Origin of the sequence: Burkholderia sp. Bp9090, assembly GCF_003857985.1 — a bacterium.
Lineage (GTDB): Bacteria > Pseudomonadota > Gammaproteobacteria > Burkholderiales > Burkholderiaceae > Burkholderia.
The window spans coordinates 168,706-225,543 of sequence record NZ_QTPV01000005.1; the positions used below are offsets into that span (position 1 = coordinate 168,706).

Consider the following 56,838-nt stretch of genomic DNA (forward strand, 5'->3'; position numbering starts at 1 on the left):
CCTTCGTCTGCGTCCCGCGTCGCTCACGCCACATACATCGCGACACTGACGAACTGGCACAGGCTGCCGGCCAGCACGAAAAGGTGCCAGATACCGTGCCCGTGGCGGATGCGTTCGTCGTTGATGAAGAAGTAGATCCCGGCGCTGTAGATGACGCCGCCGGCCACGAGCCATGCGGTACCCACCGGCGGCAACGCATGGATCAGCGGGCGGATCGCGACGAGCGCGAGCCAGCCCATCAGCACGTACAGGATCATCGACACGATGCGCGTGCGCCGTCCGAGCGTGAGCTCCTGCACGATCCCGAACGCGGCGAGCCCCCAGCTCACGCCGAACAGCGACCAGCCCCACGGGCCGCGCAGCGTGACGAGCGTGAACGGCGTGTAGCTGCCCGCGATCAGCAGATAGATCGCCGAATGGTCACACTTCTGCAGGATCGCCTTGAGCCGCGGGTTGCGCACGCTGTGATACGCGGTCGAGATCCCGTACAACAGGATCAGCATCGCGCCGTACACGCTGAAGCTCACGATCTTGTAAGGATCGCGGTCGAGCGCACCCATCGTCACCAGCGCGACCAGCCCTGCCACCGACAATACCGCGCCGACGAGATGGGAAATGCTGTTGAAACGCTCACCGACATGCACGACGGGTTCTCCTGCGCGGATTCATCGGAAAAAAGTAGAGCCCTATGATACCGGCGGCCGGATCAAGCCGCGCTGAAGCGGGCCAACCGCCGCAACCACGACAGGCAGCAAACATGCCCGCCCCGGCCCGCCAAATAAAAAGCGCCGCGAATGCCTTCGCGGCGCTTCCTGGTCCGTCACCGGACTGCCCTTGGTGGTGCCCTTACCGGCCGGCTTTGCCGGCCCGCTTCAGCAACACTTCCCTGCCCCCGACCCGTACCGCGCATTCTGACGCTCGCGGAAGAATTCCTCATACGTCATCGGCTCGCGGTCCGGATGGGTGTCGCGCATGTGCGCGACGTAGGTGTCGTAGTCGGGCAGGCCGACCATCAGCCGCAACGCCTGCCCGAGGTAACGCCCCGCGCTGCGCAGGTCGCTGCCCAGATCGCTGAACATCGCGGCCTCCCTTTAACGTCCGCTGCCAAGCGCCTGCGCGGCCGGCATCGCTTCGTACGGCGTCTCGCGCACGGTCGGCTTCGACTCGCGGCGCGCGCGCAGCACGGCGAGCAGCCCGTACCCCGCGATCGCCACGACGACGAAGATGAACAGGCCGGCCAGCGCCGCATCGATGTAGTCGTTGAAGATGATCCGCTGCATCTGCGCGATCGACTTCGCCGGCGCGAGCACCTTGCCTTCGTCCACCGCGGCCTGCAGCTTCGCCGCGTGCGCGAGGAAGCTGACCTTCGGGTTCGCATCGAAGATCTTCTGCCAGCCGGCCGTCAGCGTGCAGATCAACAGCCATGCGGTCGGCACGATCGTCACCCACGCGTAGCGCTCGCGCTTCATCTTGAACAGCACGACGGTGCCGAGCACCAGCGCGATCGCGGCGAGCATCTGGTTCGAGATGCCGAACAGCGGCCACAGCGTGTTGATGCCGCCGAGCGGATCGACCACGCCCTGGTACAGGAAGTAGCCCCACGCGGCCACGCACAGCGCGGTGGCGACCAGGTTCGCGGGCAGCGACTCGGTGCGCTTGAGCGCCGGGTGGAACGTGCCGAGCAGGTCCTGCAGCATGAAGCGGCCCGCGCGCGTGCCGGCGTCGACCGCCGTCAGGATGAACAGCGCCTCGAACAGGATCGCGAAGTGATACCAGAACGCCATCATCGCTTCGCCGCCGATCACCTGGTGCAGGATGTGCGCCATGCCGACGGCCAGCGTCGGCGCGCCGCCCGCACGCGCGATGATCGTCGTTTCGCCGACGGCCTTCGCGGTCTGCGTCAGCATGTCGGGCGTCAGCACGAAGCCCCATTGCGTGACCGTGTTCGCGACGGCTTCCGGCGTGGAGCCGAGCACGGCGGCCGGCGCGTTCATCGCGAAGTAGATGCCCGGCTCGATCACGCACGCGGCGACCAGCGCCATGATCGCGACGAACGATTCCATCAGCATCGCGCCGTAACCGATGAAGCGTGCGTTGGTTTCGTTGTCGATCAGCTTCGGCGTCGTGCCCGACGAGATCAGCGCGTGGAAGCCCGACACCGCGCCGCACGCGATCGTGATGAACAGGAACGGGAACAGGTTGCCCGACCATACCGGGCCCGTGCCGTCGACGAACTTCGTCAACGCGGGCATCTTCAGTTCCGGCGCGACGACCAGGATGCCGATCGCAAGGCCGAGGATCGTGCCGATCTTCAGGAACGTCGACAGGTAGTCGCGCGGCGCGAGCAGCAGCCACACCGGCAGCACCGATGCGACGAAACCGTAGCCGATCAGGATCCACGTGAGCTGCGTGCCGCTGAACGTGAACCAGGCGGCGAGCGCCGGCGAATCGTGCACGGTCTGGCCGAACGCGATCGACGCCATCAGCAGCACGAAGCCGATGATCGACACTTCGCCGATGCGGCCCGGACGGATGTAGCGCGTGTAGACGCCCATGAACAGCGCGATCGGAATCGTCGCGGCGACGGTGAACGTGCCCCACGGCGAATTCGTCAGCGCCTTCACGACGATCAGCGCGAGCACCGCGAGGATGATCACCATGATCAGGAACGCGCCGAACAGCGCGATCACGCCGGGCACCGTGCCGAGCTCCATCTTGACGAGGTCGCCAAGCGAGCGGCCGTCGCGGCGCGTCGAGATGAACAGCACGATGAAGTCCTGCACCGCGCCGGCGAACACGACGCCGGCCAGGATCCACAGCATGCCGGGCGTGTAGCCCATCTGCGCGGCGAGCACGGGGCCGACGAGCGGCCCGGCGCCGGCGATCGCGGCGAAGTGATGGCCGAACAGCACGTACTTGTTGGTCGGTACGTAGTCGAGGCCGTCGTTGTGCCGGACGGCCGGCGTCATCCGCAGCCCGTCGAGCTGCATGACCTTGCTGGCGATGAAACGGCTGTAGAAGCGATATGCGATCAGATATACGCAGACTGCGGCGATCACGATCCACAGCGCGCTGACGCGTTCGCCGTGCGCGAGTGCGATCGTCCCGAACGCGAATGCGCCGAGCAGCGCGACGGCGATCCATAGCAGGGTACTGGAAGCCCGATTCATGGCGTCTCCTGGTCTCCAATGTGGTTTTGAGTGGATCCGGCCAGGCGCCGAACCCGCGTGACGTCGATGCGTCGTGCCGCGTCTCGTGGATGCCGCGGCGATGGGCCGTAGTATTCCGCGCGACAGGGGCAGCTTACAAGCGCACAACTACGTATGCGGGGCTACGTAGAATTACGTAGACCGAGCGCGGGCGCGCACTGCGCCCGTAATGGATCGGCGCGCGACGCGACGTGGCGCGGCCCGGCGCGCGGCCGGCCGGGCATGGCAGGTCGCGCGCCGGGCCGCGTGGATCAGTGCTTGTCGTCGGCCTTCTTCGGCTTCGGCGGCGACGGCACCTTCGCGTACTGGAATGCCGGCGTGGCCTTCAGCGCGTCCTTCGTCGCGCCCGGCAGGTAGATGTTGCCGTTGCGCACGTCGAGCGACGCGATCGGCACCGCGACGTCATGCGCGGCCACGCCGAGGAAGCCGCCCGCCGACACGATCGCCGCCGACACCGAGCCGTCCGGCGCGACGATCAGGTCGCGCACCGTGCCGACTTTCTGGTTCGCGTCGTTGTACACGGCCTTGCCGAGCACGCTCTTCTTCACGCTCCAGCCTTCGAGCAGCGCCTGCGATTGCTCGACGGTCACGCTGAGCGGCTGCGCGCCGGCGATCTGCGCGTGCGCGCTGACGCTCGATGCGAGGACGGTTGCCGCGATGAGGGTCTTGTAGAACTTCATGTATTGCACTCCGGTTCGGTTGTTGTTGATTCCGGGAGCGAAGCGACGCGGGCGCAACGGCTGATCGGTGAGCGCCCCGCGCTTCGTCGGTCGCGTGGCGGCCAGCCGCGCCGCCACTGCGTGTGTGCATGACGGACCGGCGTGGCCGGACCGCAGCGTGCAACACGGCTTCATGGTAGCGGCATTCGCCGGATCGTGCGTTCGGAGTGCGACGTGACAGGCGGGGCGACACGGATGAAGATCAATGTCCGTGCGGACAGGATGTGCGCGCCGCGGCATGTCGATCGGGAGAACGTCGGAGACGGGCATCCGGTCGTCACCGGCGCACGGACCGTGCGGCGGACGTCCCCGGCCCCGCCACGCAGTCACACCGCCTCACGCGTTGCGCGAATACACCCTGCGATGCCGCACCGCCTCCGCCAGCACGTCGAGCACCGGCTCCGTCTGCGTCCAGCTCAGGCACGCATCGGTGATCGACACGCCGTACTGCAGCGGCACGCCCGGCTTCAGATCCTGGCGCCCGGCCTCGAGATGGCTCTCGACCATCACGCCGACGATCCGGTGCTCGCCCTGCGACAGCTGCCGCGCGAGATCCTGCGCGACCTCGATCTGCCGCTCGTGCGACTTGTTGGAATTCGCATGCGAGCAATCGACCATCACCTGCTCGCGCAACCCGCTCTTGCGCAGCACCGCGCAGCTCGCCTCGACGTGTTCGGCGTCGTAGTTCGGCCCGTTCTTGCCGCCGCGCAGGATCACGTGCGCGTCGTCGTTGCCGCGCGTCTCGAAGATCGCGGCCATGCCCATCTTCGTCATCCCCATGAACGCATGGCTCGCGCGCGCGGCGACGATCGCGTCGGATGCGACCTGCACGCCGCCGTCGGTGCCGTTCTTGAAACCGATCGGACAGCTCAGCCCCGATGCCAGCTGACGATGGCTCTGGCTCTCGGTCGTGCGCGCCCCGATCGCGCCCCACGCGATCAGGTCCGCGATGTACTGCGGGCTCAGCAGGTCGAGGAATTCGGTCGACGCAGGCAGGCCGAGCGCGTTGATGTCGAGCAGCAGTTGCCGCGCCGCGCGCAGCCCTTCGTTGATGCGGAAGCTGCCGTCGAGGCGCGGATCGTTGATGTAGCCCTTCCAGCCGACCGTCGTGCGCGGCTTCTCGAAGTACACGCGCATCGTGATCAGCAGGTCGTCCTTCAGCGCATCGGCGGCGGCCTTCAGGCGGCGGGCGTACTCGAGCGCCTGGTCGTGATCGTGGATCGAGCACGGGCCGACGACGAGCAGCAGCCGGTCGTCGCGGCCGTGCAGGATGTCGCCGATCGCGCGGCGCGTGTCCTCGACGAGCGTCTGCGTGGCGGCCGGCACCGGCAGTTCGTCCTGCAGCAGCGCCGGCGAGATCAGCGGACGCACGGCGCCGATGCGGACGTCGTCGATACGCGTGGTGTCCTGCGTCGCGTCGGCACTGCCTACCTCGCGATCATGGGAAGGATTGTCGAGGTTCTGCATGGTGATTCTCCGGGGGACGTCTGGAATGAGGTGCAGGCTCGATTATGGCACTCGCGCAAGGCGGCAGCGAGGCGCGGCGGGGGCATGCGATCTGCGTCAAGAGGCCGGGCGAAAGAACGGCGATCCGCAACGGATCGCCCGGGCATTCGGCGCGTTGCGCCGATGCCGCGCGTTTCGGGCGCGCGCCTGCCGACGTTTCCGGGCCTGTCGACAGGGCTTCATGGAACGGGCTTCATGCAAGCGCCGCCGGTCGCCAGCCGCAACGCGACCCGGGGCGCCGGCCGTTCGGCCGAGTGGTCGCGTGTGGCCGACGTACCGTACGATCATCGCTGTCCGCTGCCGATGACGCCTCGCCTTCTGCGCAGGCGGCACGACGCACCACCTGTCTGTGATTGATCGTACGCAACATGACCCGACACGCCACGATGACCGTATCCGAACTGCTCAGCGCCATCCGCCAGCCCTACGCCGACCTGCTCGCACAAGCGGCAGCGCAACCGGCGGCCGTCGTCGAACCGGCCTACCGGAAAGCCGACGGCACGCTGGCCACCGAAGGCCCGCTCGCACTGCCGTGCCGCGCCGACATCGTTCACACCGAAGGCGAATCGGCCGGCCAGCCGGCAATGGTCGACTCGACCACGCAACTGGACTTCGAACCGTTCGCGTTCGAACTCGAAACGGCGGCGGTGTCGATCCGGCCGTTCGTGTGGGACTGGGCGACGATCGAAGCCGACGGCATCGGCGAGGCCGCGGCCACCGACGCGTTCAGGACATGGTTCTTCGCGTGGTTCGACGCCGACGACGTAGGCGAGCCGGCCGAGGACGGCCTGCACGGCATCGTTCACTATCTGTCGGAACCGGCGGGCACGGAGCAAGGATGGCGCGTCAATGCGGACCTGGGCTCGGCGCCGGGCGCGGCCGTCGAGGATCTGCTGTTCCGGCTCGTCGACGCAGGTGCCACGCGAATCAGCATCGGCTGAATCGCTTCTCCATCCACGACTCAAATGCGCGCCGGTGTCGAGTTGGCTCGGGCGGGCAATCAGCCGGCGTCGCCCGGGGTATCGACGTCGATCCCGAGTTCGGTCGCCATCCGCTGCACGAGTGCGTTCAGCCGCGCCACTTCATCCGCAAGCCGCTTCTGCTCGGCCTTGAGCGCCTCGAACTCCGACGGCGGAACGGAATCCGCGCCGCCGCCCGCGTCCGCACCGGCGTAGTCGGCGACGTTCACCTCGCCGCACATCAGGTGCATCCAGCGGTTCTCGCGCGCACCGGGCGCGCGCGGCAGCCGGACGACGAGCGGCTGCGCACGCGCCGCGAGTTCGTCGAGGAACGCCTCGACCGACGAGATGTCCGCGAAGCCGTGCAGGCGTGCGCTGTTCAGGCGCAGTTCGGCGGCCGTCTGCGGGCCGCGCAGCAGCAGGATCGTCAGCAGCGCGATCGCCTGGCTCGGAATCCCGAGCACGCGGTTCACATTGTGCTCGAAACGCGGCACGCGGCTGCTGCTGCCCTCCATCACGAGGCTCAGGTGCTTGAGCCCGTCGAGCGCGGTCGTGACTTCGTCCTCGCTGACGTTCATCACCGGCGAGCGCGCGGTTTTCTGGTTGCAGCCCGCGGTCAGCGCATTCAGCGACAACGGATAGGTGTCCGGCACCGTGTGCTGCTTCTCGACGAGCACCCCGAGAATGCGGGCCTCGAGGGGCGTGAGTTCGCGCAGGGCGCGTGGCGTGGGCATGTCCGGCGTGGTGTTCATGGATGGCGTCGCAGCGTGCAGCGGGTGAAGGGAAACGGTCGCGGCCCGTCCGGCGTCGCGAACGGGCGAGCCATATGATAGCTCGCGACGTGAGGCCCGGCGCCACTCGCCGCCGCGGCGCGCGCACTTGCCGCGGCCGGTTTTCGTCCAACGGTTCGGCCGTGCGGCGGCGCACGGCGACGCCTGCGTTCGGCCGCACGAACGCATGCTCCGCGCTCACGCGCGGCGTCGTCCCGCGTTTGCGCGTCGCGCAGGCCGGCGCTACGATATGCGTACACCCGGACGCGCGGCGCTCGGCCGGATTCGTCCGCCAGGTCAATACCGCGCATCGCCCGTCCCGCACGCCGTGCCGCCCCGCCTGCGCGCCGCGCCTGTCAACACGCTTCAACCGTTCACTCGTTCACTCGTTCACCGCCATGATCGCCTCCTCTCTCGCGCCGCACGTGCGCGCCATCGTCACCGGACACACGCGCGGCCTCGGCGCGGCGCTTGCCGAACAATTGCTGCAGGAAGGCATCGCCGTGCTCGGCGTATCGCGCAGCGGTCATCCGTCGCTCGCCGCGCAGGCCGGCGACCGTTTCGCCGAAATCGAACTCGACCTGTCGGACACGTCGGCCGTCGCAACCTGGCTCGCCGGCGACACGCTGCGCCGCTTCGTCGACGGCGCGTCGATCGTGCTGCTCTTCAACAACGCGGGCATCGTCGATCCGATCGGGCCGCTCGACGCACAGGATCCGGCGCTCGTCGCGCGCGCGGTCGGCCTGAACGTCGCGGCGCCGCTGATGCTGTCGGCCGCGCTCGTGCAGGCGGCAGCGGCGCCGACCGAATGCCGGATCCTGCACGTGTCGAGCGGCGCCGCGCGCAACGCGTACGCGGGCTGGAGCGTCTACTGCGCGACCAAGGCCGCGCTCGATCATCACGCGCGCGCCGTCGCGCTCGATGCGAACCGCGCGCTGCGAATCTGCAGCGTCGCGCCGGGCGTCGTCGATACGGGCATGCAGGCGACGATCCGCTCGACCAGCGAAGCGAACTTCCCGATGCGCGAGAAATTCGACGAACTGAAGTCGAGCGGCGCGCTATCGACACCCGAGGCTGCCGCGCGGCAGCTGATCGGCTATGCGCTGAGCGATGCGTTCGGATCCGTGCCGACGGCCGACGTTCGCGAACTGCCCGCGCCCTGATCCGGGATAGAATTTCGCGATTGCCCTTCCCCAAGGATCCCCGATGGTCACGAAGACCACCGCACCGTTCCAGCAGATCAAGACACTCGTTCGCCAGAACGTCGATGCGGGCGACTGGCGCCCGGGGGACCGCATTCCGTCCGAACTCGATCTCGCCGCGCAATTCGGCGTCGCGCGCATGACGGTCAACCGCGCGCTGCGCGAGCTGACCGAGGAAGGCGTGCTGAAGCGCATCGCGGGCGTCGGCACCTTCGTCGCCGAGGTGAAGCCGCAGTCGAACCTGCTGATGATCGCGCACATCCGCGACGAGATCCGCGCGCGCGGCCACGAGTACCGCTGCCGCGTGCTCAGCCAGTCGCGCGAGCCCGCGTCGTTCGACGTCGCGGCCGCGTTCGGGCTGGCGGTCAACACGCCGGTGTTTCACGTGGTGTGCGTGCACGAGGAAAACGGCCGCCCGATCCAGCTCGAGGATCGCTACGTGAACCCGGCCGCCGCGCCCGAATTCATCGATCAGGATTTCCAGGCCGAGCCACCGTCCGAATACCTGTTCAACAACGTGTCGCACTACGAACTGGAGATCGAGCACGTGGTCGACGCGTCGCTGCCGTCCGGTGAACAGGCGCGGCTGCTCGACATGCGCGCCGACGAGCCGTGCCTCACGCTCACGCGCCGCACCTGGACGAACGGGCTGCCCGTCACGTTCGTGCACTTCCTGCATCCGGGCAACCGCTACCGGCTCGGCTCGCGCTTCAAGCCGGGCGCCGGACGTCACCAGACCTGAACCTTCCTCAGCGCGGGTAAGAGACCACGCGCGGCGCGCGCATGGCGTCGCTGAAGGTCGCTTGCCGTCGCTTGCCGTCGCTTGCCGTCGCTTGCCGTCGCTCGATGTCGCTCGATGTCGCTCGATGTCGCTCGATGTCGCTCGATGTCGCTCGATGTCGCGCGACGTAGTCGATCCGCGCCGCTCAGATCGCCCCGACCTGCCCCGCGCCGCGCGACCACACGACCGGAAACAGCGCATGCTCGAGCGGCGCGCCGTCGGGCAGTTCGTCGGCCAGTCCCGGGAAATCGGGCGACGTCTTCCAGCGGCGCGGCGCATGACGGATATCGTCGCCGACGAAGCGGATCGAGAACGCGCGCCGGCGGTTCTGCGTCCCGCCCGACGCATGCAGCGTCAGCATCCGGAAGCACACCATGTCGCCCGGCTCGAGCGCCCAGTGACGGATCGGGAACGCCGCGCGGTCGGCTTCGATGTCGGGCAGGTCGGCGAGGCTGCCTTCCGGGAACCACTTCGCCTCCTTGTCCATGAACGTGCGCGGCATCAGCCATGGCCCCTGGTGCGAACCCGCGACGAATTCGAGCGTCGATTCGAGCGGCACCGGATCGACCGGAATCCACATGCTGACGTTGTCGTCGCCTTCGATGTTGTAGTACGGCTGGTCCTGGTGCCACGGCGTGCGCTGCCGCGTGCCAGGCTCCTTCACGAGCAGGTGGTCGTGATGCAGCCGCACCGTCTGCGTGCCCATCAGCGCCGCGGCCACCGACGGCGCGGGCGACCGCACGATGAAGTCGCGATACGCGTCGTTGTGCTGCCAGTTGCAGAAGTCCTCGAAGAACCAGCCCGGATCGTCGGGCCGGCTCGCGACCTTCGCGCGCGCGCTCGGCTGCGCGAGGTTCGCGTCGATGCCGGCACGCAGCGCGGCCACTTCGTCGGGCGAGAAGATGCCCTTGATGCATACCGCGCCTTCGTCGCGGAAGGCGGCGATCAGTTCGGGCGTCACGGCTTTCGCGACGCGTTCCTGGATACTCGTCATGGGTTGCCTGTCGATTGATTGAGCCACGGGGTCATGGAATTGCAGGGTCACGGGTTCACGGCGCGGAAGTCAGCTGCTGCTTGGCGCCGTAGATGTCGAAGTCGAAATATTTCGCGGCGATCTTCTGGTACGTGCCGTTCGCGCGGATCGCGACGATCGCGTCGTTCAGCCGCTTCTTCATCTCGGCGTCGCCTTTGCGCACGCCCATCGCGACGCCGTAGCCGGTGATGCGCACGTCGGTCACGTCGGGCCCCGCGAATGCATAACCCTTGCCGCGCGGCGTCTTCAGGAACGAATAGCCGGCTTGCGTCTTGTCCTGAAAGGTCGCGTCGAGGCGGCCGTTCACGAGATCCTGATACACCTGGTCCTGGTTCTGGTACGACACGATCGTCACGCCCTTGGTCGCCCATTCGGCCTTCGCGTAGGCCTCCTGCGTCGTGCCCTGGTCGATCCCGACGCGCTTGCCCGCAAGCGACGCCGCGGTCGGCAGCAGCTTCGAGCCGGCCGGTGCGACGAGCGCGCCCGGCGACGCATACAGCTTGTTCGAAAAGTCGATCTGCTTGAGCCGCTCGTCGGTGGCCGTCATCGCGGACATGATCACGTCGAACTTGCGCGCGCGCAGCGCCGGAATCATCCCGTCGAAACCCTGCTCGACCCACACGCATTTCGCGCGCAGCTGCTCGCAGATCGCATTGCGCAGGTCGATGTCGAAGCCGGCGAGCGAGCCGTCGGGCTGCTTCGCCTCGAACGGCGGATAAGTGGGATCGATGCCCCAGCGGATCGTCGCCGTGTCCTGCGCGAACGAGACGAGCGGCGCGAACGCCAGCGCGGAAGCGAGAAGCCTTGCAGTGCGGTTCATGGTGTGTCCTTTTGGTCTCGACGTGGCGGGGGAAGGCGCCGGGCGTCCGTTGGGGAGCGTCGTGCCGGCTGGCCCGGCGCGGTACGCGAAAGACGGGGACTTCGATGAAGCTGCGATGCAGTCTAGACCGCTTGATTTTCGAGCGCAAGCGGAAGGAATGGATGTGGGGCGGATTGAGGGAGTCGGGGAAATTAAATCGGGGCAAGGAGCGGGATAGATGAGCAAAAAATGGACATTTACACGATTTTCTCCATATTTTGAGCGTTTACCCGGGGTGATGCTTGACTGCCACAGAACGAGTTTTCACGGATTTCCGTCGAGCGAGTATGTCTATACAGCGCGACCGATCGCCGTCTCTCGCAACATTTTCTTCGCTTGAATAGACCATCCATCCTATACCGCACCCGCGTCCATGCGTGACAATGCATACCATCGAGATGTAAGATATAACTTACATTTTCGTGCGGTGAACCTGCGTCGGGAGGTGAACATGCAACTCTATGAAATCGGTCAGGCCGTTGCCAAACGGCGGGCGGAACTCGATCTCACACAGGCCCAGCTTGCAAAACTCGCCGGATTGTCTCGTCTCACGGTGAACCAGCTCGAAACCGGCAAGGTCAAGGATCTTGGAATCAACAAGCTCATCCCGTTGCTCAGCGTGCTCGGCATCGAACTCCTGGCGCAGCCGCGATCGGCCCAAAGCGGCCTCTACAAGGCCGTCGTGAGCTCGAACGTCAGCTATAAGGGTGAATTGACCGAGCGACTGCTGGCGGACGCGCTGACCACGGGACAAATTCCGGCAGGGTACGAATCGCAGATCTCCGTCATCCTCGACGAGGTACCGTTGCCGGTGGTGGTGAAGGCCGCCGAAGAAGCGGCCGCACGCTCCGGCACGCCGCTTCGCGCCATCTGGAAAAACCTGGCCGCATGGTCGAAGGACCTTCATCTGTACCGGGAGGTATGGGCATGACTGCACCGGCCGAATTGCCCGACGGCCCGTGGCAGGGGCTTTTCCGCAAAACGCTGACGCTAATCGACGAGATACGCCAGTACGGCACGGCACATCCGTTCTGGACATTTGGCGGCGGCACCGTCCCATGCTGCGTCACGGACATCGTGTCAGCAAGGACATCGATATCTTCGTACCCGACCCGCAGTACCTCGGGTACGTGAACCCACGCATCAGCGACGCCGCATCCGACATCACGACCGAGTACGAGGAACACGCCGGTTTCGTGAAACTGGTGTTGCCCGACGGTGAAATCGACTTCGTGGTCTCCCGAAACCTGATGTCTCCCGGTTACGACAAATGGATGCTGATGGACCACATCGTCAAGGTCGAGACTTCAGCGGAAATCGTGGCCAAGAAAATGTGGCATCGCGGAGATCGTCCCACCGCGCGAGACCTGTTCGATCTCTGCCTGGTCATCGAGCGGGAGCCGGAGAGCCTGATGGAGGCAAGCGCATTTCTCGTTCGCCATCGAGATACCTTCCTGCATCTGCTCGACGAACGTCGCACGTTCGTTCAGTCTCGCTTCAACGATATCTCGACACTCGGTTACACGCCGTCGTTCGACTACTGCGTGAATCTGGCCGGCGAGTTCCTCCGCCAGCTTCCCGACACCGGCACCGCGCGCAAATCGCATCCCCGCTGACGCCACTGCCCTTTCGCTGCCCCCGAAATCCGCTCGATCTTCGTATACCTCGGCTGCGCGCATGCCACAGCGGTGTCTCGCCGTTCGAATCGGCCAGGTTCACGTCCGCCTTCGCATCCACCAGCAACTGCACGATCCGCACATGGCGCTCGCCGCCGTCGCCGAGCGCAATCGCTTCCAGCAGCGCGGCCGCGCCGAGCCGGTTCACGTGATCGACCTTCACGCCCGTGTCGATCAACGTGCGCACCGTGTCGCCGTGGCCACGCTCGGCCGCCCCTCGAGCGCGCCACCGTCGGCGGCGGCACTCGTGAGCTTCATCAACACAAACGCGCCGACGATCGCCATCCGTTTGAAAAACCCCCGGTGCCTCCTTGCAAGTCCGCCCGCACAGCCGCGCCGGGTCCGGCGAAACCGCGATTGCCCGCGGTCTCGGGCCATGTTAAAAGTCGTCGCACGCATTTGAAAATGAAATGCTCGAATCCGCAAAAGTGCAGAAATGAATAGACCTTTGTTCGACCTCGACCTGTTGCGCGCGCTCGTGATGGTCGCCGACTGCGGCAGCTTCACGACCGCGTCCGCGCGCCTGCATTCGACGCAGTCGACGGTCAGCCAGAAGGTGCGGCGGCTGGAGGAGATCGCCGGGCATCGCCTGCTCGACCGCGGCACGCGCGACGTGCGGCCGACCGACGCCGGCGTGACGGTGCTCAGCTACGCGCGGCGCATGATCGCGCTGAACGACGAGATGCTGGAAGCGCTGTCGGGCGCGACCGTCGCACTGACGATCCGGCTCGGCGTGCCCGACGACTTCGCGGCGGGCCGCACGACCCACGCGCTCGCCGCGTTCAAGCGCGATCATCCGCAGGTGAAGCTCGAGGTGACGTGCGGGCTGAGCCGCGACATCTGCGCGGCCTACGATCGCGGCGAACTCGATCTCGTGCTGATCAAGCAGCGGCGCGACAGCCGCGAGGCGGTGGTGCGCTGGCCGGAGAAACTGCGCTGGATCGACAGCGCGCAGCATCCGACGATCGACCTCGACCCGGTGCCGATCGTCGTGTTCCCGCCGCGCGGGCTTTATCGCGACGACATGATCAAGGCGATCGAGGAACGCGGCCGCCGCTGGCGGATCAGTTTCACGACGTCGAGCCTGAGCGGGATCCAGGCAGCCGTCGCGGACGGGCTCGGCATCAGCGTGCTGCCCGCGCGCGTGGTGACCGACGACCACGTCGTACTGACCGACGCGCACGGCGGCTTCGCGCCGATCGAGCACATGGACATCGCGATCCTGCATCGGCCGACCGCCGATCCGATGGTCAGCGAACTGACGAAGGCGCTCGCGGCGATGCTGGAGCACGAGCAGGAATGAGCGCAGCGATGCGGGCGGGCATCGACCGGGCGGCGGCGGATGTCGAGAAAACCGACCGTCAGAACATCGTGTTCCCGTTCGCCGCCTGCTCCGGCACCGGCTGGTTCACGTCCCAGTGTTCGACGATCTTGCCGTGTTCGAGCCGGAAGATGTCCACGATCGCGCTGCCGCGCGTGCCGGGTTCGCGCACCGCGTGCACGTGCAGGATCACGTAGTCGCCGTCGACGAACGAGCGCTTGATCTCGCTGTGCGACTGCGGATACTTGTCGCGCAGGAACGCGACGAACTTGCGGAAACCGTCGCGGCCGTCGGCCGCGTTCGGGTTGTGCTGCACGTACCGGTCGCCGACGTACGCGAGGGCGGCATCCGCATCCTTCTCGTTCAGGCCTTTCTCGTAGAACGCGAGCACCGTGCGGCGATTCGCCTCCTGCTGCGCGCCGTCCGCGCCCGCCGCCATCGCCTGCGCGGCCGCCGTCGCGAACGTCGCCGCGGCGATCCATCCTGCGGCCCGTGCGGCCATCGTGCGTGTGCGTCGCATCGTCGTCTCCCGGAAGATCAGGCTGAAGGAAGCCCGATCATAACCGGCACGATGCGGCGCCCGGTTCAGACCAGCGCGCCGTCGCGCGCGACGATCTTCCCCGACGACACGACGAGCCGCCGCGTCGGCCGCGCGACGACGGCCTCGGCGAACGTCAGCGCATCGACCAGCACGACGTCCGCGCGCTTGCCTGCTTCCAGGCCATAGTCGGCGAAGCCGCAACCGCGTGCCGCGCCGTGCGTCACGCAGTCGAGCGCGACTTCGAGCGCGTCGTCGCGGCGGAAATCGTTGCGCATGCCGATCAGCATCGCGCGTTCGAGCATGTCGGGCGAGCCGTACGGCGTCCACGTGTCGCGCACGCCGTCGTTGCCGCCGATCACGGTCACGCCGGCCGCGCGGCACGCAACGACCGACGGCACCGGCACCGCGGCCGGCGCGGTCGTGACGATCGCGACGCCGAGTTCGGCCATCCGCGCGAGCAGCGCGTCGCGCTCGCGCTCGGCGATGTCGCCGAGGCAGAAGCCGTGGCTGATCGTGACCTTGCCCTGCATGCCGAGCGCAGCCGTGCGCTGCAGGATCAGATCGAGCGAATACGCGCCCATCGATCCGCGTTCGTGCAGATGCAGGTCGAGGCCGCGGCCATGACGCTCGGCGATCCCGAACAGCACGTCGACCGCCTCGACCGGATCGCCTTCGATCGCGCACGGGTCGAGGCCGCCGAGCAGGTCGGCGCCCGCGCCGAGCGCGTCGGACAGCAGCGCGGCCGTGCCGGGCCGCTTGAGCACGCCCGACTGCGGAAACGCGACGATCTGGATCTCCACCTGGCCGCGCAGCGTCTCGCGCGTCGCGAGCACGCCGTGCAGATGGCGCAACCCGGCTTCGGTGTCGACGTCGACGTGCGTGCGGATGCGCGTCGTGCCGGCCGCGAGGAACGCGCGCGACAGCGCGAGCGACGCGGCGCCCGCGTCATGGCCGCTCGTCGCGCGGTAATTGCGCTCGTTCTCGATGCGGTCGACGAGACGCGGCCCCACCGCGTTGCGATACCACGGCATCCCCCAGTGGGTCTTGTCGAGATGCGTGTGGCCTTCGACGAGGCCGGGCAGCGCGAGCGCGCCCGCGCCGTCCTCGATCGCGCAGCCGGCGGGCGCGTCGAGCGACGGGCCGACGCGCGCGATGCGCTCGCCGTCGATCAGGATGTCGAGCGCTTCGTCGGCGTGCGTGCGGACGTTGCGGATCAGCAGGTTCGTCATGTCGGTTCCGGTGTGGTCGGTCAATCGTTCAGTCAGTTTGAAGCCGTCGCGATGCACGCACCGCGACGGCGGTCGGGTCGTCAGCGCGTGAAACGCAGCGCCGGCGCGAACGGCGCGCCGGTGTCGCTTTCGCCGCGCCGGAACACCCAGCGTTCGGCCGGCACGCCGGCGACGGCGGCCGCCGCATTCGGCGCGCGCACCGCGACGAAGCTCGCGTCGCAGCCGACCGCGATGCCGTAGTGCGCGAGGCCGAGCGCGCGCGCGCCGGCGTGCGTCGCCATGTCGAGCGCGATGCCGAGCGCTTCGTCGGTATGGAAGCCCGAGCGGTAGCCGACCATCATCGCGCGCTGCAGCATGTCGCCGTTGCCGTACGGCCACCACGCGTCGCGAATGTTGTCGTTGCCGGCGAACACGTGGACGCCCGCGTCGCGCAGCTGCTGAACCGGCGGGAATGCGCAGTCGCCCGGCGCGTTGGTCAGGATCGACACGCCGGCGTCGGCGAGTGCCGCGGCCGCACGCTCGACGTCGCCATGTTCGACCTGGCCGAGCGCATACGCGTGGCTCACGTTCACGCGGCCGCCGAGGCCGGCTGCGCGCGTGCGCGCCGCGATCCGCAGCAGTTGCGCGATGCCGGTCTCGCCCGGTTCGTGCAGGTGGATGTCGATCTTCGCGCCGCGCTTCTCGGCGATGCCGAACACGATGTCGAGCTGGCCGTCCGCGTCGCCGTCGAGCGTCGTCGGGTCGATCCCGCCGACCACGTCCGCGCCTTCGCGCACGGCCGCATCGAGGAGCGCGGCAGTGCCCGGGCACGTCGCCACGCCGGCCTGCGGAAACGCGACCAGTTCGATGTCGACGATTCCGCGCCACTGTTCGCGCGCGGCCATCACGGCGTGCAGGTTCGACATGCCGGTCGTCGCGTCCACGTCGACGTGGCTGCGCATCGCGATCGTGCCGAACGCGGCGGCCTGCGCGATCAGCGCATTCGCGCGCTCGACGATCGGCGGCGCGGCCGCGAGCTGGCGCTTCTCGACCACGAGCCGCTCGCGCAGCGAGTCGACCGATTGGTGCGGCACCCAGCGGTCGCCGACGAAACTCTTGTCGAGATGGATGTGGCCGTCGACGAAGCCGGGCAGCACAACGCGGCCGCCGAGGTCGATCGTTTCGGCGCCGGGTGCGGCAGTGCAATCGGTGCCGATCGCGACGAAGCGGCCGTCATGGACGACGAGGTTGACGGGCCGGCCGCCGGCATCGACGGCGTTGGTGAAGAAGCGATCGGTCATGAGTCGGAATGAGTGGGGCGGCCGCTGCGCGACGCCGACGCGGACAGGGGAAGGCACCGCAGCCGGCACGGCGCGACCGTTGGCAGGGATGTGCGGTCACGATATCGGACGGGGCGGCCAGTGGCCAATTAAATGTCGCGATGCCGCGCATTCGATTTCGCGATATGCGGGCGAGCTGCCCGTCGGGCGTGGCGCGAAGATGGGGTGTGATCACCGGGCGGGCGCCCGCGGGTGCCGATCGTCGCACAATCGGCGCCCTCACGCGGCTGCCGGACGGCGAACCGCATCGTCGAATCTCGGCCGCGCCGCACCGCGATTTGCGCGGCAACAGACTTTACACGTTGTTACCCGGCCGCACCGGACGCGCATCCGCCCTTTCCTTATACTCACGCCGAGTTCGCCACCCGTCCCGGAATTCGTCGGCGAACACGTTGCCGATGCAGGAAACATCATGATGCGCATGCCTTCCACGAAGACCGTTCTGTTCGCCACGCTCGTCGCCGTGGCGGCGCTTCCGCTGACCGCCTGTGTCGCGCCGGGCTACTACGGCGCGCAACCGGGCTATCCGCAGCAACAGTACGCGACGCCCGGCTACGCGCAACCCGCGTATTCGCAACCGGGTTACGTGCAGCCGCAGCAGCCGGCCTATCCGAACCAGGCGCCGCAGTACGACCAGTACGGCAACCCGCAGCCTTACGGCGGCCAGTACGGCAACGGCTACGGCACGCAATACGGCACCGTCGCGAACATCCAGCCAGTCAACGGCTCAGTCGGCACGTCGGGCGTCGCCGGCACCGTCGTCGGTGCGCTGGTCGGCGGCCTGGTGGGCAACCAGTTCGGCCGCGGCCACGGCCGCGATGCGGCCACCGTGATCGGCGCGCTCGGCGGCGCCGTCGCCGGCAACCAGATCGGCCAGCAGATGGGCGCGGCCCAACCGCCGAGCAGCTACCGGATCGACGTGCGGGTGAGCGACGGCTCGACGCGCTCGTTCGACGTGCAGTCGCCGGGCGACCTGCGCCCGGGCGATCGCGTGCAGATCAACGGCAATCAGCTGTCGCGGTATTGAGGCGGATCGCATGCGCCTGAGCTGATCGGGCGCATCACACGTATCGCGGACACCTCACGTCGCGGAGGCGGTATCGAGGCGGATCGCATGCGCCTGAGCTGATCGGGCGCATCACATATATCGCGGCCCCCTCACGTCGCGGACGTATTTCGCGTGTCCGGCGGCGCTTCGTCGCAATGGCCGGCACGCGCTTCACTTCATCCCTCTTCCACGAGTCGGCGCGGCATGCCTGTCGCGCACGGCACTGCGTCGTCACGTTCCTCACGTCGCGCGCCACATGCACGCGTTCGCGTCCAACGCAACGGCAGGTGCGTTCGCATCCGGCTCGTTTCCACGCGCATGCGTTCGGCGCCCCGAGCACGATTGCCTGCGGACTTCGCGAACGCGCAGCGATGCTCCACGCGTCATCCCGACCATCACTCGCGCCTCGGTAGCGCGCTTCACGCCTGTCGATGCGGCGTGCCGATCGCACCGGCAAATGCGTGTGTTTTCGATTAGCATCGGTCGATGCCTTGCCGCGCACGGCGCCGCAGATTCCGACCTTCCGGCACACCAACGACAACACCGACCGATGATCACGATCCGCCTGCTCGACGCCGCCGACGCGGCGCAATTCCAGTCCGTCCGCCTGCGCGCGGTCGACTCGTCGCCGACTTCGTTCCTGCCGACCCGCGACGAGGAAGCCGGCGTCCCGGTCGACGAATTCGCGACGCGCATCACGCCCACCCACGAGCGCGCCGTGTTCGGCGCATTCGACGATGCATCGCTCGTCGGCATCACGGGCGTGCGCCGCGACGCGCGCGCCAAGGTCGCGCACAAGGCGACGATCTGGGGCGTGTTCGTCGACCCCGCGTATCGTGGCCGCGGCATTGCGCAATCGCTGCTCGACGGCGCGACCGCGCATGCGGCGCATGCGTGGAAGTGCAGGCAACTGATCCTGTGCGTGAACGAGATCAACGGCACCGCGGAACGCTTGTATGTGTCTCAAGGGTTCGTCCGGTTCGGCACGGAACCGCGTTCGCTGTTCGTCGACGGCCGCTTCTACGATGAACATCACATGGTCAAGACGCTGGCATGACGCGTCGCGTTCGCGCGCATCGGCCGGCCGCACGCGAACGCCCCTCCACCCCGTTGCGCCACCGCTTGCCGGTGCTCGTCGCGTTGCTGCCTGCCTGGCGATCGTCACGTTCGTCAGCGTCATCGCGCTCACGTTGAATGCATGGATCGCCCCCGGCGATGTGACCATCGGCATGCCCGATACACCGGCGTGCCGAAGTCGTAGTTGCCGATCGTCACGCGGGAAATCGGCTGCACGGCGGGCAGCGGCGGCGTGCCGTTGTAGTCGAACGCAACCGGCCCCTGCACGACGATCGCCTGGAAACACGACGCAGTCACGCCGCTCAACGTCACGTCCGAGATCGCCACGTTCCGCGCGACCGGCGGCCGCGTGTGTACCGCATCGTTCGCGGGCTGATCGTCGCGGTCGAACGCGCCCCATTCATATGTCGTCGTACCATATTGTGCAGCCTAGACGCGATCGAGGCTGGGGATGAATTGGTTGTTTACTCCGTTTATATTGGTTTAATGCCGTAAATGTGAGTACACACTCACTTCCAATTTCGCGCCCCTAGAGATAGGTTGTCGTATGTTTATGCGCAAAAACTTCGACTGAAAAACCCCGCCCGATACGTCCGACGGGGCCACGGCCTTACTCGCCGACTGCGGAAACCCGCTCCACCGCCGGCTCGCGACCAGCCGACGCGGCCGGTTCGAACACCAGCACGACACTGGCCGGATTACGGCCGACAGTCGGCTGCCCGGTTGCGTGCACGTCCTGCACGTGCGCGCTGATCTTCACGTCATGCGTTTCGTCGTAGCCGTCGAAACCGTCGTGTCCGCGCTTCGCCAGCCTGACCGGCCGGCCGGCGCCAGGCACCGTGCCCCGGTCGCCCGCGTTGTCCGTCAGACCGACCTTCACATCGGCCAGGCCGTCAACGCCGCTCGGCGATCCGGACGGCCGCAACAGTACGACGTTGATATCGGGATTCGTCGCGCGCACGCGAATCGGCAACGTTGCGCCGACGGTCTGCTGCGCGCCGCCCGTCGCGTTCAGTTCGACCACATCGCCCAACGCCGAGTTGTCCGGCCTCGAAACGAACAGACTGTCGCCGATGTTCGCGGTCAGCGTGATCTTCTTGACGACCGCCTGCGGCGATGTCGGCCCGGCGTACGTCAGGCCGGCCAATGCGCAGCAAGCGGCGAGCGCGGCGAGTTGATGGTGGATCTTCATTGTGAGGTCCCGCTTTCAGGATGGTTGAAACCCGGTTGCCGAAATAGCCGGCCCGTTTCGAGCGCCCGATCACCATCGCATGAAAAATCGGCATTCCGTTATCCCGAAATTGGCCTGCAATGCGAGGTGGAATTCGCTTCGCTCAGCCGTATGCGTGTGCGATCGAAGCACCCGCCAGCCATTGCGATCGTGCGTCGGATACGCTGCACAGCCAGCAACGATGGCATCCGGCAGATCGCATGCGCCACGGCTTATCACCACGATAGGTCGCGAAACCTCATACCAGAATCCATGAAAACCTTCATGTTTCTGCCGGGTTTCGATTTACCTGTGCAATCTCGAAATCAAACAGGAATTCGCCGCGAACATGCCGTACTCACTTGCGCATCGGTGTCGGTAATTCTGCGTCTGTTCAGCCCCCGCCCGCCGCGCTATCGTTGCTCCACCTTCACAGCCCAGGAGTTGCCTTTGCCTTCCCGCCACGGAGTCGACCTCATCCGCGCCCGCGCGCTGTTCGATCGCGAGCGCCGTGCATTCACCGAAGCCATGCCGATCTCCCGCGCGTTGTCCGCGGAAGCGTCCGAGCATTTGCTGTTCGGCGTGCCGCTGCACTGGATGCAGGACTGGTCGACCCCGTTCTCGCTGGTCGTGAAGGAGGCGCGCGGCGCGACCTTCACCGACGTCGACGGTCATCGTTACGCGGACTTCTGTCTCGGCGACACGGGCGCGATGTTCGGCCATGCACCCGAGCCGGTCGCACGCGCGCTCGCCGAACAGGCGACGCGCGGCTACACGACGATGCTGCCGAGCGAGGACGCCGCCTGGGTGTCGCGCGAACTCGCGCGCCGCTTCAGGCTGCCGGTCTGGCAGTTCGCGCTGAGCGCGAGCGACGCGAATCGCTTCGTGCTGCGCTGGGCGCGCGCGGCCACCGGCCGCAACACGATCGTCGTGTTCAACGGCTGCTATCACGGCACGGTCGACGACGTGTTCGTCGATCTCGTCGACGGCCGCCCGGTGCAGCGCGACAGCCTGCTCGGGCAGTCCTACGACCTGCTCGCGAACACGCGCGTGGTCGAGTTCAACGATCTGGCCGCGCTCGAGGCGGCGCTGAAGGATGGCGACGTCGCATGCGTGCTCGCCGAGCCGGCGATGACGAACATCGGGATGGTGCTGCCCGAGCCGGGCTTCTGGGAGGCGGCGCGCGAACTCACGCGCCGCTACGGCACGCTGCTCGTGATCGACGAAACCCACACGATCAGCAGCGGCCCGGGTGGCTACGCGGCCGCACACGGTCTCGAACCGGACGCGCTGGTGGTCGGCAAGCCGATCGCGGGCGGCGTGCCGTGCGCGGTGTACGGATTCAGCGCCGAATTCGCGGAACGCGCGAAACAGGCGAAGCTGAGCGCACCGCCCGGCCATTCCGGGATCGGCACGACGCTCACCGCGAACATGCTCGCGATGCATGCGATGCGCGCGACGCTCGCCGACGTCGCGACCGATGCCGCGTATGCGCATATGTTCGAACTGGCCACGCGGCTAGCGACCGGGCTCGAACAGGCGATCGCGAAGCATCGGCTGCCGTGGTGCGTGACGCGCATCGGCGCACGCACCGAGTTCCAGTTCACGCCGGTGCCGCCACGCAACGGCACGATCGCCGGCGAGCAGCTCGACAGCGAACTCGAGCACATCGTGCATCTGTATCTGCTGAACCGCGGGGTGCTGATCACGCCGTTCCACAACATGATGCTCGTGTGTCCGCAGACGACGGCCGACGATGTCGACACGCTCGTCGCGCAGTTCGACGCGTGCCTGGGTGAACTGGTGTGATGTGGGACACGCGGTGTGTCCGGCCCGCCTGCATCGGGCCGACCGGACACATGCCCGACGCTACTTCGGCAGATCCGTCGAATCGACCTGCGCGCCGGGCACGCCCACGGAGCACGCACTCACTTCCCGCTCCACACGCAGCGCCGCACACGTATCGACGCGCCTACTTCGGCAGATCCGTCGGATCGAGCTGCGTGCCGGGCACGCCCGCGGTGCGCGCACTCACTTCGAGTTCGTCGCGCAGCGCCGCAAGCGTATCGCCGGCGCCGCCGCCCTGCCCCGACGCCGCACCGCCATCGAGCGCCGGCAGGATGTAGCCGTTCACCATCCGCCGGAACAGCTTCACGTTCTCCGCGTCGCGCAGGCCGCCGCCCACCGGCAGCACGCCCGTCATCACGATCACCGTATTGCGCTTCGGCAACACCGTGATGAATTGCCCCTTGAAGCCCATCGCGTCGAATTCCGGCTCGCTGTCGACGATGTTGTTGATCCACCAGTAGTAGCCGAAGTGCGGCGACACGCGCGGCGCCGTCATCTGCGCGATCCACGCCCGCGGCACCACCTGCCGCCCCTGCCAGTGCCCGCCGTCGAGCACGAGCATGCCGATCTTCGCCATGTCGACGGCGCGCAGCCGCAGCCCCCAGCCGGCCGACACGAGCCCGGTGCGATCCGCGCGCTCCCATGCCGCGCGCTTCATGTCGAGCGGGCCGAACAGGTGCGTGCGCGCATAGCGCTCGACGGGCTCGCCGGCCGCCGCGCTCAACATCGCCGACGCGAGGATCGGGTTCACGTCGGTGTACTCGAACGCGGTGCCCGGCGCGACCTTCGGCGCGGCCGACGCGGCGAGCTTCAGCCGGTCCGGCGCGGTGTAGTAGATCGGATCGTCCTTCGGGCTGAAGTCGTAATGCAGGCCGCTCGACATCGACAGCACGTGCTTCAATTCGATGCCGCGCTTGTCCGCGAGCGCGCCGCCGAGCTCGGGGCGCCACGCGGCAAGCCGCGCGGCCACCGGCTCGTCGAGCTGCACGGCGCCCTGCTCGACCAGGATGCCCGCGACGAGCGACGTCACGGCCTTCGTCACCGAGTACAGCTCGTAGGTCGAGTCGCGCGACGCGTTCGCGCCGTAGCGCTCGAAGATCAGCTTGCCGTCCTTCACGACGAGCAGGCTGTACACGTCGAGCTTCTGCTCGCGGATCCAGCGCGACAGCGCGACGAGCCTGCGCGAATCGACGCCGACGTCTTCGGGTGCGGCCGCCGCGATGCCGGTTTCATGCAGCGGCAACGCGTCGGCCGCGTGCGCCACGGACAGCATCGGTGCCGATGCCGAGGCCAGCGCCCCGCCGCCGATCAGCAACGCGGCAACCCGTGCGAGCAGCCGGCGCATGAACGGCGCAGCGGGCCGCCGTGCATCGGAACGCCACACGGACGAATGGTCACTGAAATTTGCAATCCTCATCAAATCTCCGGTGCATCGTTGAACGCGGTGGCGGTACCGGGCACCCCCTTCGTCTGCCGGCTGCGCTCGAGTTCGTCGCGCAGCGCCTGCGTGGCTGCCGCGCTTTCGACCGGCGGCCGCGCGGGCGTGAGCGCCGGCAGGATGTAGTCGCCGACCATCCGCCGATAGAGGTTCAGGTAGGTCGCGTCGCGCAACCCGCCGTCGGTCGGCAGCAGGCTCGTCATCACGACGACCGCGCGCTGCGCGGGCAGCACCGTGATGAACTGCCCCTTGAAGCCCATCGCGCCGAATTCCGGCGTGCCGCGCTCGACGACATGGCCGATCCAGCAGTAGTAGCCGTAGTCGGCCGCGGCCGGCGATGGCCTCGTCATCTGCCGGACCCAGCCGGCCGGCACGACCTGCTTGCCGTTCCAGCGGCCATTGTCGAGCAGCAGCATGCCGATCTTCGCCATGTCGACGGCGCGCAGCCGCAGGCCCCAGCCACCCGCCACCGCGCCGGTGCCGTCGGCGCCGCTCCAGCGGTAGTGCGCGAAGCCGAGCGGCTCGAACAGCCGCTCGCGCGCGAAGTCGTCCTCGCGCTCGCCCGCGGCGATCGACACGGCCGTACCGACCAGCACCGGGTTCACGTCGATGTAGTCGAAATGCGTGCCGGGCGGCTGCGCGGCACGGCTCGTCACGGCAACCTGCAGCCGGTCGGGCGCGTCGTAGTACAGCGGATCGGTGCCTTCGCGCGTCGTGTAGCGCAACCCGCTCGACATCGACATCAGGTGCCGCAGCTCGATATCCTGCTTGTCCGCGAGTTCGCCCGCGAGATCGGGCCGCGCGGCCGCGATCAGCGGCGCGACCTTCGTCGACGGGCCGAGCTTGCCCTCGCCGTCGAGAATGCCGGCGAGCAGCGCGGTGATCGTCTTCGTCACCGAATACAGCTCGTAGTTGTTGTCGCGCGTGAGGCCGTCGCCGTAGCGCTCGAACACGATCTTGCCGTCCTTCACGACGACCAGGCTGCGCACGTCCATCCGGTCGCGGCGCAGCCATTCGGACAGCCGCACGAGCGGCGCCGAATCGACGCCGGCCGCTTCGGGCACGACGCTCGGCGGGTCCTGCGGCGCGCCGCCGGCAGCCAGCGCCGGGCCGCCGCCGCATGACCCGGCGACGATCGCCGCGGCCGCGAGGCCGCGCATTGCGAGGGAAACGCTCATCGTAGCTCCTGTTGAAACGGCGCCCGCCGCGTCGCGCGGGCGCTCACATCGCAATCGCATCGCGCGACATCAGTCGAGGCACGGCTTGCCGGCCGGCAGGAACTGCCCGCGCCCCGGCTCCGCCGCGAGCAGCCGGCCGTCCTCGACGAGCAGCTCGCCGCGCGACAGGCAATGACGCGGCCAGCCCGTCACCTCGATCCCTTCATAAGGCGTGTAGTCGACCGCATGATGCAGCGACGCATTCGCGATCCGCACGCGCTTGTCCGGATCCCACACGACGATATCCGCGTCGGCGCCGACCGCGATCGTCCCCTTGCGCGGATACAGCCCGTACAGCTTCGCGGGGCGCAGCGACGTCAGCTCGACGAACTGGTGCAGCGACAGGCGCCCGTTGCGCACGCCGTCGAACAGCAGCGGCAGGCGCGTCTCCAGCCCCGGAATGCCGTTCGGGATATGGTCGAACGAGACGGCCTGCCCGCCCGGATGCTTGCCGCACGGATCGTCGTAGTTGAACGGCGCGTGATCGGACGAGAATACCGAGAACACGCCCTGCTTCAGCGCCTTCCACACCGCCTGCTGGTTCGCCGGATCGCGCGGCGGCGGGCTGCATACGCATTTCGCGCCTTCGTAGCCGTCGTGACCGTGATGACCGAGATCGGCGGCCGTCAGATACAGGTACTGCGGGCAGGTTTCGGCGAGAATTGGCAGCCCGCGCGACTGCCCCCAGCGAATCTGCTCGATCGCCTCGGCGCCCGATACATGCACGATCAGGATCGGCACGTCGACGAGTTCCGCGAACGCGATCGCGCGATGCGTCGCCTCGCGCTCGACCACGGCCGGCCGCGCGTGCGCATGAAAATGCGGCGCGACGTGGCCGTCGCCGAGCAGCCGCTCGGTCAGCCAGCCGATGCAGTCCGAATTCTCCGCATGCACCATCACGAGCGCGCCGTGCTCGCGCGCGACCGACAGCACGTCGAGCATCTGCCGGTCGTTCAGCTTCAGGTCGTCGTAGGTCATGTACACCTTGAACGACGTGTAGCCGTTCGCGATCAGCCGCGGCAGCTCGTCGGCCAGCACGTGCGGCGTCGGATCGGCGACGATCAGGTGAAAACCGTAGTCGATCAGCGCGCGCCCTTCCGCGCGCCGGTGATAGTCGTCGACGGCCGCCTGCAGCGACTGCCCCTTCGCCTGCGCGGCGAACGGCACGACGGTGGTCGTGCCGCCGCACAGCGCGGAGCGCGTGCCGGACAGGAAATCGTCGGCCATCTTCAGCCCGTCGGGCATCGGCTGGTCGAGGTGGCAGTGCGCATCGACGCCGCCCGGCATCACGAGCATGCCGCTCGCATCGAGCTCGCGCGGCGCGCGCGGCAGCCCGTGGCCGAGCATGGCCACGCGCCCCGCGCGGATGCCGATGTCGCACGAGAACCGGTCCGCCGCCGTCACGACGTCCGCGTGACGGATCACGAAATCGAGATCGTTCGACATGACGCGCGCCTCAGATCACGTCGCTGAAGAGACGCCCCCAGCCCTTCACCTGCCGCGTGTCGTAGTCGGCGAGCTGCAGCGACTTCCACACGACGGTCGAGATCGTGTCGTAGATCGGAATGCCCGTCTCTTCCTCAAGCGCCGGCACCAGGTGCGCGGCGTTCAGGTTCGTGCAGAAGATCGAGATCGCGCGCGGGCCGGCCTTCGCCACTTCGCGCACCATCCCGCCGATCTGGTCGCCCGTCACTTCGGAGAACGAGAAATTGACCTTCAGGTTCAGATGGCGCTCGGCGATGCAGTTCAGCCCCGAGCGGCGATAGTTGTCGACGATCTTCGTCTGCACGTCGTCGAGATACGGCGTGACGAGGCCGAACTCGTGCGCGTTCGTCTTCTTCAGGATCTCGTTGAGCGCGAGCACCGAGGTCGTGGCGGGGATCCCGGTCGCTTCGGTGATGCGCTGGCACAGCCGCTCGTCGGCCTCGAAGCCGAGCCAGCCGGACGACGTGCCGTTCCATGCGATCACGTCGACCTTCGCGTCCGCGAGCAGCATCGCGGCCTGGATGATCTTGTCGTCGTCGAACTGGCCGAGCGCCTGGCCCGTCAGCGAGATTTCGGTGACGGGAAAGCGCGCGAAGTGCGCGGACACGCCCGGCAGGCCGGCGACCATCGCGCTCGTCAGCGGTTCGAGCGACGTGTTGGACGAAGGGGTGAGCATGCCGAGCAGGGTACGTTTCTTCATGATGGGTTTTCTCTCTACCAATGAATGCAGTCGATGCAGTGAAAGGGGTCGGTCAGACGGGGAGCTTGTTTTCGTAGTCGATCGCGCTGGAGCACACGAACAGGCCGACGCCGGCCGCCGCGAACACCATCAGCGCAAGGAAGTAGGAACCGGTGAACTGCACGATCGCGCCGACGAGGATCGGCACGGTGATGCCGCCGATGTTGCCGCCGAGGTTCATGAGGCCGCCGAGGAAGCCGATCTTGTTGCGTGTGCCGAGCGACGACGGGATGCACCAGTACAGCCCGCACCAGCGCAGGAAGAACAGCGTCGTCGACAGCAGCGCGACGCACACGACCGGGCTCTTCACGTAGGCGACGGAAAAGATCGACACGGTCGCGATCACCGCGGCGATGCCGAACAGCGTGCGCATCACGACGTTCGGACGCCCGCCCGCGGCTTTCCACTTGTCGGCGATCCAGCCGCCGAGCAGCTCGCCGACGAAGCCGCAGAAAAAGATGATGAAGGTCGACCCGCCCATCTGCTTGATGTCGAAGCCGTGCACCTTGTGCAGGTAGTTCGGCATCCACGTGAGCAGCCCGTAGAACACGCTGTTGAAGCACATCCAGCCGAAGAACATGCACCACACCGAGCGGTATTTGAAGAAGTCGCGCGAGCGCCCCGATGCACCGGCCGGCTCGGCCGCGAGGTCGCTCGCGTGCGACGCCTCGATGTAGTCGGCCTCGAGATCGTTGACGCCCGGATGCTCGCGCGGCGTGTTGCGGATGTAGTACCACGCGAGGAAACCGGCCAGCACGGTGCCGACGCCGGCCACCGCGAACGCGAGCCGCCACGAGCCGAGCAGCGCGATCAGGCCGGCGATCAGCACCGCGCCCAAGGCCGCGCCGAGCGGCGCGCCGCCGTCGAGCAGCGTGGCGCCGCGGCCGCGCTCGGTCTGCGTCATCCAGATCGCGTTGAGCTTGCCGCCGGCCGGATAGATCGGCGCTTCGGATGCGCCGAGGCCGAGGCGCGTGAGCAGCAGCGACGGCGCGTTCGTGCACAGCGCGGCGATCGCCTGGAAGAAGCCCCAGAACACGGTCGCCGTCGCGATCACGATGCGCGGCTTGAACCGGTCGGCCAGCATCCCGCCCGGGATCTGCATCACCGCATAGGTCCAGAAGAACGAGCTGAGGATCAGGCCCTCCATCGCCGGCCCGATCTTGAACTCCTGCGAGATGTAAGGCATGGCGACGGACAGCGACGCGCGATCGACGTAGTTGATCGCGATGAGGCTCAGCATGACGACGAATATCTTCCAGCGGACGGCGGACTTGCCGACCGTCAGGGCGGCGACACCGGAGGTTGAAGACATGGACGGACTCCAGGGATGAACGAGGATGGTCAGGACGTCGCGCAACGTTGAGCCGAGTATAGGATTAGAAATTTATAATTACCGTTAGCGTAAACGCTTGGTTTCATTGAATTTGTTTTATCACTATCGTGGTGCAGGGTAAGCCCCGATATCGTGATAAGCTTGCGCCATCATGAGCCAGACACCCCGCAATCCCCTGCTTCTGCGCACGCGCGGCATGGCCGCGGAGATCGCCGCGCGCCTGCGCGTGATGATCGACGAGGGCGAACTGCCGCCCGGCGCGCGGATCGACGAAAAGGAACTGAGCCTCGCGTTCGACGTGTCGAAGACGCCGCTGCGCGAAGCGCTGAAGGTGCTCGTCGCGGAAGGCGCCGTCACGCATCGCCAGTACATCGGCTATCGCGTCGCGTCGATCGACATCGACGATCTCGTGTCGACGTTCGAGCTGCTGCACGGGCTCGAGGCAATGGCGGGCGAATTGCTGCGCAAGCGGATCGGCACGTCGACGCTCGCCTCGCTGCAGGCGAAGCACCGGCGGATGGTCGAGTGTCACGAGGCCGGCAAGCGGGTCGAGTATTTCCGGCTGAACCAGCAGATTCATCAGATGATCATCGACGCGGCCGGCAACCCGGTGCTGTCGGGCATTTATGCGTCGCTGATGTCGAAGGTGCACCGCGCGCGCGGCGCCGCGAACGCGGACACGCTGCGCTGGGCCGAATCGCTGCACGAGCACGAAGCGATCATGGCTGCGCTCGCCGATCCCGACCACGCACGGCTGCCGCAGGTGCTGCGCAGCCATTCGGAGAACACCGCGCGCGAAGTGCTGGCGATCCTCGATCGCACCGGCACGGCCGACGTGTCGGCCAAGCGGGCGGCCGAAGCGTAACGGCCTGCCGGCGAACCGAACGCGTAGCGGGGCCCTGCGAACAGACCGCCGACGGCCTGCTACGCCGCCTTCAACGCCCGTCGCGCCACCTCCGCGAAATACCGCGCGCCGACCGGCAGAATCTCGTCGTTGAAATCGTACGCCGCGTTGTGCAGCGGCACCCCGCCGCGCTCGGCCGCTTCGCCGTTGCCGATGAACACGAAGTTGCCCGGCACCGCCTGCAGGAACGCGCCGAAGTCCTCCGAGATCATCATCGGCTGCACGTCGGCGTTCACCGCGTCGGCGCCCGCGACGTGCGCCGCGGCCTCGACGGCCGTGTCGACCCATTCCGGGGAATTCACCGTCGGCGCGAACTCGTGCGTGTATTCGAACGTGCAGGTCGCACCGTGCGCGCGGCAGATCCCTTCGCTGATCTCGCGCATCCGCGTTTCGAGCAGCGTTTGCACGTCGCGCGCATAGCTGCGCGTGTCGCCCTTGATCGTCACCGTCGACGGCAGCACGTTGCGCAGCCCGTCGGTGATGAACTCGGTGCACGAGATCACCGCCTGCAGGCCCGGATCGAGATTGCGCGACACGATCGTCTGCAGCGCGAGCACGATCTGCGAGCCGATCACGATCGGATCGATGCCCATGTGCGGGCGCGCCGCATGCGTGCCGCGCCCGTCGATCCGGATCACGAAGTTGTCCTCGCTCGCCATGATGCCGCCCGCGCGCGTCGCGAACGTGCCGGCGCGCATGCCCGGCATGTTGTGCGCGCCGAAGATCGCGTCGACCGGGAAGCGCTCGAACAGCCCGTCGGCCATCATCGCCTTCGCGCCGCGGCCATGTTCCTCGGCCGGCTGGAAGATGAAGCGCACGGTGCCGTCGAAGTCCTTGCGCTCGGCCAGCAGTTGCGCGGCGCCGAGCACCATCGACATGTGGCCGTCGTGCCCGCACGCGTGCATCTTGCCCGGCGTGCGCGACGCATGTTCGCGGCCCGGCGCGTGCTCGGCGATGTTCAGCGCGTCCATGTCCGCGCGGATGCCGATCGCGCGCGTGCCGGTGCCGGCCGTCAGGTTCGCGACCAGCCCCGTGCCGCCGATCCCGCGCTGCACGTCGAGCCCGAGCGTCGTCAGGATCCGCGCGACGTAGTCCGACGTGTTCACTTCCTCGAAACCCGTCTCCGGGTGCTGGTGCAGATGCCGGCGCCAGGTTTTCAGCCGGCCCTGCAGCGTGCTTCCTGCCGTTGCGTCCAGTGCGTCCATCGTGCTTGCCTCGTCGGTCGTCAGGTCGTTCGGGGCGCTCAGGCTTCCGCGGCCGCGCGGGTCCGCGTCAGCCAGTCGCGCTGGCGCGCCAGCACCGCGTCGGCCGTCTCGCCGACACACCGCCGGTAGACGCTCGGCGCGGTCGCGCCTTCCGTGTTGATCGCCAGCACACGCGCGTTCGCATCGAGCCCCGCCTGCCGCGCCAGCGCCGGATCGCGCATCAGCACGGTCAGCCCCGCGATGCCCGCCGCGCCCGACTCGCCGGACACGAACGGCACGTCGCGTTCGCTGCCGGCGGCCAGCGCGCGCATCGCCTGCACCGCGTCGTCGTCGTCGATCAGCATGAAGTGATCGATGCCCGGCTCGAGAAAGTCCCATGCGAGCGGCGACGCCTCGCCGCACGCGAGCCCCGCCATCACCGAGTCGACGCTGCCGGTCGCCTTCGTCGCGCGCCCGGCGAGCGCGCTCTGGTACAGGCAATCGGCCTGGCGCGGCTCGACGACGATGAAATGCGGCCGCCGTGCGCCGGCATGCTCCCACAGATAGCTCGCGACACCGGCCGCAAGGCCGCCGACGCCGCCCTGCAGGAACACGTGCGTGAACGGCCGGTTATCGCCGCTGCCATCGCCGTCGCCGAGGTTGCCCTCTCCCGCCGCCTGCGCGAGCGCCTCGGCCGCGATCACGCCGTAGCCCTGCATCACGTCGCGCGGAATCGCCTCGTAGCCGTCGTACGACGTATCGGACACCACGTGCCAGCCGTTCGCGTCCGCGAGCTGCGCGGCGTGCACGACCGATTCGTCGTAGTTGCCGGCGATCCGCACGATCCGTGCGCCATGCGCGGCGATCGCATGCTCGCGCTCCGCGTCGACGTGCGCGTGCAGCACGATCACGCAGCGGCAGCCGATCGCGCGCGCGGCGGCGGCCAGCGCGCGGCCGTGATTGCCGTCGGTTGCGCTGATCACCGTCAGGTCGGCCAGCGACGCCGCGTAGCGGCCCGTGACGAGCCCCTGCGGATCGAGCGCCTCGTTGCGCCGCAACCGCTTCACGAGCCGCATCAGCGCGATCGGCGCGCCGAGCGCCTTGAAGCTGCCGAGCGGCGAACGGCACGCTTCGTCCTTCACGCTGACGCTCGCGACGCCGAGCCGCGCGGCCAGATCGGGCAGCGCGCGCAACGGCGTGCGAGCCGCGCCGACGAGCGGCCAGTGCGCGAGCCACGCGCCGCTCTCGTCGGCCGCGGCGATGTTCATGATGCGGCGCAGCGTGTCGGGATAGTCGGTGCGCGACGCGCGGGGATTGGCGATCAGCATGGCTGGAAGGGCTCCGGAAATGGGCCGCGCGGGCGGCCCGGCGGTGAATGCGGTGCGGGCGCATACGGGTTGCGCACGCCGTCGGTCCGAAAAATAATATTGCGCATCCCGGTCAATAAAATCGCCAAATCGGCGCTCCGGACGCAAAAATTTCTCATTCTTTCGAGGCTGCCGCACCATCATGCCCACTCCACTCGATGCGTTCGATCGCAAGCTGCTGATGGAAGTCCAGCGCGACGCGAACACGCCGCAGACCGAACTCGGCGCCCGCGTGAACCTGTCGACCGCCGCCGTGAACCGCCGCCTGCGGCGGCTCGCGGAAGACGGCGTGATCGTGCGCTACACGGCGGTCGTCGCGCCGGAGAAGGTCGATCATCCGCTGACGATCGTCGTGAACGTCGAGGTCGAGCGCGAGCAGATCGACCAGCTCGACGCGATGAAGCGGACCTTCGAGCGCTGCCCGCAGATCCAGCAGTGCTACTACGTGACCGGGGAATGGGATTTCGTGCTGATCCTCGCCGTGCGCAACATGGATCAGTACAACGCGCTCACGCGCGAGCTGTTCTTCGCGAACAACAACGTGAAGCGCTTCAAGACGCTCGTGAGCATGAGCCGCGTGAAGGTCGGGCTCGAGGTGCCGATGGATCCCGGCGAGTGACGCTCGAACGTCAGCGCCTGTCGGCAGCCAATGAACCGAAAAACGTCGCGACCTTCGCCTTGCTCGTCGTCTGCAATCGCGACATCAGCCCGTGATCGACCTGCCGCAACCCGTAAGTCTCGCCGATGTCGCGCTGCATCCGGCACCACAGATGGCTCGCGATCTCCGCGTCGACCATCGCGCGGTGGGCACGGCCCGTCTGCGGCAAGCGCAGCATGGTCGCGAGGTTCGACAGCCGGTGACTTTGCGCGTGCGGGTAGAGGCGCCGCGCGACGAGCATCGTGCATGCGAACGCATGCTCGGCCGCCATCCCGAGCATCGCGAGTTCGGCCTGCCAGAACCGCTTGTCGAAGCCGGCGTTGTGCGCGACGACGGGATGGCTGCCGACGAACGCGGCGGCTTCCTTCATGACCTTCGCCACCGGCGGCGCCGACGCGATCATGTCGTTCGTGATCCCCGTGAGCGCGACGACGTCGGACGGAATGCGGCGGCCGGCGTTCATGAGGCTCTGGTAGCGGTCGACGATCTGGCCGTCGCGCAGCAGGATCACGGCGATCTCGGTCGCCCTGTCGCCCATGTTCGGAGAAAGCCCGGTTGTTTCGAAGTCGAGTACCGCTACGGTTTGCATGGTCGAATCGGAGGAAGGATAGCTGGCGGCGCACGTCGGCCGGGACGTGTCTCGCCGACGCGAAAGCGCCACAGTGTATCCCCGGATGCCGCGTCGGGCGGCAAACTCGATCGTCATGCGCGGCGCACCGCCGTTTCCATCCGGACGGACCGGCACGCTCGCGCCATCCGCCGCCGAACGGCGGCGAATGTACCGAAGCTTCCGCGCGTCGGTACATCCCCCTTCCCTACATCATCGACAACTGAAGCTCGCCGCCGAATTCACGTCGCCCGAGCCGTTGTAGCGCGCGACCTGCGGATACGGGCACAACGGCCGCGTGCGTCCCGCGCCCCACGACGTCGGCACGTCCGCGTTCGGCACCGCGTTCGTCGTGTCGCGCGCCGTGGCGACGATCGCCGCGGGCGCCTGCCCCTGCTCGACCCACGCGACGAGCGGCGTCAGCATGTCGAACTGGTCGGCCGCTGGCCCGCCCGAGCAGTGGTTCATGCCCGGCACCGGATAGAAGCGCGCGAAGCCCGACGCGTCGCCGCCGTTCGCCTGCGCGAGCCGCCCGTACCAGTCGCTCGTGTCGTTGAACGAGAACACCGGGTCACCGGTGCCGTGATAGACGAGCAGCTTCGCGCCGCGCGATTTCAGCGCGGACAGGTTGGTCTCGTCAGGCGGCGTCATGAACGACCACGACGATTGCGTGTACACGCCGTTCGTCGCGAAGATCGCCGGCGCGTCGTTGTCCATGTCGAAGCCGAGCGCGAAGCCGGTGAGATTCGCGAGCGTCGCGGCGGTTTTCGGCGGCGTCATGAACGTGAATGCCATCGCGGCCGGGTCGAGCGTGACCGAATTCGACTGCTTCCACGCGGCCCAGCCGCCGCTGGCCATGCCCGGATCGTACGGAAAGCTCGCATAGAGCGCCGTGCCCGCGCTGTTGCGCGCGCCCGCGAACACGTTCTCGAGCGCGCTCTTCTGCGCGGTCGTGAGGCACGCGCCGGTGCGCGTGCCGTTCGCGCAGGTCGGGATGTCCGTCTCGACGCTGAAATGCGCCTGGCACGCGGCGACGTCCTGCACCATCCCGTCGGCCACGCCATCGAGCGCATCGCACTTGTCGAGAATCTTCGCGCCGACGAACCGGCGCTCCGCATCGGTGAAGCCGCTGCGGATGTCGGGCAGCCCGTTCGAGCCCGTCGCCGATGCGATCTTCGCGAACTGCTGCGCGCCGTACATCTCGCCGATCGCCGCCTTCGGCAGATGGAAGCCCGGATCGCCCGCGATGATCCCGTCGTAGTCGCCCGCGTTGCGCACGGCCGTGACCATCGCGTGCCGGCCGCCGTTCGAGCAGCCACCGAAATAGCTGCGGTCGGGCGTCTTCCCGTATGCGAGCCGGATCACCTGCTTCGCCATCGGCGTGAGCGCGTCGACCGCGCCGTAGCCGTAATCGATGCGCGCCTGCGGATCGAGGCCGAACAGCGGGTTCTGCGCGGCGCTGTGCCCGGAATCCGAGCTGATCACCGCAAAGCCCTGGTTCAGCGCGTCGGTCAGCGGGCCGCCGCCGCCGATTTCGCCGGTCGCGGTCACGACGTTGCCGTCGAGCCCGCCGTTCGCCTGGTAGAAGAAGCGGCCGTTCCACGCTTTCGGCAAGCGCATCTCGAAGCCGATCGCATAGGTCTTGCCGTCCACCGCGCTCACGCGCTCGTTCATCTTCCCGTCGATCACGCAGTGCTCGGCGATCGGCTTGCCGGCCACCGTCAGCGCGCCGGCGGGCGCGGTCGTCACCGACGTGAACGACGTGTTCGCATACGCGAGCTTCGCGGCGAGCGCGTCGCACGTCTGCGCCATCGCGGCCGGCGTCGCGGCGCTCAGGTGCGTCGGCGTGGCGCTGACCGAATCGTCGCCGCCGCAGCCGGCGAGCATGGCCGCCGCGGACAGCGGCGCAATACAGAGGAATGCAGATTTCCTGTTCAAGATAGCTCCCGTTCGTCTGGCTGCCGGATCAGAACATGTGCCGCACGCCGACCATCGCGCCGAGCTGCCCCATCCCTGCGCCGGGCGTCGTGCCGGGCCCGCCGCCGCTGACCGCGTAGCGTGCATGCGCGCTGTTCCACAGATACGACGACTGTGCGTAGACGGCCGTGCGCTTGCTCAGCAGATAGGTCGCGCGCAGCGTGGCCATCGTCGCGCGCGTGTCGTGCGCGCTGTTGACGATCCGGTAGCCTTCGCCGTCGACGACGAAATCGGGCTTCACCGCATACGACGCGCCAAGGAAGAACAGGTCCGAATGCGCGCCCGGCGCGGCCGGCGAACCGGTCGACACGCGCCGCCCGATCCAGCCCGCGCCGATCCGCGCGCCCGCCGCCTGCGCATACGCGCTCACGTGCGTGCGCGCGTCCTTGCCGCCGCTGCTGGTAAAGGCGACCGGCGCGACGCCGTCGAAGAAGTTCGCGGCCGCGCCGGTGCCGCCGCGCTGCTCCTCGTACGACGCCGCCGCACCGAAATACGCGCTGTCGTACTTGAGCATCACCGACCAGTTGCGGCACTGGACGGCATCGCCCGGCACCTGCCCCGCGCAGGTGCCCTGCCCCGGCGAGTTGCCGGTGCCCGCGCCGTCGCGGCCGAACGAATACGCGGCGCCGAGCGTCACGCCGCGATAGGTGCCGACGTAGGTCACCGCGTTGTCGGCGCGGCCGTTAGGCACGTATGCGTCGAACGAGCCGAGCCCGTAGATGTCGGGGCCGATGATGTCCGCGCCCTGCAGCGCGAGATAGGTCATCGTGTACTGGCGGCCGAACGCGAGCGTGCCGAAGCCGCTCTTCAGCCCGACGAACGCCTGCCGCCCGAACAGCCGGCCGCCCTGGCCGAGATCGCCGCCGCGCACGTTGAAGCCGCTTTCGAGCGTGAATACCGCCTGGTAGCCGCCGCCGAGATCCTCGGTGCCGCGCAGGCCCCAGCGCGACGGCAGCTCGCCCGTCACGCCCGGCATGCGCACGACGTGGTCGCCGGCCGCGTTCGCGTGCGACACGAACTCGACTCCCGTATCGATGATCCCGTACAGCGTCACGCTCGACTGCGCGTGCGCGCCGGTCGCGGCGAGCGCGCATGCGCCGGCCGCCAGCAAGGCTTTGGTGTGCTTCATGGTGTTCGTCTCCAGACCTGTGTCGTAATCGCGCTCTACCGGCGCTCGTGGTTGAAATGGGAAGAAATCAGTCGTGCGCCTGCGGGCGCCGGATCAGCACCAGCGCAGCGACGGCGGCGACGAGCGTGACGGGAATGCTCGCGCCGATCACGACCGACGCGCTGCGGCCCATTGCGAGCAGTTCGGCGGCGGCGAGCGGCCCGACCACCGAGCCGAGGCGGCCGACGGCAACGGCGGAGCCGACGCCGGTGCCGCGCATCGCGGTCGGGTAATAGATCGCGGCCAGCGCATACAGCACCGACTGGCCGCCGACGACGAACATCCCGGCCGCGAACGCGGCGGCGGACAGCCACAGGAGTCCAGGTGCGATCGCCAGCGCGGCAAGCGACAGCACGATCCCCGCGTACATGCCACCGACCACGCGCGATGGACGCAAGCGGTCCATCGACATGCCGATGCCGAGCACGCCGAGGCCGCTGCCGATGTTGAAGAAGATCTGCACGATACCGGCCTGGCTGCGAGCGAGCCCCTTCGCGGCCATCAGCGACGGCAGCCAGTTCAGCAGGAAATACAGCACGATCAGCGTGCAGAAGTAGCTGAGCCACAACGCCAGTGTCGTGCCGGTGCGCGAGCCGCCGAACAGCGTCTGTCCGACGCTGGGGCGCGCCGCGCCCGATGCGCTGACGTCGAGGAACGCACGCGATTCGGGCAGCAGTGCGAGCAGCAGCGGCGCGAGCAGCAGCGGGCCGACACCCCCGACATAGAAAATGTGCCGCCATTCGGTGTCGCCCGCGAGCAGCACGCCGATCAGCGACGCGATCACGCCGCCGAACGGAATCCCGCAGTACATCACGGCCACCGCGCTGCTGCGCGAGCGTGCGTCGACCGCTTCCGACGACAATGCAATGAGGTTCGGCATCGCGCCGCCAAGGCCGAGGCCGGTCAGCGCACGAACGGCGACCAGCATCGCGAAGCTCGACACCTGCGCGGTCGCGATCGACAGCAGCCCGAACAGGCAGACCGACGCGATCAGCACGTGCTTGCGGCCAACCCGGTCGGCCAGCCAGCCGCCGAGCATCGCGCCCGGCAGCAGGCCGAACGTGCCCGCGCTGAACGCGAGCCCCATCTGTGAAACCGAGAGCCCGAATTCGTGGGCCATGCGCGGTGCCGCGACGCCGACCGACTGCAGGTCGAGCCCCTCGAGCAATGCGATCGCGAAACACAGGCCGAGCGTCGTCGCGACGGCCGGCCTTGCGGCAACGGAAGTGTCCATGTCGTCTCCTAACCGTGACTCGCGCGGCATACGCGGAACGCATGCGCGGTGTCCTTGCTTTATCGTGATCGGGTCTCGTCAATTTATCAGGTAACCTGATTAAGAACCCGAAAGAAAATCCCGTCGAGGGACGGGATGATTTAATAACAGGTAACCTGATATTTCAAGTGTCGCGAGCGCGGTGTTAACCCGCAACCCGTTCGCAACCCGGGCCACGCTGCGGCGTGGCCCGGCGCGGCCGGCGGAACCGGAACGAAAGACGCGGCGGCGTGCTCAGTCGCGCAGGTTGCGCACGAACAGTTCGAGCGTGCGGTGAACCTGCGCGACGTCGTCGGCGCTCACGTCGTCGCCGAGCATCCGGCGTTCGAGCGGCCGCAGCACCTGCTCGCATTCGCGCAGGATTGCCGAGCCCTCGTCGGTCAGACGCAGCAGGATCACGCGGCCATGGCTGGGATCGGCCTCGCGCGTCACGAAGCCGCGGGCGGCCATCGCAACCATCACTTCGTTCGCGGATTGCGGCGTGATGAACGAGCGCACCGCGAGTTGCGCATTGGACAGCGCGCCGCGCGCCTCGAGCACCGACAGCGCCGTGTACTGCGCGAGCGTCACACCGAGCGGCGCGAGCGCATCGCTCATCTGGCGGCGCAGCAGCCGGTCGAGATTGCCGATCAGGTAGGTAAGCCGCTGCTGCGAACGCATGCGCGGCCTGGCTTCGCTGGCGCGGGCCGTGCGTTTCGTGCCGGCCGGTTTGACGGGTGTCGAGCTCATGAACGTGTCGGAAGGAGGATCGCGGGCCATCTTACCTCACGCGGTCCGTATATCGGCCCGCACGGCGGCTCGTGCCGGCCGCGAGCCGCCCCGGGCCGTCCACGCCCGGCTCGGACGAACCTTATGCCGCGGCAGCCGGCAACGCCGCGCGGCAGCCCGCGTCCACCAGCGCGAGCCGGTGTGCGAATGCCGCGAGCGGATAGTCGAAGAAGTAGGTGCCGACCGCGCGCTTGCCCGCACGGAACGAATCGTCTCCCGGCGCATCGCCGACGATGCGCAGCGTGCGCGCCCACGCGAACGCGAGCAGCAGCCAGCCGACCAGCGCGAGATAGTCGTCCGCGACCCGGTAGGGCAGATCCGGATCGTGCTCGCTCGCGCGGATCACGCCGGCCGTCACGCGCTCGAGCTCCGCGCACAGCGTGGCGACGCGCGCCCCGGCGTCCCTCGCCCGCTCGTCCGCCGCCTGGACGCTCTGCGCGGCTTCCGCGCGAATCAACTCGAGCAGCGCATGCAGCGCCTCGCCGCGATCCCCCAGCACCTTGCGCACCAGCAGATCGATCGCCTGGATCTCGTTGGTCCCTTCGTACAGCATCGACACGCGGCAATCGCGCACCGTCTGTTCGATCCCGTATTCGTGAACGTAGCCGTAGCCGCCGAATACCTGCAGCGCGTTCGACGCGGCCGCGAAGCCGTTCGCGGTGAAGAACGCCTTGGCAATCGGAGTGAGCAACGATGCCAGCCGCGACGCCGCGAGCCGTGCCGGCGGCTGCGGATCGTGCGCGGCGACGTCGAGCCAGTGCGCGATCCAGTAGCCGATCGCGCGCTCGCCTTCGACGATCGCCTGCGCATCGAGCAGGATGCGGCGGATCGCGGCATGTTGCGCGATCGGCGCCGCCCTGCCCTGCACGCGTTCGCGCGCATAGGCCGACGCGGCCTGCCACGCGCTCTGCGCATGCCCGACACCCTGCATGGCGACCTGCAGGCGCGCCGCGTTCATCATCACGAACATCGATGCGAGCCCGCGATGCGGCTCGCCGACGAGCCAGCCCGCGGCCGCGTCGAAACGCATCGTGCAGGTCGGGCTTGCCTTCAGCCCCATCTTCTTCTCGATGCCGTCGCACCAGACGCCGTTGCGCACACGGCCGCCCGGCGCGTCGAGCCACTTCGGCACGACGAACAGCGACAGCCCCTTCGTTCCCGCCGGCGCATCGGGCAGCCGCGCGAGCACGAGGTGCACGATATTGTCGGTCAGGTCGTGCTCGCCGCCGGTGATGAACAGCTTGCTGCCGCTGATTCGGTAGCCGTCGGCGGCCGGGTCCGGCACTGCCTGCGTGCGCAGCAGGCCGAGATCGCTGCCCGCCTGTGGCTCGGTGATGCACATCGTCGTCAGCCACTCGCCGCTCGCGATCTTCGGCAGCACGTCGCGCTTCAGGCGCTCGCCGCCGTGCGCGCGCAGGCACGCCACCGCGCCGTGCGTGAGCCCCGGCGACATCAGCCACGCGTGGTTCGCCCCCGCGAGCATCTCCTGCAGCGCGACGTCGAGCAGATGCGGCAGCCCCTGGCCGCCGCAATCGGCGTCGAGCGCCAGCGTCGGCCAGCCGGCGTCGACGTAGTCGCGGTACGCGTCGCGAAAGCCCGCCGGCATCGTCACTCCGGCACCGTCGAACCGGCAGCCCTCGAGATCGCCGGTCGAATCGAGCGGCGCGATGCGTTCGACCACGAAGCGGGCGGCTTCGTCGAGCACTTGCCCGGCAGTCGACAGGTCGAGCTCCGCCCAGTCGGGCACGCGGCGCCACAGCGCCGGCGCATCGAGCCATTCGCCGATCACGAACAGCATGTCGCGCAATGGCGCGCAATACGCGTTGCTCATCGCGCGCACCTCATGCCCGGCGCGCCGTGCCGGCGACGATCACGCCCGTGTCGGCCGCGCCCGGTTCGTACATCGCGTCGACCACTGCCGCACGGTGCATGAGCACCGCGCGCTGGTTGATCGAGCCCTTGTCGGTGACTTCGCCGAGATCGAGCGAAGGCGGCGTATCGAGCACGCACAGCCGCGTGACGAACGTCGCGCTGCCGGTCGCATCGCGGTTCAGGCGCTCGAGCAGGTCCGCGAAGAACGCCCGCACCGCGGGCGCCTCCAGGACGGTGCGCACGTCGGCATCCGGTGCCACGCCGGCCAGGCGACGGCAATCGTCGACGCGCGGGAAGATCATCACGCCGACGTCGTCGCGGTTCATCCCCGTGACGACCGCGTCCTGCACGTACGGCGCGCCGTTCGATACGATCCGCGCGCGCATGGGCCCGACGCTCACGAAGGTGCCGGACGATAGCTTGAAATCCTCCGCGATGCGCCCGTCGAACATCAAGCCGATCTCCGGCCGCGCGGGATCGACGAAACGCACTGCATCGCCGCTGCGGTAGTAGCCCTCCTCGTCGAATACCTCGCGCGCGTCGTCGCCGCTCGCGCGCCAATAACCGGCCATCACGTTCGGCCCGCGAAAGCGCGCCTCGAGCTTGCCGTCGACCGGCACCAGCTTCGCGTCGCAGCCGGGCGCGGGCAGGCCGATGTAGCCGGCCCCCGACACCGGCCCGGTGGTGAACATGCACGATGGCGCGGCCTCGGTCATCCCGAGGCCCGCCATGATCCGGATGCGCTCGCCGCAGTGCGCGAGCGTCACGCGCTCGAGCCGGTCCCACGCGGCCTGCGACAGTCCGGCGCCCGCGAAGAAATACATCCTCACGCGCGAGAAGAAGGTTTCGCGCAGCGCGGCATCCGTTTCGAGCGCCGCGGTCAGCTCTTCCCAGCCCTTCGGCACGTTGAAATACACGGTGGGCGCGATCTCGCGCAGGTTGCGCAGCGTCTCGCCGAACTTGCCGGCGACCGGCTTGCCGTCGTCGATGTACAGCGTGCCGCCGTTGTACAGCGCGATGCCGACGTTATGGCTGCCGCCGAACGTGTGATTCCACGGCAGCCAGTCGACCAGCACCGGCGGCTCCAGACCGAACTGCGGAAACGTCTCGAGCAGCATCTGCTGGTTGCTGCACAGCATCCGGTGCGTGGTCGGCACCGCCTTGGGCAGCCGTGTCGATCCCGACGTGAACAGGAATTTCGCAATCGTGTCGCCGGTGATCGCATCGTGCGCGGCATCGACGCTGCCCGGTGTCGTGTCGAGCAGCGACGAGAAACGCGTGACGCCGTCCATCCCGTCGGGTGCCGACACGACCACGCGCTCGACATCAGGCGGCACCGACGCGTCGAGCGCGGCACGAAACGCCGCGCCGTCCGACGCGAAGACCAGCCCCGGCGTGAGCAGGGCGAGCGCGTGGCGCAGCTTGCCGTAATCGCTCGACACGAGCGAATACGCGGGCGACAGCGGCGCATGCGGAATGCCGGCCCACATCGCGCCGAACGCGAGCTGCAGATGTTCGAGGTCGTTGCCCGACAGGATCGCGACGGGCCGCTCGGCCGACAGCCCGCGATCGAGCAGCGCCTGGCCGATCGCGCGGGCGCGCTCGAGCATCTGCGCATACGTGATGCCGATCCACGTACCGTCGGGCCCGCGCCGCGCGACCAGCCAGCGGTCCGGATGCGCGCGCGCGCCGCTCGCGAGCCGGTCGGTCAGCCGGTGCGGGTACGCGCCGAGCGGGGTCGTCGCGCGCAAGGTCCAGCAGCCGTCACGTTGCACGATCTCCGGCGGCGCCGTGCCGATCGCCACGGGGCGATAGCCGGCGGGAACGCGCTGTGCGGCAGCCGCGTCGCGCAGTTGGGTCGGATCCGCATCCAAGTTCTGTCTCCGGTCGGTTCCGCCCCGCGCGCGTGCGCGCGCCGGGCGGAGACTTCATTGTGTCGTTGTCTTAACTGGGGCGCCGCGGCGCCCGGGACTGCTCAGATCGGGTAGTGACGCGGCGTGGTCTGGACCGTGATCCAGCGCAGGTCGGTAAACTCGGCGATCGACGCCTTGCTGCCGAACCGGCCGTAGCCGCTTGCCTTCACGCCGCCGAACGGCATCTGCGCCTCGTCGTGCACCGTCGGCCCGTTGATGTGGCAGATGCCCGATTCGATCTGCTTCGCGACCTGCATCGCGCGCGCGATATCGCGGCTGAACACCGCCGCCGACAGCCCGTACTCGCTGTCGTTCGCGGCCGCGAGCGCGGCGGCGTCGCCGTCGACGCGCTGCACGGTCACCACCGGCCCGAACGATTCGTCCGCATACAGCTGCATGTCGCGCGTGACACCGTCGACGATCGTCGGCTGCATCACCGCGCCGCTGACTTCACAGCCGAGCGGCAGCGCGGCGCCGTGCTCGCGCGCGTCGTCCACCATCGCCGCGATCCGCTGCGCGGCGGCCGCGCTTTCGAGCGTGCCCAGCACGGCACCCGGCGCGGCCGGGTTGCCGGCCTTCAGCGTGCGTGCCTTCGCGACGAGCCGTTCGACGAACGCATCGGCGACCTTGCGATCGACGATCACGCGCTCGGTCGACATGCAGATTTGCCCCTGGTTGAAGAACGCGCCGAATGCGACTGCCTCGACCGCCGCGTCGAGATCGGCGTCGTCGAGCACGAGCACCGGCGCCTTGCCGCCGAGTTCAAGCAGCGCCGGCTTCAGGTGCTGCGCGGCGAGCGTCGCGACGATGCGGCCGACGCGTGTCGAACCGGTGAAGTTCACGCGGCGCACCGCCGGGTTCGCGATCAGCCGCTCGACGATCGCCGGCGCATTCTGCGGCGCATGCGTGATCACGTTGACCACGCCGTCGCCGAGCCCTGCGTCGTGCAGCACGCTGCCGATCAGCCGGTGCACGCCCGGGCAACCCTCGGACGCCTTCAGCACCACCGTGTTGCCGCATGCGAGCGGCATCGCGAGCGCACGGGTCGCGAGAATCACCGGCGCATTCCACGGCGCGATCCCGAGCACGACACCGCACGGCTGGCGCACGGCCATCGCGAGGCTGCCGGGCACGTCCGACGGGATCACCGCGCCGTCGATCTGCGTGGTCATCGCGGCCGCCTCGCGCAGCATGTTCGCCGCGAGCATCACGTTGAAGCCGTACCAGTTCGCCATCGCACCGGTTTCCGCGCGGCCGGTTTCGATGAATTCGCCCGCGCGCGCGTCCATCCGGTCGGCCGCCGCGAGCAGCCGCCGACGGCGCTCGGTCGGCGCGAGCGCGGCCCACGCGGGGAATGCGCGCGCCGCTGCCGCGACCGCTGCGTCCGCGTCGGCAAGCGTCGCCGCGGCGGCGCGCGACGCCACCTGTCCCGTCGCCGGATCGATCCGGTCGAAGGTCCCGCCGTCCGACGCGCCGCGCGACACGCCGTCGATCAACAAACTCACTTCGTGCATTTCCGTGTCTCCACTCGGATCCGGTTGCGTGCGGCGGCGCGCGTCAGCGCTTGTACGCCTGCAGGCCCGGCTTGATGCTCTTGTCGTCGAGGAACTGCTTGAGGCCCTGCTCGCGCCCGCCTTCCGGATCGCGGTAGTTCGCCTGGTCGAGCTTCGCGTACAGGTAGTCCTCGTTCTGCTCCCAGGTCAGTTCGCGGCAACGCTTGAAGCCGTGCTTCGCGTTACGGATCACGACCGGGTTCTTGTCGAGCAGCTTCGCGGCCAGCGCGCGCACCTCGTCGCGCAGCTGCGCGCGCGGCACGCTCTTGTTGACGAGCCCCATCTGCGCGGCCTGCGGGCCGGTGAAGGTGTCGCCGGTCATGATGTAGTAGAGCGCCTGGCGATGTCCCACGGTGTCGGCCATCGCCTTGCTGACGAGGTTGCCCGGCGGGATGCCCCAGTTGATTTCCGACAGGCCGAACACAGCTTCGTCGGCCGCGATCGCGAGGTCGCACGCGACGAGCGGCGAGAAGCCGCCGCCGAAGCACCAGCCGTTGACCATCGCGATCGTCGGCTTCGCATACATGCGCAGCAATTGCCACTGCCAGCGGCTCGCGTCGCGGCGAATCTTTTCCTGCAGGATTTCCGGGCCCGCGTCGACTTCGCGGAAATACTCCTTCAGGTCCATCCCGGCCGTCCAGGCGTCGCCCTCGCCGGTCAGCACGAGCACCTGCGCCTCGGCATCGAGTTCGATCGCCTCCAGCACGTCGATCATCTCCGCGTTCAGCGTCGGGCTCATCGCGTTGCGCTTGTCCGGACGGTTCAGCGTCACCCATGCGATCCCGCCCTCGACCTCGACCTTCACCGTTTTCCAGCGCCCTTCGTAACCCATTTTCGTTCTCCAATGACGATGCCGCCCTGTGCGACTCGCGACCAATTTACTATCAGGTAACCTGATATGTAAAGTAGAATGGAAGCGGCTCCGGACAAACCCCTAAACGGGCCCGGACAGCCGATTTCGCGCCGTGCCGGCCGACGAATCACGACATGAGGAGACACGCTTGGATATCGACAACCTGATCGCCATCGACACGCACGTGCACGCCGAAGTGTCGTGCTGCCAGCCGCCGGACCTGTTCGCGAAGGCATTCGACGACGCGGCCGACAAGTACTTCGGCACCGTGCTGAAGCAGGGCCGTCGGCCGACCATTCCGGAGACGATCGCGTATTACCGCGAGCGCCGGATCGGCTTCGTGATGTTCACCGTCGACTGCGAGACGAACATCGGCCGGCGGCGCATTCCGAACGAGGAAATCGCGCAATTCGCGCAGGACAACGCCGACGTGATGATCGCGTTCGCGAGCATCGACCCGCACAAGGGCCGCTTCGGCGCGCGCGAGGCGCGCCGCCTGATCGACGAGCATGGCGTGAAGGGCTTCAAGTTCCACCCGACGATGCAGGGATGCTTCCCGAACGACAGGCTCGCATATCCGATCTACGAGGTGATCGCGGAATACGGGTTGCCGGCCGTATTCCACAGCGGGCATTCGGGGATGGGATCGGGGATGCGCGGCGGCGGCGGGCTGCGTCTGAAGTATTCCGAACCGATTCACCTCGACGACGTCGCGGCCGACTTCCCGGACATGAAGATCGTGATCGCGCACCCTTCATGGCCGTGGCAGGAGCAGGCGCTGTCGATCGCGCTGCACAAGCCGAACGTCTACATCGACCTGTCGGGATGGTCGCCGAAGTACTTCTCGCCGGAGCTGGTGAAATACGCGAGCACGCTGCTCAGGCACAAGGTGCTGTTCGCGTCCGATTTTCCGCTGATCCGGCCGGACCGCTGGCTCGAGGATTTTCAGGGTGCCGGGTTCCGGCCCGACGTGCATTCGCTGATTCTGAAAGACAACGCAGTCGCGTTGCTGGGGCTGCAGGCCGCGCAGCAGTCGTGACCCGTCCGGCCGTGACGGCGCCGGCAGCGCGCGGCGGCGCGACCGACCGCGCTGCCGCCCGCACCGGCGCGCTCAGTTCGCGGGCTTGCCCGCGAATCGCGCGGTCGGCAACCCCGCGTAGCGCGTCCGGGCGACGAACACGCCGCCGGCATCGGCATCGCTCGCCAGCGCGTCGTCGCTCAACCCGACACGCGCGCTCGTCACGTACAAGCGGCCTTCACCGTCGATTGCGACGCAGCTGGGCTGCGCGGTCGGCACGGCCACGCGATCCGTCTCGACGCCATCGGGCCCATAACGCACCACCCGCCGGCCGCCCCACTGCGCGTTCCACAGCCCGCCGTCGCGATCCATCGTCGAGCCGTCCGGGTCGCCGTCTGCATCGGTCAGTCGCGCGAACGGCCGCACGTTGGCCACGTCGCCGCCCGCGCGGTAATCGCAGACGAGAATCTCGCGCACCATCGAATCGCAGAAATGCATCTTCGCGCCGTCCGGCGAGAACGCGATGCTGTTCGCGATCGCGGCCGCCGGCAATGCAAGCCGTTCGAGCGTGAGGTCCGGATTGAGCCGGTAGAAGCCGCCGACCGCGCGCGGCGGATCGCCGCCTTCGTCCTTCATCCCGAACACGAACGCGCCGAACGGATCGCAGCGGCCGTCGTTCAGCCGCGTCGGCAGGTCGGATTCGACGTCGACGATCCGCGTGAATTCGCCGCTGCGCAGATCGAAGAACGCGAGATGCGTCGCAAGCCCGACCAGCAGCACGTCGGGATCATGCGTGAGCGCGAAGCACGCGAGCCGTTCGGGCATCGGCCACTGTGCGAGGTCCGAGCCGTCCGCGCGGCAGCGCCACAGCCGCGCGCCTTCGATGTCCGTCCAGTACAGCGCGTGCGTCGCGTCGCACCACGTCGCGCCTTCGCCGAGCGTGTTGCGGCTGTCGACCAGCAGCGCCGCCGCCGTGCCCGGATGAGTCTGTTGCATGCCGTCTCCCGATGTCTTTCGCATTCGCAGGCGGCCGCGCGTTCGTCAGGGTCAGATCTTCATCGCGCGCCGCTGGTTGCGACGATACTGGTCGAACAGCACCGCGAGCAACAGAATTCCGCCGCGTATCAGATATTGGTAAAAGGTCGGCACGTTCAGGAGGCTCATCGCGTCCTGCACGGAGCCCATGATCAGCACGCCGACCAGCACGCCGGAGATCGTCGCGACGCCGCCCGTCAGCGACACGCCGCCGAGCACGCACGCGGAGATCACGCCGAGTTCGAGACCGACCGACGTCTTCGGGTCGCCGAGGCTCATCCGCGACGCGAGCATCACGCCGGCGAAGCCGGTCACGAGGCCCTGCAGCACGAACACCGCGATCTTGATGCGCATCACCGGCAGCCCCGCGAGCAGCGCGGCCTCGCCGTTGCCGCCGACCGCCAGCACGTTCTTGCCGAACACGGTCTTGCGCAACAGGAAGCCGAACACGACGAAGCCGACGATGTTGCTCCAGATCGGATACGAGATGCCGAGGAACGAGCCGCCGCCGAGATCGAAGAAGCGCTCCTCGGAGATCATCACCGCGTCGCCGTTCGACGTGATGAACGCGAGCCCGCGCACGACTTCCATCATCGCGAGCGTGACGATCAGAGAGTTGATCCGCCAGCGCGCGATCAGCACGCCGTTCACGAGCCCGACCGCACCGCCCGCGAGCACGCCGGCGGCGATGCCGAGCACGACGCTGTGCGTCGCGGTGATCAGCGTCGACGCGACGACGCCCGAGAACGCGACGATCGACGCGACCGACAGGTCGACTTCGCCGAGCGCGAGCACGAACATCATCGTCACCGCGATCGAGCCGATCAGCGTGACCGACAGGAGCAGGCCCTGGATGTTGCGCGGCGTGAGGAAGTCCGGCACGGTCAGCGACAGCGTCGCGAACAGCACGAGAAACACCATCACGATGCCGGAGCGGTTGATCAGTTGCCACACGCCGCCGCGCGCCCGCGCGGGCGCGGCTGCGGCATCGGGGGACGGGGAAGTGCGTTGGGGTTGCATTGCCTGGCTCATAACGTTTGCTTTCCGGTTGACTGCAGGCCGCTAGCGCGGCAGCGCGAGCTTGATCAGCGCGTCGGGTGTCGCCTGCGCCTTCGCGACCTCGCCCGCGATCCGTCCTTCCTTCATCACGATGACGCGGTCCGCCACGCCGATCACCTCGGCCAGATCGCTCGACACGATGATCACCGTGCGGCCCGCTTCCGCGAGTTCGTAGAACAGGTTGTAGATTTCCGCGCGCGCGCCGACGTCGATGCCGCGCGTCGGCTCGTCCATCAGGAACACGTCGATGCGCTCGGCCAGCCAGCGCGCGAGCACGACCTTCTGCTGGTTGCCGCCCGACAGCGCGCCGATCGGCGTCTCGCCGTCGCGGGTCTTGATCGCGAGCCGCTCGATGTATTGCTGCGCCAGCTCGCGTTCGCGCCGCGCGTCGAGCAGCACGCGCGCCGGGCTGAAATGTCGGCGCGCGCTGATGTTCAGGTTGTCGGCCACCGACGCGATCGCGACGATGCCTTCCTGCTTGCGGTCCTCGGGGCACAGCGCGATGCCGGCGCGCACCGCGTGCCGCGGGCTCGCGAACGCCACGCGCTTGCCGCCCAGCTCGACATGCCCGCCCGTGGGCCGTGCCGCGCCGTACAGCAGCTTCATCAGCTCCGAGCGGCCCGCGCCGACGAGCCCGAAGAAGCCGACGATCTCGCCGCGCCGCGCGGCGAACGACACCGGCTCGGACAGGCCGGGCCCGACGAGCCCCTTCGCCTCGATCAGCACGTCGCCGGCCGTGCGCGGCCGGTAGCCGTACACGTCCTCGATCGAGCGACCGACCATGCAGCCGATCAGCCGGTCGCGATCAAGGTCGGCGACCGATTCGAACGTCTCGATCCGGCGGCCGTCGCGGAACACCGTCACGCGATCGCACAGCGCGTCGACTTCCTCCATCCGGTGCGTGACGTAGATGATCGCGCGGCCCTCGGCGCGCAGCGAACGGATGATGCGGAACAGCTGCGTCGTCTCGCGCGCGGACAGCGAACTCGTCGGCTCGTCGAACGCGATCACGCGTGCGTCGCGCATCAGCGCCTTGCCGATCTCGATCATCTGGCGCTGGCCGATCGACAAATACTTCACCGGGATGTCCGGGTCGATGTGCTCGCCGAGCCGCTCCAGCGCATCGAGCGCGCGCACGGCAAGCGCGCGCTCGTCGACCACGCCGAGCCGGCTCGGCAGCTGGCCGAGCATCAGGTTCTCGGCGACCGTCAGCTCGGGTACCAGATGCAGCTCCTGGTAGATGATCGCGATGCCGGCCTCGAGCGCGGCGCGCGTCGACGCGAAGCGCTGCACCGCGCCGTTCAGCGTCAGCGTGCCGGCCTGCGGCTGATTTACGCCGGACAGCACCTTCAGCAGCGTCGACTTGCCCGCGCCGTTCTCGCCCATCAGCCCGTGCACCTCGCCGGCGCGCACCGACAGCGACACGCCGTCGAGCGCGCGCACGCCCGGGAACGTCACCGTAATGCCGTCGAGCGCGAGCAGCGCGCCGCCGGCCGGCGGCGGCGCGGTGCCGGGCGTGGCCACGTCGTCGTGGCGCGAACTGGCCGTCATCATCTGCATCGTCATCGCGTCGTCGCCCCGCACGTTCAGATGCCGAGCTCGGCGCGCACGGCCTGCCAGTTCGCGCGCGTCATCAGCTTGCCGCTCGTCTGCGTGTCGGCCGGCGGCGTCTTGCCGTTGCGGATCCAGTCGACGAGGTTCTGCGTGCTGTCCTTGCCGTGATTCGTCGAGCTGACCGCGATCGTTCCGTAGAAGCCGGTCGGCTCCTTCTTCTGGAACTCGGCGAACGCCTCGCCCGCGCCATTGATGCCGACGCCGATCACGTCCGCGGCCGGGATGTGCAGCTGTTCGGTCGCGCGTACCGCGCCGAGCACGGTTTCCTCGTTCAGCGCGTAGACCACCCACTTCTTGATGTTCGGATGGCGCGCGAGCACGGGCGCCGCCGCGCTGAAGCCGCCTTCGTCGTCGGTCGTCTTCTGCGGCGCGTCGAAGATGTTTTCCTTGCGGAAGCCGTTCGCGAGCAGCGCCTGCGTCGCGCCGTCGGTGCGCAGCTTCGCGGTCGGCAGCTCGTAGTTGGTGACGCGCAGCGCGCCGACTTCCTCCGGCTTCCAGCCGCGCCGCTTCATCTCGTCGGCGATCGCCTGGCCGACCTGGTTGCCGATCTTGGTCGCCGACATCCCGAGGTGCGGCACGTTCGGCAGCGGCTTGCCGGTCGAGTCGACGAGCTGGTCGTCGACCGTCACGAACTTCATGTTGTAGCGCTTCGCGCGCGACGCGATCGCCGGCCCGAGGCGCACGTCGGGTGCGCAGATCACGAAGCCCTGCGCGCCTTGCGAGCCGAGATTGTCGATCGCGGCGAGCACCTTCTCGCCGTCCGGCGTGCCGATCTTCACGACCGAGAAGTTCTCCTTCTGGCCGAGCGCGGACGCCGCGTTCTGCTCGTTGATGAACCATGCCTGCTCGGGCATCTTCACCAGGAAGCCGATCTTCAGCGGCGCGTCGGCGTGCGCGGCGCCCTGCATCCCGAGCGGCGCGAGGCAAAGCGCGGCCAGCAGCGCGCGCAGCGTGTGGCGGCGGATCGTGTGGGTCGTGCGGTTCATGCGGTGTCTCCTTGTCTGTTGGCTTGGGTCTTCAACTTGCGTCGTGCGCGTTTCGTCGTGCGCGGTCGCGCTCGCGGCGGCACGGTGTCAGCGGCCGAACGCGTCGGTCCCGACGCGCCGGCCGAACAGGAATGCGTCGGCGACGAGCCGCAACGGCCGCACGTCGACGTCGCTTTCGCCGCGCGCGATCAGCGCGCGGAACTGCGCATACAGCGCGGGGTACTCGCGCTGCGGCCCGATCTCGACCGGCTCGCCCGCAATCGACAATTGCGCGCCGCCGCGGCTGATCGCGAGCACGCCGTCCGACGTGTCGACCGCGATCTCCCATTGCTCGACGGGGCCGTGCCGCCAGTCGAATTCCGCGCGCACGGGCACGCCGTGCGTATCGGCGCACTCGAGGTCGGCCGCGATCGGCATCTGCGCGTCGCTCGGCACGTAGAGCGTCGCCTCGCGCAGCACGAGCTCGCGCGGCAGGATCCGCGTGACGATCGACAGCGCGTTGATGCCGGGATCGAACACGCCGAGGCCGCCGGGCTCCCAGATCCACTGCTGGCCCGGATGCCAGCGCCGCACGTCCTCCTTCCAGCGCACCTGCACCGCGCGGATCGTGCGCGTCGCGAGCCACGCGCGCGCCGGTTCCACCGCGCTCGCGCAGCGCGAATGCCAGGTCGCGAACAGCGTGAGGCCGCGTTCGCGCGCGAGCGCGTCCAGCGCGGCCACTTCGCCGAGCGTCGCGCCCGGCGGCTTCTCGAGCATCACGTGCTTGCCGGCCTCGAGCGCGGCACGTGCCTGCGCGTAGCGCACCTGCGGCGGCGCGCACAGCGACACGGCGTCGAGCTCGGGCTCGGCGGCCAGCAGCGCGCCCAGGTCCTGGTAGTTGCGCACGCCGTCGACTTCCGCATGACGGCTCGCGCACGCGGTCAGCACGAAACCCGGTTCGGCGGCGATCGCCGGCAAATGCTGGTCGCGCGCGATCTTGCCGATCCCGATCACGCCCAGTGAAATCACGTCGCTCATCTGCGTTTCTCCTTCGCCACTTGCTCAGTGCGCCCAGCGCAGCACGAGCGGATCGAGCCGGCGCGCGATCGCGAGCAGCTCCGCGCGCGTGTCCGGGTGCAGTTCCGGCATCGGGTGCCGTGGCCGCTCGCACGCGATCACACCGCCGGCGCGCATCAGCGCCTTCGCGGTGAGGATCCCGGACTGGCGGTTCTCGTGATTGATCAGCGGCAGCCACGTCTGATAGCGCGCGAACGCCTCGTCGTGCCGCCCTTCGCGGAATGCTTCGAGGATCGGCCGGATGCCGTCCGGAAAGCCGCCGCCGGTCATCGCACCGGTCGCGCCGGCATGCAGGTCGGCGAGCAGCGTGATCGCCTCCTCGCCGTCCCACGGCCCTTCGATCGCGTCGCCGCCGAGCCGGATCAGCTCGCGCAGCTTGTTCGCCGCACCCGGCGTCTCGATCTTGAAGTACGCGACCTGCTCGATCTCGCGCGCCATGCGCGCGAGGAACGGCGCGGACAGCGCGGTGCCGCTCGCGGGCGCATCCTGGATCATGATCGGGATGTCGATCGCGTCCGACACGCGCGCGAAGAACTCGAAGATCTGCGCTTCGGGCACGCGGAACGTCGCGCCGTGATACGGCGGCATCGCCATCACCATCGCCGCGCCGAGTTGCTGCGCGCGCAGGCTGCGCGCCGCGCACACCTGCGTGCCGTAGTGCGACGTCGTGACGATCACCGGCACGCGGCCGGCGACGTGTTCGAGGATCGTGCGCGTGAGCACGTCGCGTTCGTCGTCGGTGACCGCGAACTGCTCGGAGAAGTTCGCGAGGATGCACAGCCCGTCCGAGCCCGCGTCGATCATGAAGTCGACCGCGCGCTTCTGGCTTGCGAGGTCGAGCTCGCCGGTCTCGGAAAACGTCGTCGGGACGACGGGGAAGATGCCGCGATAGCGCGGCGTGCTGCTCGATGTCATGGTTCGGTCCTGCGTCGGTCGAAGCGGCGTTCAGCCGGAAAACACGGGGTTCAGGATTCGCCGGCGAATGTGCCCGCGGCCGGCTCGGGCGCGCGCAGCGCGGCGCGCACCACGAACGTCATCAGCACCGCGAACAGCAACGTCGCCGCGAGGAAGTACAGGCCGGCCGCGAGGCTGCCGGTCGACGCCTTGATCAGGCCGATGCCGTACGGCCCCAGGTAGCCGCCGAGATTCGCGAGCGAATTGATCGCGGCGATGCCGACCGCCGCGCTCGTGCCGGCGAGGAATTCGCCGGGCAGCGCCCATACGACGGCCTGGATCGAATACAGCGAGAACGCGGTCAGGCAGATGAACAGGAACTGCAGCGCCGGTTCGCGCACCCACGCGCTCGCGCCCATCGTCACGGCGGCGGCCGCCGACACGACGACGATGTGCCAGTAACGCTCGCGCTTGCGATCCGAATGACGCGGCACGACGAGCAGGCCGACCACCGCGAACAGGTACGGCACCGCGGACAGCATCCCCGTCGCCGCATCGCCGGTGCCGAACGCGTGGATGATCGTCGGCAGCCACAGCGACAGCCCGTAGATGCACAGCGGAAACGGCAGGAACAGCGCGGCGAGCAGCAGTACGCGGCGGTCGCGCAATGCGGCGAGCGGATTGCCGTGCGAATCGGGGCGATACGTGTCGCGATCGGCGGCGAGCTGCCGCGCGATCCAGCGGCGCTCGTCGTCGTTCAGCCAGCGCGCATGCGCGGGCGATTCGGGCAGCAGCCGCAGCGTGGGCCACGCGAGCAGCACGGCCGGGAGGCCGCTGACGACGAACAGCGTCTGCCAGTCCGACAGGCCGAACAGCCCGTGCGTCGACAGCAGCCAACCGGCGAGCGGGCCCGTCACGATGCCGGCAAGCGGCTGCGCAAGGACGAGCAGGCCGATCACGCGGGCACGGTCGCGCATCGGGAACCATTGCGTGAGGAAGTACAGGATGCCGGGATAGAGACCGGCTTCCGCCGCGCCGAGCAGGAAGCGCAGCACGTAGAAGCTGGCCGGCCCCTGTACCAGCGCCATCGCCATCGTGATCACGCCCCACGTCGCGAGGATGCGTGCGAACCAGACGCGCGCGCCGAAGCGTCCGACCGCGAGGTTGCTCGGCACCTCGCACAGGAAGTAGCCGATGAAGAACAGTCCGGCGCCGAGTCCGTATGCGGCATCGCCGAGGCCGATCGCCGCGTTCATGTGCAGCTTCGCGAAGCCGACGACGGTACGGTCGACGTAGGCGACCACGTAAATCAGCGCGAGGAACGGCACGAGCTTGCGCGTGAGCAGGCGGGTCAGTTGCCGTTCGTCGACGGCTGCCGGCGAATCGGACCGGTCCGCCACGGCGTGCGCGGGGGGGTACTGCGTCGTCATCTTGTCTCCTGTCGGCGTACGTTGGCGCTTTAGCGCTTACGTACGCCCCATGCTTCGCGGTCGGCCACCGTTAGCGCTTTAGCGCTTACGGGGGCCCCATGCTGCGCGGTCGGCGTACGTTGGCGCTTTAGCGCTTACGTACGCCCCATGCTTTGCGGTCGGCCTACGTTGGCGCTTTAGCGCTTGCGTACGCCCCATGCTTTGCGGTCGGCCCGCATTAGCGCTTTAGTGCGTGCGTGCCCCCCATGCTTCGCGCTCGACCACGGCCGGCGCGTCACTCGTTTCCCTCAGGCCCCGCCGCGGTCCGCGTCCCTGCACGGCTATGCGCCGCTCAATGCGAATGGCTCGGCACGTCCGCGCCGCGCGTGCCGACCAGGAAGTCGAGGTCGCACCCCTCGTCCGCCTGCAGCACGTGATCGATATACAGCCGCGCATAGCCGCCCTTGCCGAGCTGCCCGGCCACGCCCGGCGCCGCTGTCGGATCGACGTCCGACAGGCGCCGCTGCAGTTCGTCATCCGAAATGTCCAGATGCAGCGTGCCGGCCTCGCAGTCGAGCTCGATCCAGTCGCCGTTGCGCACGGCGGCCAGCGGGCCACCCGCGGCCGCTTCCGGCGCGACGTGCAGCACGACCGTGCCGTACGCGGTGCCGCTCATCCGCGCATCCGAGATCCGCACCATGTCCTTCACGCCCTGGCGCAGCAGCTTCGGCGGTAGCCCCATGTTGCCGACCTCGGCCATCCCCGGATAACCGCGCGGCCCGCAGTTCTTCAGCACCAGCACCGAGCTCGCGTCGACGTCGAGCGCTTCGTCGTTGATCGTCGCCTTGTAGTGATCGAGATTCTCGAACACCACCGCGCGGCCGCGATGCTTCAGCAGCTCGGGGCTCGCCGCCGACGGCTTCAGCACCGCGCCGCGCGGCGCGAGATTGCCGCGCAGGATGCAGATTCCGCCGTCGGCGATCAGCGGCCGGTCGAGCGGGCGGATCACCTCGTCGTCGTAGTTCGGCGCTTCGCGCACGTTGTCCCACAGCGACTTGCCGTTGACCGTCAGCGCGTCCGGGTGCGGCAGCAGCCCGCCTTCGCCGAGCCGGCGCAGCACGGCCGGCAGCCCGCCCGCGTAATAGAACTCCTCCATCAGGAAGCGCCCCGACGGCATCAGGTCGACGATCGTCGGCGTGTCGCGGCCGATGCGCATCCAGTCCTCGAGTTCGAGCGGCACGCCGATGCGGCCCGCGATCGCCTTCAGGTGGATCACCGCGTTGGTCGAGCCGCCGATCGCCGCGTTCGCGCGGATCGCGTTCTCGAATGCGGCACGCGTCAGGACCTTCGACAGCACGAGCCCTTCGAGCGCCATCTCGACGATGCGGATGCCCGACATGTGCGCGAGCACATAGCGGCGCGAATCGACCGCCGGAATCGCTGCGTTGTGCGGCAGCGCGACGCCGAGCGCCTCGGCCATGCACGCCATCGTCGACGCGGTGCCCATCGTGTTGCAGGTGCCGGCCGAGCGCGACATGCCGGCCTCGGCAGACAGGAAGTGGTGCAGGTCGATCTCGCCTGCCTTCAGCGCTTCATGCAGCTGCCACACGGCCGTGCCCGAGCCGATGTTCTTGCCTTCGAGCTTGCCGTTCAGCATCGGCCCGCCCGACACGACGATCGCCGGCACGTCGCAGCTCGCCGCGCCCATCAGCAGCGCGGGGGTCGTCTTGTCGCAACCGGCGAGCAGCACGACCGCGTCGATCGGGTTGCCGCGGATCGCTTCCTCGACGTCCATCGACGCCAGGTTGCGCGTGAGCATCGCCGACGGCCGCAGGTTCGATTCGCCGTTCGAGAACACCGGGAACTCGACCGGGAACCCGCCCGCCTCGGAGATCCCGCGCTTCACGTGCTCCGCGAGCTTGCGGAAGTGCGCGTTGCACGGCGTCAGTTCGGACCACGTGTTGCAGATGCCGATGATCGGCCGGCCGTCGAACTCGTGATCGGGGATGCCCTGGTTCTTCATCCAGCTCCGGTACATGAAGCCGTTCTTGTCGTTGGTGCCGAACCATTGGGTGGAGCGCAGCCTGGGTTTCGTTGCCGACATCGTCAGTCCTGTGGTGACGGGATACCGGCGCAGTCTAGGCAGAATTTTGATAACTGGCTAATGACGTTTTAGGCGATTAAGATATCGATTCCGATATCGATATAAACCCGTACGATGCCCGAAGCCAGCCCGTGGGGAAACCGCAGCCGCCTGAAGACGCGCCAGCTCCTGCTGGTCGTCGCGCTCGCCGACGAAGGCAGCATCCACCGCGCGGCGGCCGCGCTGAGCATGACGCAGCCGGCCGCGTCGAAGCTGCTGCGCGAGCTCGAGGAATCGATCGGCGCGGTGTTGTTCGAGCGGCTGCCGCGCGGGATGCGGCCGACGCTGTACGGCGACGCGCTGATCCGCCACGCGCGCGCGGCGCTCGGCAGCCTCGACCAGGCGCGCGAGGAGCTGGCCGCGCTGAAGGCCGGCCATCTCGGGCACGTGGCGGTGGGCGCGATCACGTCGCCGGGGCTGCGGCTCGTGCCGCCGGCCGTCGCGGCCGTCAAGGGAACGCATGCGAACGTGCGCGTGTCGGTGACGATCGACACGAGCAACGCGCTGCTCGAACACCTCGCGCAGGACAAGCTCGACATCGTGCTCGGCCGGCTGTCCGCCGAACACGACAAGCTGCACCTGCGCTACGAGCCGCTGACCGGCGAGCCGGTCGCCGCGGTCGTGCGGCCGGGCCATCCGCTGCTCGCGCAGGCGCCGCTGTCGCTCGCCGACGTGCAGCGCGCCGCGTGGGTCATGCCGCCGGCCGGCAGCGTGCTGCGTCATCGTTTCGAACTCGTGTTCCAGCGCGCGAGCCTGGCGCCGCCCGCGAACGTGGTCGAGACGGCGGCGCTGCTGTTCATCACGCAGCTGATCGAGCAGAGCGACATGATCGCGGTGCTCGCGGAGGACGTCGCGCTGTACTACGCGCGCCACGGGATCGTCACGGTGCTGCCGCTGGAGATGGATTGCCGGATGGACGATTTCGGGATCATCACACGCACGGACCGGCTGCCTTCGCCGGCTGTCGAGGTGATGGCCGATGCGATTCGGGCGGCGGCGCGGGAGGTG

At 68.3% G+C, this 56,838-nt stretch carries 51 protein-coding genes and 1 pseudogene (1 of these 52 only partly in view); 14 read left to right on the plus strand and 38 right to left on the minus strand.

Annotation, left to right across the window (positions count from 1 at the left end):
* Positions 1–23: 23 nt before the first annotated feature.
* From trhA to DIE16_RS07325, 5 genes are all read right to left on the minus strand, one after another.
* On the minus strand, positions 24–644 hold the full coding sequence (gene trhA / locus DIE16_RS07300) for a PAQR family membrane homeostasis protein TrhA (protein WP_044844973.1): 621 nt from the start codon (positions 642–644) through the stop codon (positions 24–26).
* 228 nt (positions 645–872) lie between these two features.
* Entirely contained in the window at positions 873–1,079 is a 207-nt protein-coding gene (locus DIE16_RS07305; protein WP_006766647.1) for a YbdD/YjiX family protein, read from the minus strand.
* 12 nt (positions 1,080–1,091) lie between these two features.
* Positions 1,092–3,170 carry a carbon starvation CstA family protein gene (locus tag DIE16_RS07310; protein ID WP_124520108.1) on the minus strand — a complete coding sequence of 693 codons (2,079 nt, stop codon included), beginning with the start codon at positions 3,168–3,170 and terminating at the stop codon, positions 1,092–1,094.
* Between the two features lie 290 nt (positions 3,171–3,460).
* Positions 3,461–3,889, minus strand: coding sequence for a PRC-barrel domain-containing protein (locus tag DIE16_RS07315; protein WP_124520109.1), 429 nt, complete (start codon positions 3,887–3,889; stop codon positions 3,461–3,463).
* Positions 3,890–4,264: 375 nt separating this feature from the next.
* The gene (locus DIE16_RS07325) at positions 4,265–5,395 is read right to left on the minus strand and encodes a 3-deoxy-7-phosphoheptulonate synthase (RefSeq protein WP_014900794.1); all 1,131 of its coding nucleotides are present in this window, start codon (positions 5,393–5,395) and stop codon (positions 4,265–4,267) included.
* Between the two features lie 425 nt (positions 5,396–5,820).
* Here DIE16_RS07325 and DIE16_RS07330 point away from each other — a divergent pair, with 425 nt between their 5' ends.
* Positions 5,821–6,375, plus strand: coding sequence for a hypothetical protein (locus tag DIE16_RS07330; RefSeq protein WP_124520110.1), 555 nt, complete (start codon positions 5,821–5,823; stop codon positions 6,373–6,375).
* Positions 6,376–6,434: 59 nt separating this feature from the next.
* Here the strand turns inward: DIE16_RS07330 and DIE16_RS07335 are convergent, their stop codons facing one another.
* A complete protein-coding gene (locus tag DIE16_RS07335) occupies positions 6,435–7,145 on the minus strand; it encodes a YceH family protein (RefSeq protein ID WP_044844969.1) in 711 nt (236 codons plus the stop codon).
* 416 nt (positions 7,146–7,561) lie between these two features.
* Here DIE16_RS07335 and DIE16_RS07340 point away from each other — a divergent pair, with 416 nt between their 5' ends.
* Together DIE16_RS07340 and hutC are read left to right on the plus strand one after the other, a co-directional pair.
* The gene (locus tag DIE16_RS07340; RefSeq protein WP_124520112.1) at positions 7,562–8,326 is read left to right on the plus strand and encodes an SDR family oxidoreductase; all 765 of its coding nucleotides are present in this window, start codon (positions 7,562–7,564) and stop codon (positions 8,324–8,326) included.
* Positions 8,327–8,369: 43 nt separating this feature from the next.
* Positions 8,370–9,107: a histidine utilization repressor gene (hutC, locus tag DIE16_RS07345; protein ID WP_044844967.1), complete on the plus strand. Its 738-nt coding sequence runs from the start codon at positions 8,370–8,372 to the stop codon at positions 9,105–9,107.
* Positions 9,108–9,291: 184 nt separating this feature from the next.
* On the opposite strand, the gene DIE16_RS07350 is transcribed toward hutC, so the two are convergent.
* Positions 9,292–10,140, minus strand: coding sequence for a phytanoyl-CoA dioxygenase family protein (locus tag DIE16_RS07350; protein ID WP_044844966.1), 849 nt, complete (start codon positions 10,138–10,140; stop codon positions 9,292–9,294).
* A gap of 55 nt (positions 10,141–10,195) precedes the next feature.
* A complete protein-coding gene (locus tag DIE16_RS07355) occupies positions 10,196–10,999 on the minus strand; it encodes an ABC transporter substrate-binding protein (RefSeq protein WP_124486032.1) in 804 nt (267 codons plus the stop codon).
* A gap of 490 nt (positions 11,000–11,489) precedes the next feature.
* Between DIE16_RS07355 and DIE16_RS07360 the strand changes: the two genes are divergently transcribed.
* Positions 11,490–11,969, plus strand: a complete 480-nt coding sequence (locus DIE16_RS07360; protein WP_124486031.1) for a helix-turn-helix domain-containing protein — start codon at positions 11,490–11,492, stop codon at positions 11,967–11,969.
* 127 nt (positions 11,970–12,096) lie between these two features.
* Positions 12,097–12,654: a nucleotidyl transferase AbiEii/AbiGii toxin family protein gene (locus DIE16_RS07365; protein WP_260426214.1), complete on the plus strand. Its 558-nt coding sequence runs from the start codon at positions 12,097–12,099 to the stop codon at positions 12,652–12,654.
* Here the strand turns inward: DIE16_RS07365 and DIE16_RS37515 are convergent.
* Positions 12,536–12,901 (minus strand): hypothetical protein, encoded by a 366-nt coding sequence (locus DIE16_RS37515; protein WP_409362334.1) that lies wholly within the window; start codon positions 12,899–12,901, stop codon positions 12,536–12,538. The two genes, DIE16_RS07365 and DIE16_RS37515, sit on opposite strands and share 119 nt — an antisense overlap.
* Between DIE16_RS37515 and DIE16_RS37425 the strand changes: the two genes are divergently transcribed.
* Together DIE16_RS37425 and DIE16_RS07375 are read left to right on the plus strand one after the other, a co-directional pair.
* Entirely contained in the window at positions 12,797–13,117 is a 321-nt protein-coding gene (locus tag DIE16_RS37425; RefSeq protein ID WP_185500305.1) for a hypothetical protein, read from the plus strand. The two genes, DIE16_RS37515 and DIE16_RS37425, sit on opposite strands and share 105 nt — an antisense overlap.
* Positions 13,118–13,150: 33 nt before the next feature.
* Positions 13,151–14,017, plus strand: coding sequence for a LysR family transcriptional regulator (locus DIE16_RS07375; RefSeq protein WP_124486029.1), 867 nt, complete (start codon positions 13,151–13,153; stop codon positions 14,015–14,017).
* A gap of 58 nt (positions 14,018–14,075) precedes the next feature.
* Here the strand turns inward: DIE16_RS07375 and DIE16_RS07380 are convergent, their stop codons facing one another.
* From DIE16_RS07380 to DIE16_RS07390, 3 genes are all read right to left on the minus strand, one after another.
* On the minus strand, positions 14,076–14,555 hold the full coding sequence (locus tag DIE16_RS07380) for a nuclear transport factor 2 family protein (RefSeq protein ID WP_124486028.1): 480 nt from the start codon (positions 14,553–14,555) through the stop codon (positions 14,076–14,078).
* Positions 14,556–14,620: 65 nt separating this feature from the next.
* Entirely contained in the window at positions 14,621–15,805 is a 1,185-nt protein-coding gene (locus tag DIE16_RS07385) for an amidohydrolase family protein (RefSeq protein ID WP_124520114.1), read from the minus strand.
* Between the two features lie 80 nt (positions 15,806–15,885).
* Positions 15,886–17,085, minus strand: coding sequence for an amidohydrolase family protein (locus DIE16_RS07390; RefSeq protein ID WP_124520116.1), 1,200 nt, complete (start codon positions 17,083–17,085; stop codon positions 15,886–15,888).
* A gap of 451 nt (positions 17,086–17,536) precedes the next feature.
* On the opposite strand from DIE16_RS07390, the gene DIE16_RS07400 reads away from it, so the two are divergent.
* Together DIE16_RS07400 and DIE16_RS07405 are read left to right on the plus strand one after the other, a co-directional pair.
* Positions 17,537–18,151, plus strand: a complete 615-nt coding sequence (locus DIE16_RS07400; RefSeq protein ID WP_124520120.1) for a glycine zipper 2TM domain-containing protein — start codon at positions 17,537–17,539, stop codon at positions 18,149–18,151.
* 571 nt (positions 18,152–18,722) lie between these two features.
* Positions 18,723–19,229, plus strand: a complete 507-nt coding sequence (locus DIE16_RS07405; protein WP_124486024.1) for a GNAT family N-acetyltransferase — start codon at positions 18,723–18,725, stop codon at positions 19,227–19,229.
* Between the two features lie 90 nt (positions 19,230–19,319).
* Here DIE16_RS07405 and DIE16_RS37035 read toward each other — a convergent pair.
* Positions 19,320–19,678: pseudogene (locus tag DIE16_RS37035) on the minus strand (endopolygalacturonase); the annotation flags it as partial.
* A gap of 181 nt (positions 19,679–19,859) precedes the next feature.
* The gene (locus tag DIE16_RS07415; RefSeq protein ID WP_124520122.1) at positions 19,860–20,441 is read right to left on the minus strand and encodes a hypothetical protein; all 582 of its coding nucleotides are present in this window, start codon (positions 20,439–20,441) and stop codon (positions 19,860–19,862) included.
* A gap of 468 nt (positions 20,442–20,909) precedes the next feature.
* Between DIE16_RS07415 and DIE16_RS07420 the strand changes: the two genes are divergently transcribed.
* A complete protein-coding gene (locus DIE16_RS07420; RefSeq protein WP_124520124.1) occupies positions 20,910–22,268 on the plus strand; it encodes an aspartate aminotransferase family protein in 1,359 nt (452 codons plus the stop codon).
* Between the two features lie 163 nt (positions 22,269–22,431).
* Here DIE16_RS07420 and DIE16_RS07425 read toward each other — a convergent pair whose 3' ends face one another.
* The 5 genes from DIE16_RS07425 to DIE16_RS07445 all read right to left on the minus strand — a co-directional run bounded on the left by DIE16_RS07425 (position 22,432) and on the right by DIE16_RS07445 (position 28,498).
* Positions 22,432–23,724 carry a serine hydrolase gene (locus tag DIE16_RS07425; RefSeq protein ID WP_185500304.1) on the minus strand — a complete coding sequence of 431 codons (1,293 nt, stop codon included), beginning with the start codon at positions 23,722–23,724 and terminating at the stop codon, positions 22,432–22,434.
* On the minus strand, positions 23,724–24,923 hold the full coding sequence (locus DIE16_RS07430) for a serine hydrolase (protein ID WP_124520126.1): 1,200 nt from the start codon (positions 24,921–24,923) through the stop codon (positions 23,724–23,726). The genes DIE16_RS07425 and DIE16_RS07430 overlap by 1 nt, the downstream gene beginning before the upstream one ends.
* Positions 24,924–24,992: 69 nt before the next feature.
* On the minus strand, positions 24,993–26,408 hold the full coding sequence (gene hydA / locus DIE16_RS07435) for a dihydropyrimidinase (protein ID WP_124486019.1): 1,416 nt from the start codon (positions 26,406–26,408) through the stop codon (positions 24,993–24,995).
* Between the two features lie 10 nt (positions 26,409–26,418).
* Entirely contained in the window at positions 26,419–27,147 is a 729-nt protein-coding gene (locus DIE16_RS07440; RefSeq protein WP_124486018.1) for an aspartate/glutamate racemase family protein, read from the minus strand.
* A 52-nt stretch (positions 27,148–27,199) separates the two neighbouring features.
* Positions 27,200–28,498 (minus strand): MFS transporter, encoded by a 1,299-nt coding sequence (locus tag DIE16_RS07445; RefSeq protein ID WP_124486017.1) that lies wholly within the window; start codon positions 28,496–28,498, stop codon positions 27,200–27,202.
* Between the two features lie 172 nt (positions 28,499–28,670).
* On the opposite strand from DIE16_RS07445, the gene DIE16_RS07450 reads away from it, so the two are divergent.
* The gene (locus tag DIE16_RS07450; protein ID WP_124486016.1) at positions 28,671–29,384 is read left to right on the plus strand and encodes a GntR family transcriptional regulator; all 714 of its coding nucleotides are present in this window, start codon (positions 28,671–28,673) and stop codon (positions 29,382–29,384) included.
* A 59-nt stretch (positions 29,385–29,443) separates the two neighbouring features.
* Here the strand turns inward: DIE16_RS07450 and DIE16_RS07455 are convergent, their stop codons facing one another.
* Together DIE16_RS07455 and DIE16_RS07460 are read right to left on the minus strand one after the other, a co-directional pair.
* On the minus strand, positions 29,444–30,628 hold the full coding sequence (locus tag DIE16_RS07455) for a M20 aminoacylase family protein (RefSeq protein ID WP_124520128.1): 1,185 nt from the start codon (positions 30,626–30,628) through the stop codon (positions 29,444–29,446).
* 38 nt (positions 30,629–30,666) lie between these two features.
* The gene (locus tag DIE16_RS07460) at positions 30,667–31,935 is read right to left on the minus strand and encodes a diaminopropionate ammonia-lyase (RefSeq protein ID WP_124520130.1); all 1,269 of its coding nucleotides are present in this window, start codon (positions 31,933–31,935) and stop codon (positions 30,667–30,669) included.
* A gap of 181 nt (positions 31,936–32,116) precedes the next feature.
* Here DIE16_RS07460 and DIE16_RS07465 point away from each other — a divergent pair, with 181 nt between their 5' ends.
* Positions 32,117–32,593, plus strand: coding sequence for an Lrp/AsnC family transcriptional regulator (locus DIE16_RS07465; protein WP_124520132.1), 477 nt, complete (start codon positions 32,117–32,119; stop codon positions 32,591–32,593).
* 10 nt (positions 32,594–32,603) lie between these two features.
* On the opposite strand, the gene DIE16_RS07470 is transcribed toward DIE16_RS07465, so the two are convergent.
* From DIE16_RS07470 to DIE16_RS07510, 9 genes are all read right to left on the minus strand, one after another.
* Positions 32,604–33,221 (minus strand): PolC-type DNA polymerase III, encoded by a 618-nt coding sequence (locus DIE16_RS07470; RefSeq protein ID WP_124520134.1) that lies wholly within the window; start codon positions 33,219–33,221, stop codon positions 32,604–32,606.
* A gap of 231 nt (positions 33,222–33,452) precedes the next feature.
* Entirely contained in the window at positions 33,453–35,177 is a 1,725-nt protein-coding gene (locus tag DIE16_RS07475; protein WP_124520136.1) for a tannase/feruloyl esterase family alpha/beta hydrolase, read from the minus strand.
* A gap of 28 nt (positions 35,178–35,205) precedes the next feature.
* Positions 35,206–36,345 (minus strand): porin, encoded by a 1,140-nt coding sequence (locus DIE16_RS07480; RefSeq protein WP_124520138.1) that lies wholly within the window; start codon positions 36,343–36,345, stop codon positions 35,206–35,208.
* Between the two features lie 67 nt (positions 36,346–36,412).
* Positions 36,413–37,618, minus strand: coding sequence for a 3-(3-hydroxy-phenyl)propionate transporter MhpT (gene mhpT, locus DIE16_RS07485; RefSeq protein ID WP_124486009.1), 1,206 nt, complete (start codon positions 37,616–37,618; stop codon positions 36,413–36,415).
* Between the two features lie 273 nt (positions 37,619–37,891).
* Complete coding sequence (locus DIE16_RS07490) at positions 37,892–38,386, minus strand: MarR family winged helix-turn-helix transcriptional regulator (protein WP_027790251.1); 495 nt, start codon at positions 38,384–38,386, stop codon at positions 37,892–37,894.
* Positions 38,387–38,507: 121 nt separating this feature from the next.
* Positions 38,508–40,256 carry an acyl-CoA dehydrogenase gene (locus DIE16_RS07495; protein ID WP_124520140.1) on the minus strand — a complete coding sequence of 583 codons (1,749 nt, stop codon included), beginning with the start codon at positions 40,254–40,256 and terminating at the stop codon, positions 38,508–38,510.
* A 10-nt stretch (positions 40,257–40,266) separates the two neighbouring features.
* A complete protein-coding gene (locus DIE16_RS07500) occupies positions 40,267–42,171 on the minus strand; it encodes a feruloyl-CoA synthase (RefSeq protein WP_124520142.1) in 1,905 nt (634 codons plus the stop codon).
* Between the two features lie 101 nt (positions 42,172–42,272).
* On the minus strand, positions 42,273–43,724 hold the full coding sequence (locus DIE16_RS07505) for an aldehyde dehydrogenase (RefSeq protein ID WP_124520144.1): 1,452 nt from the start codon (positions 43,722–43,724) through the stop codon (positions 42,273–42,275).
* 43 nt (positions 43,725–43,767) lie between these two features.
* Positions 43,768–44,595 (minus strand): p-hydroxycinnamoyl CoA hydratase/lyase, encoded by an 828-nt coding sequence (locus DIE16_RS07510; RefSeq protein WP_021163522.1) that lies wholly within the window; start codon positions 44,593–44,595, stop codon positions 43,768–43,770.
* A 169-nt stretch (positions 44,596–44,764) separates the two neighbouring features.
* Here DIE16_RS07510 and DIE16_RS07515 point away from each other — a divergent pair, with 169 nt between their 5' ends.
* Positions 44,765–45,655: an amidohydrolase family protein gene (locus DIE16_RS07515; protein WP_124486005.1), complete on the plus strand. Its 891-nt coding sequence runs from the start codon at positions 44,765–44,767 to the stop codon at positions 45,653–45,655.
* 72 nt (positions 45,656–45,727) lie between these two features.
* Here the strand turns inward: DIE16_RS07515 and DIE16_RS07520 are convergent, their stop codons facing one another.
* The 8 genes from DIE16_RS07520 to DIE16_RS07555 form a co-directional block, all read right to left on the minus strand.
* Positions 45,728–46,630, minus strand: coding sequence for an SMP-30/gluconolactonase/LRE family protein (locus DIE16_RS07520; protein ID WP_124486004.1), 903 nt, complete (start codon positions 46,628–46,630; stop codon positions 45,728–45,730).
* Positions 46,631–46,681: 51 nt separating this feature from the next.
* The gene (gene araH, locus DIE16_RS07525; protein ID WP_044847378.1) at positions 46,682–47,701 is read right to left on the minus strand and encodes an L-arabinose ABC transporter permease AraH; all 1,020 of its coding nucleotides are present in this window, start codon (positions 47,699–47,701) and stop codon (positions 46,682–46,684) included.
* A gap of 30 nt (positions 47,702–47,731) precedes the next feature.
* A complete protein-coding gene (gene araG, locus DIE16_RS07530; protein WP_124520203.1) occupies positions 47,732–49,294 on the minus strand; it encodes an L-arabinose ABC transporter ATP-binding protein AraG in 1,563 nt (520 codons plus the stop codon).
* 20 nt (positions 49,295–49,314) lie between these two features.
* Positions 49,315–50,328, minus strand: coding sequence for an arabinose ABC transporter substrate-binding protein (locus DIE16_RS07535; RefSeq protein WP_124486002.1), 1,014 nt, complete (start codon positions 50,326–50,328; stop codon positions 49,315–49,317).
* An 87-nt stretch (positions 50,329–50,415) separates the two neighbouring features.
* On the minus strand, positions 50,416–51,345 hold the full coding sequence (locus DIE16_RS07540) for a Gfo/Idh/MocA family protein (RefSeq protein ID WP_124520146.1): 930 nt from the start codon (positions 51,343–51,345) through the stop codon (positions 50,416–50,418).
* A 24-nt stretch (positions 51,346–51,369) separates the two neighbouring features.
* A complete protein-coding gene (locus DIE16_RS07545) occupies positions 51,370–52,299 on the minus strand; it encodes a dihydrodipicolinate synthase family protein (protein WP_124486001.1) in 930 nt (309 codons plus the stop codon).
* A 50-nt stretch (positions 52,300–52,349) separates the two neighbouring features.
* On the minus strand, positions 52,350–53,708 hold the full coding sequence (locus DIE16_RS07550; protein ID WP_124892092.1) for an MFS transporter: 1,359 nt from the start codon (positions 53,706–53,708) through the stop codon (positions 52,350–52,352).
* A gap of 331 nt (positions 53,709–54,039) precedes the next feature.
* Positions 54,040–55,791 (minus strand): IlvD/Edd family dehydratase, encoded by a 1,752-nt coding sequence (locus DIE16_RS07555; protein WP_124485999.1) that lies wholly within the window; start codon positions 55,789–55,791, stop codon positions 54,040–54,042.
* 114 nt (positions 55,792–55,905) lie between these two features.
* Between DIE16_RS07555 and DIE16_RS07560 the strand changes: the two genes are divergently transcribed.
* Positions 55,906–56,838, plus strand: partial view of a LysR substrate-binding domain-containing protein gene (locus DIE16_RS07560; protein WP_124485998.1) — the 5' portion only. The gene runs 18 nt beyond the window's last position; 933 of the gene's 951 nt are visible here — the first part of the coding sequence; the start codon lies at positions 55,906–55,908; the stop codon falls past the right edge of the window.

Bases quoted from the DNA above. Each gene is read 5' to 3' on its own strand.
- DIE16_RS07490 (WP_027790251.1), bottom strand. From the start codon at position 38,386: ATGAGCTCGACACCCGTCAAACCGGCCGGCACGAAACGCACGGCCCGC.
- araH (WP_044847378.1), bottom strand. From the start codon at position 47,701: ATGAGCCAGGCAATGCAACCCCAACGCACTTCCCCGTCCCCCGATGCC.
- DIE16_RS07425 (WP_185500304.1), bottom strand. From the start codon at position 23,724: ATGAGGATTGCAAATTTCAGTGACCATTCGTCCGTGTGGCGTTCCGAT.
- DIE16_RS07365 (WP_260426214.1), top strand. From the start codon at position 12,097: ATGCTGCGTCACGGACATCGTGTCAGCAAGGACATCGATATCTTCGTA.
- DIE16_RS07480 (WP_124520138.1), bottom strand. From the start codon at position 36,345: ATGAAGCACACCAAAGCCTTGCTGGCGGCCGGCGCATGCGCGCTCGCC.
- DIE16_RS07540 (WP_124520146.1), bottom strand. From the start codon at position 51,345: ATGAGCGACGTGATTTCACTGGGCGTGATCGGGATCGGCAAGATCGCG.
- DIE16_RS07535 (WP_124486002.1), bottom strand. From the start codon at position 50,328: ATGAACCGCACGACCCACACGATCCGCCGCCACACGCTGCGCGCGCTG.
- mhpT (WP_124486009.1), bottom strand. From the start codon at position 37,618: ATGGACACTTCCGTTGCCGCAAGGCCGGCCGTCGCGACGACGCTCGGC.
- DIE16_RS07450 (WP_124486016.1), top strand. From the start codon at position 28,671: ATGAGCCAGACACCCCGCAATCCCCTGCTTCTGCGCACGCGCGGCATG.
- DIE16_RS07470 (WP_124520134.1), bottom strand. From the start codon at position 33,221: ATGCAAACCGTAGCGGTACTCGACTTCGAAACAACCGGGCTTTCTCCG.
- DIE16_RS07380 (WP_124486028.1), bottom strand. From the start codon at position 14,555: ATGCGACGCACACGCACGATGGCCGCACGGGCCGCAGGATGGATCGCC.
- DIE16_RS07460 (WP_124520130.1), bottom strand. From the start codon at position 31,935: ATGCTGATCGCCAATCCCCGCGCGTCGCGCACCGACTATCCCGACACG.
- araG (WP_124520203.1), bottom strand. From the start codon at position 49,294: ATGACGATGCAGATGATGACGGCCAGTTCGCGCCACGACGACGTGGCC.
- DIE16_RS07360 (WP_124486031.1), top strand. From the start codon at position 11,490: ATGCAACTCTATGAAATCGGTCAGGCCGTTGCCAAACGGCGGGCGGAA.
- DIE16_RS07335 (WP_044844969.1), bottom strand. From the start codon at position 7,145: ATGAACACCACGCCGGACATGCCCACGCCACGCGCCCTGCGCGAACTC.
- DIE16_RS37425 (WP_185500305.1), top strand. From the start codon at position 12,797: ATGGCGCTCGCCGCCGTCGCCGAGCGCAATCGCTTCCAGCAGCGCGGC.
- DIE16_RS07550 (WP_124892092.1), bottom strand. From the start codon at position 53,708: ATGACGACGCAGTACCCCCCCGCGCACGCCGTGGCGGACCGGTCCGAT.
- DIE16_RS07555 (WP_124485999.1), bottom strand. From the start codon at position 55,791: ATGTCGGCAACGAAACCCAGGCTGCGCTCCACCCAATGGTTCGGCACC.
- hutC (WP_044844967.1), top strand. From the start codon at position 8,370: ATGGTCACGAAGACCACCGCACCGTTCCAGCAGATCAAGACACTCGTT.
- DIE16_RS07495 (WP_124520140.1), bottom strand. From the start codon at position 40,256: ATGAGCAACGCGTATTGCGCGCCATTGCGCGACATGCTGTTCGTGATC.
- DIE16_RS07355 (WP_124486032.1), bottom strand. From the start codon at position 10,999: ATGAACCGCACTGCAAGGCTTCTCGCTTCCGCGCTGGCGTTCGCGCCG.
- DIE16_RS07445 (WP_124486017.1), bottom strand. From the start codon at position 28,498: ATGTCTTCAACCTCCGGTGTCGCCGCCCTGACGGTCGGCAAGTCCGCC.
- DIE16_RS07330 (WP_124520110.1), top strand. From the start codon at position 5,821: ATGACCGTATCCGAACTGCTCAGCGCCATCCGCCAGCCCTACGCCGAC.
- DIE16_RS07520 (WP_124486004.1), bottom strand. From the start codon at position 46,630: ATGCAACAGACTCATCCGGGCACGGCGGCGGCGCTGCTGGTCGACAGC.
- DIE16_RS07315 (WP_124520109.1), bottom strand. From the start codon at position 3,889: ATGAAGTTCTACAAGACCCTCATCGCGGCAACCGTCCTCGCATCGAGC.
- DIE16_RS07390 (WP_124520116.1), bottom strand. From the start codon at position 17,085: ATGACCGATCGCTTCTTCACCAACGCCGTCGATGCCGGCGGCCGGCCC.
- DIE16_RS07400 (WP_124520120.1), top strand. From the start codon at position 17,537: ATGATGCGCATGCCTTCCACGAAGACCGTTCTGTTCGCCACGCTCGTC.
- DIE16_RS07440 (WP_124486018.1), bottom strand. From the start codon at position 27,147: ATGAAGAAACGTACCCTGCTCGGCATGCTCACCCCTTCGTCCAACACG.
- DIE16_RS07375 (WP_124486029.1), top strand. From the start codon at position 13,151: ATGAATAGACCTTTGTTCGACCTCGACCTGTTGCGCGCGCTCGTGATG.
- DIE16_RS07510 (WP_021163522.1), bottom strand. From the start codon at position 44,595: ATGGGTTACGAAGGGCGCTGGAAAACGGTGAAGGTCGAGGTCGAGGGC.
- DIE16_RS07430 (WP_124520126.1), bottom strand. From the start codon at position 24,923: ATGAGCGTTTCCCTCGCAATGCGCGGCCTCGCGGCCGCGGCGATCGTC.
- DIE16_RS07465 (WP_124520132.1), top strand. From the start codon at position 32,117: ATGCCCACTCCACTCGATGCGTTCGATCGCAAGCTGCTGATGGAAGTC.
- DIE16_RS07385 (WP_124520114.1), bottom strand. From the start codon at position 15,805: ATGACGAACCTGCTGATCCGCAACGTCCGCACGCACGCCGACGAAGCG.
- DIE16_RS07325 (WP_014900794.1), bottom strand. From the start codon at position 5,395: ATGCAGAACCTCGACAATCCTTCCCATGATCGCGAGGTAGGCAGTGCC.
- DIE16_RS07545 (WP_124486001.1), bottom strand. From the start codon at position 52,299: ATGACATCGAGCAGCACGCCGCGCTATCGCGGCATCTTCCCCGTCGTC.
- hydA (WP_124486019.1), bottom strand. From the start codon at position 26,408: ATGTCGAACGATCTCGATTTCGTGATCCGTCACGCGGACGTCGTGACG.
- DIE16_RS07415 (WP_124520122.1), bottom strand. From the start codon at position 20,441: ATGAAGATCCACCATCAACTCGCCGCGCTCGCCGCTTGCTGCGCATTG.
- DIE16_RS07340 (WP_124520112.1), top strand. From the start codon at position 7,562: ATGATCGCCTCCTCTCTCGCGCCGCACGTGCGCGCCATCGTCACCGGA.
- DIE16_RS07505 (WP_124520144.1), bottom strand. From the start codon at position 43,724: ATGCACGAAGTGAGTTTGTTGATCGACGGCGTGTCGCGCGGCGCGTCG.
- DIE16_RS07305 (WP_006766647.1), bottom strand. From the start codon at position 1,079: ATGTTCAGCGATCTGGGCAGCGACCTGCGCAGCGCGGGGCGTTACCTC.
- DIE16_RS07455 (WP_124520128.1), bottom strand. From the start codon at position 30,628: ATGGACGCACTGGACGCAACGGCAGGAAGCACGCTGCAGGGCCGGCTG.
- DIE16_RS07405 (WP_124486024.1), top strand. From the start codon at position 18,723: ATGATCACGATCCGCCTGCTCGACGCCGCCGACGCGGCGCAATTCCAG.
- DIE16_RS07310 (WP_124520108.1), bottom strand. From the start codon at position 3,170: ATGAATCGGGCTTCCAGTACCCTGCTATGGATCGCCGTCGCGCTGCTC.
- DIE16_RS07350 (WP_044844966.1), bottom strand. From the start codon at position 10,140: ATGACGAGTATCCAGGAACGCGTCGCGAAAGCCGTGACGCCCGAACTG.